The following is a 54,848-nucleotide window of genomic DNA, read 5'->3' as shown; positions in this document are numbered from 1 at the left end:
ATTGACAACTGCTCCCGCACCAATAACACTACCTTTGCCGATAGTAACGCCATCTAATACCGTTACTCCATGACCTAGCCAACAGTCATCTTCAATCACAATTCCCTTCCGAGTAACACCTTGGTATTTAATCGGCTCTATCGGATCGGCAAAATTATGATTATTAGCATATATCCCTGAGTGGGCAGCAATCATACAATGCTTACCAATTTTAATGTCTCCTGGCCCCTCAATACAGACGTTGGGAGCAATGAAGGTGTCTTCATCAATATGTATACACGTATCTTCCAAACACCCTATATCAACGTTACGCTCAATAGCTACTCTATTTCCTAGATGAATTCTATTATTTTTGTGTCCTCTAGCATCCATCCGTACACCCTTGAAAATATATACTCCACTGCCAATTTCAATACAAGAAGTACCGTTAAATTCAACACCATTTTGAATATAAACTGGGCTGTCTATTTGGGCAAAAATACTCCGATATCCTAAATTACGCAACTTAGGGCCCAGAAGAAGTGTAGGAATATCTCCTAACACAGTAGTTACTACAAGTTCTTGCACGCGCTGCAATTTTGAAAAATATTCCTCGTTATGCATGGCTACATATCTCTTCAATTAATTGTTGTTGACAGTATTGAAAGTTGTTTTGCCTGTATCCTAATCTTCTGCCAATATCCAGTAACTTTGTATTTAATAATACATTATATGAGTGGCAGCATTACCAAAATTTACCCATATTTGTAGATAGTTTTCCAGATGTTGGAAAACTAGAGTCTGGCTTTAACTATGCGAGCAATTCTTGAACTTAAGTGCGCCATAGTTACTGAACTGGTATGCACAATTACATTGATTCGTTAGAAGCTTTTGTACCAGTTAAGACCCGTAAAAATTTTGCTTCTTTTTCACCAGGCTCAACTAACAAAACAATGTCAGTGCATTATAGAGTCAAATCTCAGACTATTAAATTTTCTGATGGGTAAATTTGCTGGTTTAGATAGGGTACAATTTCGGTTATTCGGCAAATTTTAAAAGCTTGTTACGCAACTAAGGATGAAGTTGTTTGCCTTGAAGCTACTTTCTCTCAGGCAATTTTAGTCTTTTGAAACAACTCATTTATACAAGCTATTTTGCAACAAAAAATACATTTAACTAGACTATTTTAAAGATTTAGATAAAATTTCTGCCTAGCATGACAATGTAATTATTGTTGGGTTTTATCGGGTATCTTTGCCCAAATAAACCCAATTAGGGTGGATTATCTCCCACATCAGCCATCACATTGAAGTTAACCATCGGTGCAAACAAGTAAGCGCTTCCCCGACTGCTATGACGGCTTTCTTGCAACGAATTTCTAGAGTATGCTGCTCCAATCATGTTGCACACGGATGATTTACAGACTAGCCAATTCATGTTTGTAATTACATGAATCGTTTTAAGAACAATTGTTTTTAACGATAACACATTTTATTTTTAGTGGAACATTCTCAAATAATTTGATTTCCAAGTTTATTGTTGATGAAAATAGCGCCAATCAGTTAACTTTTTTACTGGAGCGATGCCTGCTGCGGGCAAAGCCTATGCTACTCTTAAATAATTTTATACACTTAGTTAAAATTCATTGAGGATGGTAATTTTAAAAATGCTCTTAGCGGTTACTTGCCATTTTTGTCTGTATTTCTACCGTTGATTGTCCAAGTAATTTTCTGATTGGGCGTTAAAGTCAGAATGATATCTACTATACTTATGACAACATCTTCGTTAAAAGCCAAAAGGCTCAAAATTTTTCTCTTCCTATTACTCACAATATGAAAATTTGTAAATCACCCATTCGGGTGAGCCAAGCGGGTGATGCGTGCTTGGTACTACTCATTATAAATTTTATTGAAGGAAAGCTAAAACGTAGCTTAGTTTTTAGGAGAAGTTCACAAAATAACATCAAATAACATCAAATACCCACATTTAGGTATCGGTTTTAACTCACACACTTGGTTCAAATTATGGCTTTAATTAAAGAAATTGTCCAAGAAGCTCTAACTACCGGCTATCTGAGTGTTGTAGCCGAAGATCAACTGCGATCGCAACTTCAAAGTAATTATGACTCAGAAGACCTAGATGCCTGGATCGTGTTACAGCGAGCTATTGCAGCAGGCGGTGTAAAACAAGAGTCGCGCCGAAAAAAAGCTTCTCTCTCTCCTAAAGCCAAAGACGCTTCATCAAGTATCAAACTTGCTTATCAAATGGCAGCAGAGATTGCTTATGCAGCAGCTGTAGCTTTATCAATGACAAAAAATACCAAAGATCAGCCTTCACTAGGCGCGTAAAATAACACGCTAAAAAGTTATTTTCCTGATTTAGTATCAAAAATTATACCAAGTCGTTAGTGTAGGCGTAGCCCGCCCCAGGCATCGCTTTTCCTAGTTAACTGCTTGGTATAATTTTTTAATCTCATTTTAATTGATGTCCACGACAGGCTATTTGGTATCGCCTCTCCTGGAACTCACTTTAACATAAGAATCATAACTGCTTCTTTATCAGCGCAATTTTATTAAAAAATAATTAAAAATTTCATTTTTCTGGCAACAGCTACGATAAATTTTCACCCTCAGCCAAGACCATAGAACTGATCCCCGGAAGCAATACTAAAATAAATATAAATTATTTCTTTAAAACTAGATTTTTTTAAGTGATATATGCCACTCAATGATTAAATTTTAATATACCAAGTACATGGCTGAAAGTAACGCACAGAATTAGAAACACCTTGGTGTCAACTTTAGCAACGATGTTAAAAAAATTCTCAATGCTTAACAAAGTCATCGCTTTTTCACAAACTACAGTATAAAGAATTGGCAACATTGGTAAAGACAGTAAACAATAACCATAACTAAACTTGGAGTTTTGCCAACCTATGCAGCCAATTCGCACATTTAACGTATCTCCTTCACTACCACCGCGACTCGAACCACTGCGGCGGTTATCATATAACTTGCACTGGGATTGGAACGTTGATACTAAAGATTTATTCCGTCGCTTAGACTCTGACCTGTGGGAGTCTAGCCATCACAACCCAGTGTTAATGCTCGGTACTATCTCCCAATCGCGGCTTTTGGAAGTTGTCGAAGATGAAGGCTTTCTAGCGCAAATGGATCGGGCTGACCGTCAGTTAGACGATTATTTGCAAGAGCGCACTTGGTATCAAAAACAACGGGAAGATCAACCAAAAGAATGCTACGCCTATTTTTCGGCGGAATTTGGACTTGTCGATTGTTTACCCGTCTATTCTGGAGGCTTGGGTGTTCTGGCGGGGGATCACCTCAAATCTGCTAGCGACTTGGGGCTACCACTTGTGGGTGTAGGTTTGCTGTATCAGCAAGGCTACTTTGCCCAATACCTCAACGCTGATGGCTGGCAGCAAGAACGCTATCTGCTCAACGATTTCTATAATATGCCCTTGCATCTAGAGCGCAATGCCGATGGTTCAGAACTGCGGATTGCGGTAGATTATCCCGGACGCAAGGTGTATGCGAGAGTTTGGCGCGTACAGGTGGGAACAGTTCCTCTGTATCTGCTGGACACCAATATCGAACCCAACAACACTTACGACCACGACATCACAGACCAGCTATACGGTGGCGACATCGATATGCGTATCCACCAGGAAATTATGCTGGGGATTGGTGGTGTGCAAATGCTCAAAGCTTTGGGGCTGAAAGTTACCGCCTACCACATGAATGAAGGCCACGCCGCCTTCTCTGCTTTAGAACGCATCCGCTTGCTGATTCAGGAAGAAGGGCTGAGTTATATTCAAGCTAAACAGGTGGTAGCTTCTAGTAACATTTTTACTACCCATACACCAGTCCCGGCGGGAATTGACTTGTTTGCTCCCGACAAAATGCTGCACTACCTGGGGTACTATGCAGAGATATTTGGATTGCCCAAAGAGCAATTTTTAGGATTGGGGCGCGAGAATACAGGCGATTTATCAGGGCCTTTCAGTATGGCGGTGCTGGCGCTGAAAATGGCAACATTTTCTAACGGTGTCGCCCAACTGCATGGTGTAGTATCGCGGCAAATGTTCCAAGGCTTGTGGCAGAAAGTGCCAGTAGAGGAAGTGCCGATCGCCGCAATTACTAACGGTGTCCATGCTCGGAGTTGTGTTGCCAAATCAACTCAAGAGTTGTACGATCGCTATCTAGGCCCAAATTGGTCATCAGCACCACCAGATAGCCCATTGTGGGAGCGGATGGACGCTATACCCGATGAGGAGTTGTGGCGCAATCACGAACGCTGCCGCTTAGATATGATTTTGTATGTGCGGGATCATTTGGTGAAACATTTGACCGATCGCGGCGCTTCTGCTTCCGAAATTATCCAAGCCCAAGAAGTTTTAGATCCCTACGCTTTCACCATCGGCTTTGCCCGCCGATTTGCCACCTACAAACGCGCCACCCTCTGGATGCGTGATTTGGATCGCATTAAGCGGCTTTTGCTGGCTAATAAAGACCGGAAAGTGCAATTCGTGATTGCTGGTAAAGCACATCCTAAGGATATTCCCGGTAAAGAACTGATCCGCGATATCAATCACTTTATCCGCGAACAACATTTAGAAAAACAGGTCGTGTTTGTTCCCAATTACGACATTCACATATCCCGGTTGATGGTTGCGGGTTGTGATATTTGGTTAAATACACCGCGTCGTCCACGAGAAGCCTCTGGTACTAGTGGCATGAAAGCCGCAATGAATGGCTTGCCAAATTTAAGTGTACTAGATGGCTGGTGGGATGAAGCTGATTACGTCCGCACAGGCTGGGCAATCGGACATGGAGAGAATTACGACGATCCTAACTACCAAGATGAAGTAGAAGCAAATGCGCTCTACGAGTTGCTTGAGAAGGAAGTTGTACCGCTATTTTACGAACACCGGGATAGTGATGGCTTACCCCGTCCGTGGGTTGCCAAAATGAAGGATGCAATTCGGTTGAATTGTCCCTTCTTTAATACAGCGAGGATGGTAGGAGAATATGCTGGGAGAGCTTATTTCCCGGCTAGCGATCGCTATCATACCCTGACTGTTGATAACTATGCCCCAGCGAAAGAACTAGCCGCTTGGAAAGAAAAACTGAGCGAACACTGGTTCAATATCAGAATCAAAGATGTTGACGTATCGGCAGCTTCAGACGACATTGAGGTTAACCAAACCGTTGCGGTCATTGCCAAGGTTGACTTAGCAACTTTGAGCAAGGAAGATGTGCAGGTAGAGTTATATCAAGGTGCGATCGATGCCAATGGTGAGATTGTCAACGCTGTAACAGTGGTGATGGATTACCAAGGTGAGGATTCACAGCAATTGAGCATTTACACGGGTAATATCACCTATACCGCTTCTGGTTTGCAAGGCTTGTCTTTGCGTGTATTGCCGAAGAATCAAAATCTGGCTAATGCTTATGAACCAAGGTTGATTGCTTGGGCAGAGTAATAGGGCTGAGTAGTTATTAAATACTCAAGATTAGGCGTTGCTAATTTAAGTTTAGCAACGCCTTTTGTTGTGCGATGCAGTCACGCCCAAAAAATAATTATTGCTATAATTCCTCGTAATTATAAGGAAAATGTAATTTGACTGGAATAATCACAAAAGTCAGCTTCTTAAGCTTTGAGCGATCCGCACTTTGGAGCTATAAGTACTAATGTCTGCGAATGTGGATTTCTTGGTTTACAAACGTTATACCAATCTGTAATAGCTTTGATTGACAATCAAAATATTAATAGTACACAAAAAATATTTTTACGTAAATTTATCAGCAAATAATGTGAAGAATATGCAAAGATGCGGGTAAAAGCAAAAATAGCTAAGTAAATACAGTAGTATATGGTAAGTGTTTGGTTATTTAGATGTTCTCTATTTTCAAGCTAGACATCTAAACAGAATTGTCCACAAGGGGGGTATAAAAATCTCTTTGCCGATCAAAAGTTGAATATTTTCTCTTCTAGTAAGACTTAGACGCTGGCAAGAAACCAAATACCAAGTATAAATTCCAGGCATTCAATCGTCAGATTCTTTAATCATCCTTGTTCAATGATTTTTACTGAACAAGGATAATTAATTTAGTCTGAAATAACTGATAATCCTAAATACAGACGCTCATTAGTTTGTACAGCGCTTAAGGCTTAGATAGTTTTCAGATAGATTTAGATAGTGTCAGGTAAAAGCCATTCTCAGGATGAATCTTTGATAAACACTAGTGTTAATTAAAGATGATGTAGAAGTATGGCAGAAACTTAAAATCCTGGTTAATTTTTGTGCCCAGAAATAGCAATAAAGTCCATGTTGATAACGGAAGTTACTGAAAAGCTAGATTTAGGTAGATAAAAGTTATGGCAAATATCATTGGAACCAACGGTAATGATAACCTACTGGGTACTTATCAAGCGGACACAATTAACGGTAAAGCAGGGAACGATACCATCACAGGTAACGGGGGTAACAACACCCTAACTGGTGGTGCTGGCAATGATGAATTTGTTTATGACTACATCATCAATAATATCGATATCATCACCGATTTTGGTGGCGTAGGTAAAGGAACACACCCAACAGCAGCAGTCATTGCTGAAGTGGACACTCTAAATTTTCAGGGCGATAGTCGCTTAACTGCCCAAAATACGCTCCTGACCCAGAATGGCAACAATCTGGAAATCACCTTTGCAAATGCAGACTACTATCAAGACGACCCTACTCCCAAAGTCATTCTGCAAAACTTTGCCTTGGAAAATCTGGATAACCTCAGCAAATCCACTGGAGCGAGTGTAAACTTGGGCAATATCCTGTTTTATGGGCAAACTACCATCACAGATAGCTTTGATGTTTTCAATGCCAACTCTACCCAAAGTACTATCTTCAATAAGAATACAGTCACCTTCCTTAACGACCTGAACAATAATGTTAACGGCTTTGATAACTCAGATGATGTCATAAATGGTCAGGGGGGTGATGACAAAATCGATGGCAAAAGTGGCAATGACTTACTGAGAGGTGGTGCGGGGAATGACACGCTCATTGGTGGTGCGGGGAATGACACGCTCATTGGTAACACAGGCAATAACTCCATCGCTTATGGTACTGCCGATGATAATTTGAATCTTAATAATTCAAAAGGCAACGATCTGCTCATTGGTGGCGATGGAAATGATTTTCTCTTTGCCTCTGGTGACTACAGCTCGATCCGAGGAGGCGAAATTTTATTTGGCAATTCTATCTCTGGCAATAACACCCTCAATGGTGGCGCTGGTGACGACACCTTGAATGCTAGTTATTCAACAGGCAATAACATCCTCAATGGTGGCATTGGTGATGATTACTTGGATGCTATTTATTCAACAGGTGATAATCTGCTTTCAGGTGGCGCTGGTAATGATTATCTCTCCGTTTCTGGCCTGCACGACTACGAATTTGGAGAATTTGGGAGAATTTATGGCACTGGCAATAACACGCTCATTGGTGGTGCTGGTGAGGATACCTTAGATGCTAATTATACAACAGGCAATAACATTCTCAAGGGTGGTGCTGGTGATGATTACTTGGATGCTAGTTATACAACAGGCAATAACACCCTCAAGGGTGGTGCTGGTGATGATTACTTGAATGTTAACAATTCAGAAGGCAATAATCTGCTCTTTGGAGGTGATGGCAATGATACCCTCTCTGGGGGCACTAGTGGCAATGATCCCAACGCTCACTTCACTAGTGGCAATAATACGATGGATGGGGGTAAAGGCGATGATTTGTTGTCTGCCGATTACACCTATGTTACCGAAGGAATTACAACAACTTTCAATGCTACTACTAAAACTGGATCGATTACAGCAGGCACAAATCAGGTTAGCTACAAGAATATCGAACGATTAAATATCGTAGGTACAGCCTACAATGACAATCTTGTGGGGAGCAATGGTAATGATACGCTCTCCACGGGCGGTGGTGGCAATGATACGATCGATGGGGGTAAGGGTGACGATTTGTTGTCCGTAGATTATACCTATGCTACTGGGGGAATCACAACAACATTCGATACCAGTACTAACATTGGTTTAATTACGGCGGGCACGAATAGCGTTAGCTACAAGAATATCGAACAATTAAGTATCTCAGGTACAGACTACGATGACAATATTGTGGGGAGCAATGGTAACGATACACTCTCCACGGGCGATGGTGGCAATGATACGATCGATGGAGGGGCAGGTAACGATTACTTAGGAGTCAATTACTACAATACTAACGCAGGAATCACAACGACATTCGATAGCACTACTAACATTGGTTTAATTACGGCGGGCACGAATAGCGTTAGCTACAAAAATATCGAACAATTCAATATCTCAGACACAGCCTACGATGACAATATTGTGGGGAGCAATGGTAACGATACGTTTTATATAAGCAATGGTGGCAATGATACGATCGATGGAGGGAGAGGTAACGATTACTTAGGACTCGATTACTACGATTCTGCCGCAGGAATCACAACAACATTCGATACCACTACTAATGTTGGCTCAATTACGGCAGGCACGAATAGCGTTACCTATAAGAATATCGAACAATTCAGTATCATGGGCACAGACTACAATGACAATATTGTGGGAAACAATGGCAATGATACGATCTACGGAGACCAATATGGCAATGATACCTTCAAAGGTGGCGCTGGTGACGATTACTTAAGTGTTTTGGCTTCATCAGGCGATAAGATATTGGATGGTGGCGATGGTAATGATATTCTCACAGCCTCTAATGCCACTGGTAATAACACACTCATTGGTGGTAATGGCGATGATATCCTCACAAGTGGTGCTGGCAATGATATCCTCATAGGAGGCTATGGTAATGATACCCTCTATGGGGGAAATACCATCTATGCTGGAAACCCAAACCCTACTGATACCTTTGCTTTCAATAGTTACAATGAAGGCGTTGATACTATTTTTAATTTCAACACCAATCATGGACAGATTCAGGTATCGGCTGATGGTTTTGGTGGCGGGTTATCAATAGGTTCACTTCAGAAAAGCCAGTTTACCCTTGGAACATCTGCAACGACAAGCAATCAACGATTTATTTATAACAGTGCTACAGGTGCATTGTTCTTCGACCAAGATGGCAGTGCGGCTGGGTTTACTCAGGTAAAATTTGCACAACTATCTAGTGGATTGTCACTAACCAACAACAATTTTGTGGTTGTTTAATCTTTATTAGCGCTTGGCGATCGCCAAGCAATCCGATTTGCGGGGTGCTATTTTTAGCATCTCGCATTCCATTGCTCAATGCAAGTCGTTTTGGTAAGCGATCGCAATTCTTGTCGAGAAAGCCTTTGCTCAAATTCTTTGAGGGATGATAATGTAGCCTGTGGTGCGATCGCCTAATACTAAATTACGTTCTTCTCCCCAATACCACCAATAAGCGGCAACATAAGCGCAAATCAAGCTATCTAGTTTATCTTCAACTGCTTTGAGGGCTGTGCCTGTGGTGGGAATTTCGGAAGGAAACGAACCGCAGAGGCGCAGAGGGGGAGAGAAGGAGGGGAGGATATCGAGAAGATAATTTTGGAGTTTGATTAGTTCTAGGCGACGCTCACTGAGTCGTCCTTTTTTGTATTTGAGGATGCGTTCTAAGTTGAATAGGTTAACGATCGCTGGGTGGGGAAAAACTTCTATTTGATATCTGCTAAGTTTTTGCGGTTCAATGGTGGGTGCGTGGGCAAAACCGCGTGATTCTAATTCTAAGCCAAAGTTGATGGTGCGATCGGCAAAGGGTAGGTTTTGATTAGCTGGGTAGCATCCCGCATGATATTTGCCAAAGTATTTGTGGCTAAGTTTGTCGGGGAGGCGACTCCCGGTAGCGTTGGGTATGAGGGTAGGTGCATCTACGGCGATGATAGCTGGTTCCTTTGGTTGCACGCTTTGATCGATCCAGGTGAGGATATCTGCAATGGCTTCTTTGCGGTCTAGATCGAGGAGTTGCAGTTGTCCATCTATCCATTCTAAACAGCATAGTCCACTTGGTTGCGATCGCCAGCCTAAATCAATGCCAAGAAATTTCATTGTAATAACACGAATTTGCACTTATTTTCACATTTACGGGCAACCATTTCCCTAAATTTTCTTGCTAAAAATCGTGAAAAATAATCTTATAATCTTAAAAAGATTGTTTTAATTTATTTTATTTGGCAATAAATTAATCAAGATTATTCCCATGAAAATCTTATTTTTACATCCCAATTTCCCCTCGCAATTTCGTAACCTAGCGACAGTTTTAGGTAAAGATCCTAATTGTCAAGTTGTCTTTGGGACAAATCGTCGTGAAGGGGAAATACCTGGGGTTTATAAAGCTATTTATACTCCTTCTCGTGAAGCTGCTCTCCAAACCCACCATTATGTCCGCAGCCTGGAAAATGCTGTTCTTACCGCCCAGGCTGTCTATCGCGTGGCAGAAAAATTAAAAGCCGAGGGTTTCGTTCCAGATATAGTTTATGGCCATTCTGGTTGGGGGCCAACTTTATTTATGAAAGATGTTTTTCCCAAAGCAGAATTATTGTGTTATTTCGAGTGGTTTTATCACGCTCACGGTTCGGATGCAGATTTTGATCCCAATGAACCACTGAATGCTGATGATGAATGCCGTATCCGCGTGAAAAATACACCGATTTTGACTGATTTATATAGCTGCGATCGCGGTCTTTCTCCGACGTATTGGCAGCGACAGCAATTTCCCAAAGAATATCATAGCAAACTCACTGTTATTCATGATGGTGTTGATACCAATTTTTTTGTTCCCAAACCAGGCGCAAAGTTAGTTTTACCAAGAATAAATCTGGATCTTTCCCATGTGGAAGAGTTGGTAACTTATGTAGGACGCGGGATGGAACCTTATAGAGGTTTTCCGCAGTTTATGGAAACGGTAGCGCTAATTCAGCAGCGAAGACCTCAGTGCCATGTAGTAGTTGTAGGAGAAGATCGGGTGGCTTATGGGAAGAATCTCCCCGATGGTCAGACTTATAAACAATTAATGCTAGAAAAATTAAAATCATCTTTGGATTTATCGAGGCTGCACTTTACAGATAGGCTTCCTTACAATGAGTACCTTCAGGTTTTACAAGCTTCTTCTGCTCATATTTATTTAACCCGTCCTTTTGTTTTATCTTGGTCAATGTTAGAAGTAATGGCAGCAGGATGTTTACTAATAGCTTCTAAGACTTCGCCAGTATTAGAAGTTGTACAAGATGGAGTAAATGGACTGCTAGTAGATTTCTTTTCTCCCCAAAACATTGCTAATCGGATTGAAGAGGCACTGAATCATCCCCAAGAAATGAACGGAATTCGTGCGAATGCGCGAGAGACAATTCTGAAGCGTTATGATTTAGCGAAACTGTTACCACAGCATTTACAATGGATGTTTGCTGGAAAAAATTCTGAGAGTTTGAAAAAGCGGTCAGTTTCTAAAGGATTTGGCAAACATTAGATGGCATTAGTCATTAGTTATTGGTCATTAGTTACAACTAACAAAGGACAAATAACAGAGAAATATAAAAGCGATATTTAAAATGCGGATTATTTTTACTATTGCCCATTTTTTTAAACCTAGCAATGAGGGTCGTCATGCTTCTCAACGCAAAGACCCACAACCCCGCTTGCAGGCGTTAACTAAAAGCATTACCGCCTTACACGAATTATTTGGCAAATCTCAAAGGATCGTCAACATTGCTCAACGACTAGCTTTCCCTGCTAATCAACCTCAATCTCACGAACTAGATATTGTTATTTGTACAACCAAAGATAATCATCTTCTGAATCATCTTCCCTTGCCATCCCATTTATATAAGCATCATTCTACTAATGTAGAACCTCTGCTTTTAGGATTTGAGTGCCAAGCTGTTCTGCAAAGTTATCTTGGTCAGTATGATTACTACTGCTTCCTTGAAGATGACCTAATTATCCATGACCCTTGGTTTTTTATCAAATTAAACTGGTTTACCCAACAAGCAGGTGATTTAAATTTGCTCCAGCCAAATCGTTATGAAGTCTCCCCTCACGGTTTGGTTCACAAAGCTTACATTGATGGGGATTTGGCTTTTCGAGTAACTGCTCCCTTTCAAAATGTGCAGGAGCAACAGGAACTAAAGGGTACAATTCTGAATACACCAATTACCTTTTGTCGTGCCCTCAACCCTCACGCAGGCTGCTACTTTGTGAATGCAAATCAAATGGCTCAATGGGCTAATCAAACTTATTTTATCGACCGCGATATAAGCTTTGTTGGGCCTTTAGAAAGTGCTGCCACCTTGGGAATTATGAAGACATTTCGGATTTATAAAACCTCACCTGAGCAAGCAAGTTTTTTGGAGATTCAGCACTTTGGAACTGGGTTCCTGGGGCTAATTGGAGGACAAGTGGGTTTAGCAGAAAGGTAAGAAATATTTAGCCAACAGTTTCATATCTCGGCTCAATCCCGTATTGTATCTTCAAAAATATTCCTAAATAAATGTTAAAATTTCTTACATTTTAGTGTTAAAAACTGAAAAAATCTAAAAGATTATACTCATGTAGCGTTTTTTAATGCTTTTAGGAGTATGACTATGACTGCTGATACTCTGTTGCAAGAAATAGAAAAGTATATCCCTGTTGTGGGAGATATAAATATCAAAAGCCCATTAGCATACCAAGTAACTCGTGGGGCTGTTGAGGTAGTCAACACAGTCCAAATGGCAGTGGCAGAAGCTTATATTAACGGATTAGAAGTTCCTGATTCAGTTCTAGAATCGCTCTTCGATACCTGTATGCCAATTTTCTTTCAGTATTTCCCATCCCTCCTAGCACCCTATGAATGGGTATTAAAAGAAACCGATCATCTCGCCGAAGGATCGCGGGAACTAATGAAAATTCAGTACGACTTGCCTCAAGCCATGCTGAATACTATGTTGGGGGACGGGAAACTCATTTATCCGAAGTATAGTATGGGATTGTGGGAAAAAGGAGCATTAAACCTTGAGCAATCGCAGATGCAGATGATTGATGATGTGATTGAAAAACTAGATATCCAGGATGGAGACAATATCTTAGACTTTGGGTGCGGGTGGGGATGTGTTCCTAATTACATTCTTTCTAAGTTTCCCAATGTCAGGTTTACGGGTCTTAATTTAAGCCACGAGCAATGTGAGTATATACGCCACAAAATGCAAGATCCTGAAAGTTATCTCAGTTCAGATCGGTTTACCCTATATGAAGGTGATTTGAACAATGCAAATTTTGAGACAAAGTTTGATAAAATCCTCTCGATTGGTGTTTTTTGTCATATTGGTAACTTAACAGCAGCCTTTAAAAAATTAGCTTCGTTCTTGAAGGATGATGGCAAAGTTTTTATTCACATCATCACAGTCCGTATTCCTAACAATATGTCTAGCGTTTACACCCACAAATATATTTTTCCACACGGTCGATACTGGAATTACAATGCTGTTCCTAGCCATCAACAAGACCTCAAAACAGTTAAACAATGGTATATCAATGGCTTTAATTACTCTAAAACACTAACTAATTGGTTACGAAATTTTGACGACAATCAGACAACAATAAAAACATTAAACTATGGCATGGACTATGCCAAGTTTCGCCGGATATGGAGGTTTTATTTGATATGGTTTATTCGCAATTTTGCTAGTTGTGATGGAGAATATAATGGTAATGGTCAATTTTTAATGGTTCATTCTTAAGCGGATAAAGCTAGAGTTTCCCCTGATAGGGGTTGAATAACATAGTGTCAATTACATTCCCCATCATTTAGTTTGACCAATTTACCAACCGAAATATTCAGACAGATGTCTTTGCTTCAGCCTGGAACACTAAGTTCTGACCGTTTCGGTTTTTGGCACGGGTAAGAAGTTCTGTTTCAGAAGGGACTCTAACTTTTGACGCTAGCTTCAGGAACTCAAGCATTCTTATGAACCAAAATGTTGGGTCAGGAAGATAAGCAACCTGGCCCTCTCGCACGGTTATGCCATGCCGAGCTGACGACTGGAATGCATGATGAAGATTATGCCAGCCTTCACCCAGGGTCAAAAATGCGACAAGCCAATAGTTCCTACTATGGTCGTTGGTTATGAACGGTTGCTCGCCAAGTATGTGGCTAAGTGAGTTGACGGTGGCGACACCGTGGAAAAGGACAGTTGTGCTGAGGAAAAAAGCGCCGAGATATTCAGTTCCGCCAATGTAGTAAGAGATAGCACCAAGAGCAACGGTAGGAATAAAGTGCAAACGGTCAATAATCTTTAAAACCACGTTACTCTCAACATCCGTGGGAAGCTTTGAGGGAAAAAACTGTGGGGAGAATAACCATCCAGCCTGAGACCACCAGAATCCTTTGATTCCCTTGAAAGGTAGATAAGGGGAATGAGGATCTTTTTCTTGGTCTGAGGATTGATGATGGGCCATGTGGTGAGCTTTCCACCAACTTGGCCCCATCTGCCCAGCTGAAGCAGCCACGATGCTTCCAACGCATAGAACTGACGTTGGAGCCTGGTAGCTCTTGTGGGTGAGTAGCCTATGGTAGATGCCAGTAGTTGCAAGCATTCGTATTACATATAACAACACGGCCCACAAGGCAGCACCCCACGATAAGCCAGTAAAAATAATGATTAGCGATCCTAAATGACTCATCACGATCAAAGTAGGGCCTATTATGTAAGAAATCATCGTCAGCTGAGAGTACTGCTTCATTCGTCTTCTAACGTCCTTAAGCTTCAAAATACAAATGCACTACATCCTAGTCGCAGTTAAGCCTGCGGACAGCATAATGCCCACCCTTGCCAGCACTAACACTACAGGGATATCTTGGCACAATTCGCTTCATAGAATATAAAAAGTCCAATTCAAACACAAGCGGCTGCAAAAAAGCAGTGTGAGAAAAGCTTTAGAAGGAAAGTTGGTTTATCAAGGCTATTTATGGTATTGGGTGTAGTGAGTCAAATATTTATTGATGTTTGCACTTATTTCTATTTTTCTCTCACTCTACACCCAGTCTACTTAGTGTCATTCCATTATGGAATTAGAGTAGTCAAGCTTTCATCAGTAAAGTCACTAGGGTGGAAAAATTAATTCACAATTTCCAGATTAGTGCTACTTTATCTGACAAAAACTTAAATTTTTTTTCTGTAAATCACAGCTATTTTCAGGCAAATAGACCACGCAGTAGGTAACAGCATTGCTGTGTTATTTGAACGCAACCTTCTGCATTGTTAATGTATCGACAAACAATGGCTTTGTATTGAGACTACAGTAAGTAGCCACCTTACAAGCTATCATTAGCACACAAACTTGTGTCATTACTTCACTAAGTTGTCGTTTTCCTTCGTTAAGAGTTTCTATAGCAATCCGAGATTGAGTTAAAATCTTCATCTCGGAACGGCGAGTTGACCTGGAAAATGTCAAAATTAAATGAGTTTTGCGTAGGCGCATACTCCTACACAGAAGCGACTTGTCACCAGACATCGCCACTTTGCATAGTGCAGAATTGAGATAACTAGAGTGAAATTTATGGGCAAGCAACGTGTTCTTTCTGGAGTTCAACCAACGGGCAATTACCATCTAGGTAACTACTTAGGAGCCATTCGCAACTGGGTAGAAGGTCAGAGCGAATACGAAAATTACCTCTTTGTGGCTGACTTACACGCGATTACAGTACCACATGACCCAAAACAGTTAGCGGCTGATACTTATACTCTTGCTGCTCTGTATTTAGCTTGTGGTCTTGATTTAAATCACTCCACCATTTTTGTCCAATCTCACGTTTCAGCCCACAGCGAACTCACCTGGTTGCTCAACTGCATTACACCTCTAAACTGGCTGCAAGATATGATCCAGTTCAAGGAAAAGGCTGTAAAGCAGGGAGAAAATGTGAGTGCAGGTTTATTGGATTACCCTGTGCTAATGGCGGCTGATATTTTGCTTTACCAAGCCGATAAAGTGCCAGTGGGTGAAGACCAAAAGCAACACTTAGAATTGACACGAGATATTGCAGCTCGGTTAAATCACCAATTTGGTAAACCAGATCAGCCCGTGCTGAAGTTACCAGACCCTTTGATTCGTAAGGAAGGGGCAAGGGTGATGAGTTTAGCGGATGGTACACGCAAAATGTCAAAGTCCGATCCTTCTGACTTAAGCCGAATCAGTTTGCTAGATTCACCAGAACAGATTCAATACAAAATTAAGCGTTGTAAAACCGATCCGATTCGGGGGCTGACTTTCGACGATCCAGCGCGTCCAGAGTGTAATAATTTGTTGACGCTGTATACATTGCTTGTTGGAAAGAAAAAGGAAGATGTCGCAGTTGAGTGTCAGGATATGGGCTGGGGACAATTTAAGCCATTGTTGACGGACACGATAATTGAGTCCCTGAAACCAATTCAAGAAAAGTATCAGGCGATAACGGCAGACAAAAGCTATTTGGAGTCTGTGTTGCGCGATGGAGGGGAAAAAGCTAGAGCGATCGCCAATCAAACTTTATCACAAGTAAAAGCTGCTTTAGGCTATTCTCTTCCTCTATAGGCTTTCGCTTTTAGGTGTGATTTGCTATACCATTTAAGAAATTGAAATTCTTAATTTTATGCATTACACCCATAGCTCCACAGCCTTCCAGAGAGCTGTACAAGCAGGTGAATTTCTAGTTACCGCTGAGGTAGCACCGCCGAAAGGGGGAGATCCAACACACATGATTCAAATGGCAGCGACTCTTAAGGGAAGGGTTCATGCTGTCAATGTTACTGATGGTAGTCGTGCAGTGTTACGGATGTCCTCGTTAATGGCATCAGTGATTTTGTCACAAAATGGCATAGAGCCAATTTGTCAAATTGCTTGCCGCGATCGCAACCGCATTAGTTTACAAGCTGATTTAATGGGCGCTCATGCTTTAGGTATTCGTAATATTTTAGCGTTGACTGGCGACCCAGTAAAAGCAGGCGATCATCCAGATGCCAAAGCAGTTTTTGACTTGGAAGCGGTGCGACTTCTGCAACTGATTCGGAAGATGAATCAAGGCGTTGATTGTAATGAGAAACCTTTGACTGATGGAGCGTTAGATTTATTTGTTGGTGCAGCAGTAGATCCGCAATGTAAAAGTTGGTCGGGTTTGCAAAGTCGATTTGAACGCAAAATCGAAGCAGGAGCGCAGTTTTTTCAAAGTCAGTTGATTACTGATTTTGATGTTCTAGAAAAGTTTATGGATACAATTGCTGCTGGCTATAAAAAACCGATTTTGGCAGGAATTTTTCTGTTGAAATCGGCAAAGAATGCTCAGTTTATTAATAGATGTGTTCCGGGTGTAAATATTCCCCAACATATTATTGATAGATTGGCAAAAGCTAAAGATCCTTTTGAGGAAGGAATAAAAATTGCCGCCGAGCAAGTGCAAATAGCGCGGCAATTATGTCAAGGTGTCCACATGATGGCGGTGAAGCGAGAAGATGCGATCGCGCCAATTTTAGATTTGGCTGGCATTGCTCCAGTTAATCAGTTGGTATCTACGTAAAGAAGATAACGAATATTTTATTAAAGCAGATGGTAACAACCATCTGCTTTTTTAATGCTGAAACAGACGCATCTCCACGTTTGGCGGTATTGGTCAAGTTAGTGAGGGCGATTCCCACCGGATTTAAGGTTTCAAGAGGCAGATCGAGAAGCTATCGAGAGCGTGGTTAGTAAACTGTTGGAATACTCTGCCAACCCGGATGTAGATGAGTGACCCTTAAACAACTGTCACGTTGCATCAATTACCCCACTGTTGTTCATTAAATAACTACTGTCCAACTCAAAGAATTCTTGTCACTTTCCGCGGATTAGAAGGAAGTCGGCTTAAATCCTGATTGAAAAAGGATTTAAGCCTTTTCCAATATGAAAAACTGTGAAAAATTTGAATTTAAATCGCTTAAAGCTTTCCCACTGCGATCGCTCAAACCATTTTTTATTATAAATGCAGCTTTTGAGTAGTAAACTTTCTGCTTGCTATTATTTTTCAGCCTAAAAACGCGAAAATAGTTGGATTGGAAATTTAACTTCGTTTCTTAGTAGAGCTTATCATCGGCATCGCTCAAATGAATAACTAGCATTACTTTACAGATTAATCAGGAGATAGGACAGACAAGGAAGAAAATTCTACCTTATCTCCCTACTCCCCATTTTCATCAGAATTTAGCCAAGAGGTTGCTTTTCATCACATTGACGTGAATACTGTAATTCCAAATCATTTTGCCGTTCCCTACCTCCTCTATACACAACCGGACAAAGCTTAGTGTCCGCGCTCATACAATCCATGTGTGGCGTTAACAAATAACAAACCACAAATTGCAAGTGTATTAACCCAATAAATTTCCAGCGCACCGTGAACTACTATTTCTCGCAGTAAAGATACAATTGTTACCTCAACTGCCACTCCTACAGAAATACTATGTTCTTGCAAATAGACCATTAATAGTCGGAATAACTCGACTAAAATCAACACAAATAGTATTTTTGCAGTCATATTTTTATAGTCTAGTGGCTGGATGAGGGCGATAGCTATCCCCCACAATTGGATCGGCATGACGGCGAACAAACCCAAACACAAGACAATCACAATTAAGTCTTGAAAGGCTTCCATGTTACGAACAATTGAGTGCCGATCGAGCCAGCGATCGCTAAATAAAAATCGACTTTTCTGGCGCTTTTGCATGTAGGTTCCATTCCAATCGGGACAAGTTCAGACCACACCAGCGAGTCAACCCAATAGTTTTATGTTATGTAATATTAAGCTTTTGTGCCTCAGCGAGGTTGGTAATTTATCAGTCATTAGTCATTGGTCATTGCTCATTAGTCATTAGTCATTAGTCATTAGTTATTGGTCATTAGTCATTGGTCATTAGTTTTTAGACAAAGGAGAAATGACTTATGACTAATGACAATTCACTATTCATTGATTTGACTTTTGTGCCTGTTGCAACAATTGTTCGGCATTTTTTGCCCATTGGGGATTACCCTGAGCATTGTATAAATCTTTAGCAAATTGGAAAACTTGTACTGCATCTCCATATTGCTTTAACTGGATAAAAACTAACCCTGCACCATAATAAGCGTTGGGATAGTTAGAGTTAGCTTCGGCTGATTTTCTAAAAGCCTCTAATGCCTCTTGTAATTTACTTTGTTGGAAAAAAATTGAGCCGAGATTGTAGTAAGCTTCTGGATACTTAGGATTAATTTTTAATGCCTGATAAAATGCACTCCTGGCTGGATCGAGTTTACCTTGGTGGAGATAACACATCCCTATATGGTAAGGAGGTTCTGGTGCATTTTTGCTATATTCTATGGCTTTTTTAAAAGATGCGATCGCTTTCTCGCAATCTCCTTGTTGCTCTCGTACCAACCCCAAGTTATAGTGAGCAAATCCGAGTTTTGGATCGAGTTCTAGCGATCGCTGTAAGTAATCGTTAGCTAACTGTAAATTATTGCCTTCTAACAACGCACCACCTAAATTAGCAAAAGCTGGAGCAAATTTCGGATCGGCTTGCGTTGCTCGATAAAATGCGTCCGCAGAGGGTTGTAATTGTCCCGTTTGTCGGTATGCTAACCCTAAATTATAGTGCGCTGGTGCTAATGTTGGATCTAACTTGGCTGCTTGTTTAAAAGCTGCGATCGCATCTTGTACTTTTCCCGCCTGAATTGCCTGTAAACCTTGGTTCAAGTAGTCTATGGCTGTTTTACCATTAGATTGTGCCAGCTTTGAGGGGAAAGAGGGAGAAAGGGAAAAAGATGGCGATGGAATACTAACAACCAACAAACTCAAACTTACTAACCCTGCTATGGGATATTTAGAAAATGATAATCTCATTGATTTTCTGATTCGCAACACTTTCAGTTAAATTTACTTCATAAAAAGTTATTTACAAAAATTTTAGATTCGCTATTAAACTTTACTGAGATTAACTTTTATTAAGATAAATCTGACGACGGGCTACATTTTTTTCACTTTCGATTAAAAGAAGGATAATAAAAAATTAAAGAAGGGGGAATCTTGACTCCAGAGAACCATTTTTTGATCGAATAAAATTCAGAATAGCTGGATTCTTCTTCAACCCTTGATATATACGGAATCATGCGGTTATAAAAGACTTACCGCAAGGGAGGTTTTATGAACGAAAAAGTAAAATCGGGTTCGCGGAATGTGGCAATTGTCGGGCCTTATTTAAGTGGAAAAACTACTTTACTAGAAAGCTTGTTATTTGTCACAGGGGCAATTTCTCGCAAAGGGAGTGTTAAAGACAGCAATACAGTGGGAGATAGTGCTGCCGAGTCGCGCGATCGCCAAATGAGTGTAGAAGTCAGCGCTGCTAGCACTGAGTATAACGACATTTGCTTTACTTTTATTGACTGTCCGGGAAGCGTAGAATTTGCCCAAGAAACTTACAATGCTTTAATCGGAGTGGATGCAGCAATTGTAGTTTGCGAACCCATCCGCGAACGAGTCCTCACCCTCGCCCCTCTATTTAAATTCCTAGACGATTGGGAAATTCCCCATCTCGTCTTCGTCAACAAGATGGATCGGGCAAATATTCATGTCTTAGAAACGTTACACGCCCTGAAAGCAGTATCTAGCCGTCCCCTGGTAGCGCATCAATATCCCATCATGAACGGCGAACAACTCACCGGCTTTATCGATATGGTGAGCGAACAGGCATATAAATATCATCCAGGCGCACCTGCTGACCCCATTCCCTTCCCCGAAAGTTTAAAAGAAGAAGAACATATAGCACGGGCAGAAATGCTCGAAACCTTAGCAAATTTTGACGACCATTTACTCGAAGAACTTTTAGAAGACATCGAACCACCCCAAGAGGAAATTCTCAAAGATTTAAAAATGGAATTAGGGGCAGATTTAGTAGTGCCCGTTTTCTTTGGTGTGGCAGAACAAGATTATGGTGTTAGACCTCTGTTAGAAGCCTTGTTACGAGAAGCCCCCGAACCAGAAACCACAGCAGAACGTCGTTTAAAAAACTTAAAAGGTGATACACCTTTAGCGCAGGTATTAAAAACTTACTACACTCCCCAAGGTGGCAAACTTTCTCTCGTGCGTGTTTGGCGGGGCAAATTAACTGATGGTATTGTCCTCAATGGTATTCGGACTGGTGGAATTTTCCGCCTTATGGGACAACAACAGCAGTTTGTTAACCAAGTAAGTGCTGGTGAAATTGTCGCATTGAGCCGTTTAGAAGGAATTAAGACAGGCGATACAATCTCTACAGAACAGCAATCAGTGATGGAATTACCCAAAGCTGTACAGTTGGAACCAGTGTATGCCCTCGCCATTACACCAGAAAAGCGCAACGATGAAGTTAAACTCAGCAGTGCCATTACCAAGTTATTGGAAGAAGACTGCTCGCTTGCTTGGGAACAACATGGCGATACTCACGAAGTTATTCTTTGGGGTCAAGGTGAGATTCATTTGCAAGTTACCCTAGACAGACTGCGCCGCAAATACAATCTACCGATGACAACCCACTTACCACAAGTGCCTTACAAAGAAACCATCCGCAAAACAGTGGTTTCAGTGCATGGGCGCTATAAGCACCAAAGCGGCGGCCACGGACAGTTTGGTGATGTTTTTCTCGAAATCAAGCCCCTAGCACGGGGTACAGGTTTTAACTTTAATGAAACCATTGTTGGCGGTGTGGTTCCCAAACAGTATATTCCTGGGGTAGAAATGGGCGTGCGGGAATTTCTAACACATGGGCCTTTGGGCTTTCCAATAGTGGATTTGGCGGTAACTCTGACTAATGGTTCGTATCACAACGTTGATAGTTCCGAACAAGCCTTTAAGCAAGCTGCCCGATTAGCTATGCAAACGGGGATATCCCAAGCGGAACCTACCTTGTTAGAACCAATTCTGCGGGTGGAAGTGACTACGCCGAGCGAATTTACCTCCAAAGTGCTGCAACTGTTGAGTGGTAGACGGGGGCAAATTTTAGGCTATGAGGGGAGAAACGATTGGCAAAGCTGGGATAATGTTTCTGCGTACTTGCCACAAGCAGAGATGCAGAATTTTATTGTAGAACTGCGATCGCTCACTCTTGGCGTTGGTTCCTTCCACTGGGAATATGACCATTTGCAGGAAGTACCGGAAAAGCTTGCTGAACGTGTCATTCACAGCAATGGCAATGGTGGTAACGGCAACGGCAATAAATGATTTTGGACTTTAGGTTGTTCTTACACCATTGCAGGCTTTTTTAATTTGCGATCGTTGAAAACCATAGATCCCTGATTTCGTCAAAGCGATCGGGGATCTATTTATGTTGTGTATCAAGGTAAATCCGTCGTCTCAGTTTCTTATTAATCATTCTTTAATGTGAAATAGACCTGTGTGGTAAGGGCAATTTATGTAAACGCAAACCAACTTCTCGCAGGATATTACCCCTACGATAGATGTAGTTTTTCAAAACATTTATATTTATTCTTTTCTATCAATGAGTAAGTTTTATGGTTGATGCACCACCAGGTATTCTCAGGTTGGCATAGTCGCCACTTAGTTGAACACATGACGGTGGCTGGTGTAACACTGCACAGCATCTTTGAACTGCGGCTTGATATTCTCGCCATTGCTTACGGATTGCAAGACTGGCGGCATCGTTACCTAAGTCTGAAAATCTTAGCCCAGCCCGAATTAGCCAAGATTCTACATCAGTTGTTTCACCCAGTATTTCTGGAATGGGATTAATCTTTTCCATGAGTAATATCTTTTATGCATATTTAAAATTGGTCATTTAACTTTAAGAGAAACTATTGATAATAGCCAAATATAATTGGTTATCATAATCATAAATAAAAATGATTAAAAAATGTGTCATATCTGAGTATGGATGCTCAAATATGACAGAACGAATTACTATTACGGCTGGTAAACATCATTACTTTAGCTTGCGAATAAGCTGTTTCCTAGCTCGTAATAACTAGAACCGATAGCCTAATCCAGCTTGGAAGCTGACAGCATCAGCATCACTATTTCTGTAGGCATCAATACCCCATTTAGTATCACCATAAGCAATGACATTGTTGCTAACTTCTGATTCAATACCAAGGGTGACTACAGGTGAATTCTGATTGCCCAGTGGGGTTTTTTGACCTTCGTCAGTTACAAAAGAATAACCACCACCGAAGTAAACGTTAGTATTTTTGGCGATCGCCGCATCATAAGTCACGAGCGGCATGATTGCAGCAGCATCACCACCATACAGCACAGAACCGCGCAGTGAAACAGGTGTCTTCGGAACGGCGTATCGTCCTTGGATATTGCCACCAATTTGTGATTCATCGTTTCCTTGTCCGCCACTGGTTGCACCAACTGCAACACCAGCACCAATGTAATTACCGTTTGTACCGGCTGTTTGAGCAGAAGCAATTCCTGCTGAGAGGACAATGGAAGCAACAGCAAGTGCAGAGGCAGCTAATTTTGTAAGTTTCATAGAATTCTTCTCACTAGAGTTAAGTAAAATCAATGTTCTCTAGTACTAGAATCTCTTTTTTTACAAAATGTAACCTCGCACATCTGGTTCACCCAAGTGGCTGAATTATTTCTCACCCACTTGGTTAGTTACTTCTTCAAAAAACGCTGACGTAGACGAGATATAAAAATATTCACCTCTGGTATTTTCAGCCAGGAAGCGATCGCAGCAAATACCGCAATCCCTACAAAGCCAGATACGCACAATTGCAACACCAGAATCAGTAAACCCGTTTTACCTAGCAATTGTTGAGAACCAACCAATGTCCCATAGCTGGCTACCCCAGCTACCACGCTACCAGCAGCCAAACCCAAAATCGGCAAACCCCACTCACGCCAAGGTAAACCATTGAGTTTGCGATCGAGTAACCACAACAGCATCAACATTGAGCTACAGTTTACACCCACTGTTGCCAATACCAAACCGGGAGCGCCAAAAGGTTTAACGAAAAACCAATCTAATAAGATATTGAGCAAAATGTTAAAAACACTGATCCGAAAAGGTGTCTGTCCATCGCCTAAAGCGTAGAATACCCGCACCAAAACATCACGTCCCAAATAGACGAACATCCCAATTCCGTAAGCGACTAGCAAGGATGAAACTAGCTGTGTGGCTTCCGGCTTGAAAGCACCGCGTTCATATACCACCTGCACAATAGGTACTGATAATGCCACCATCAACGCCCCAAGCGGTAGCATGGTGAAGGCAGTGAGTAGCAATCCTTGACGAATGCGTAATTTTAAATCTGGCCAATTTTCGGGGCCGGCAAGTCTGGCAAATATCGGTAACAGGGGCAGTAAAATGATATTAGAAATAATCCCCAAGGGAGTTTGGACTAATAGATTGGCATAGTTAAATCCTGCCGCAGCACCAGGAATAGGACTAGCAAAATAAAGGTCAGTGGCAACATTAATTGGCATCATTCCCGAAGAAACTGTTGCCGGAGTCATGATTTTAATCACTTCTTGAACGCCTGGAGATTTAAAATCAAACCGCAGGCGTAATGTGCCTAATCCTAACCGCCACTGAACAATTAGCTGCACTAACCACTGGAGAATTGCTCCTGCCAAGGTTCCCCAAGCTAAGACCATTCCACCGATTAAAGCGTATTCCGGCTTAATAATATCCTTACCTAGTTGCATCGCCAGGATACCAAGACCGCCAACAACAGTAATACTGGATAATAAAGGACTAATGGAGAGTAGCCAATATTGATTGGCGGTATTGAGAGTACCGAAGCCAATGCCAATTAAACCGGCAAATAAAGCCATCGGTGCCATAATGCGGAGTTGTTGAATGGCGATCGCTCTGGTTGTCTCTTCCAAACCATGACCGACTAGATCGACGATCGCATCCGCAAATAAAACTTGAGCCACTGTCACCAGCAACAGTACTCCAGCCACCAGTGTTGTCACGGTTTCCACTAGGGGAGCCGCTTCTTCTCGCCGCCGCTTGGCTAAAACGCTGACAACTGCACTGTGTAATGGCCCATTGACACCACCAAGTAATATCAATAGAAAGCCAGGGATAATATAGGCGTAGCTATAGGCGGTAGCAGCAGCACCAACACCAAAAGCCGCAGCGATCGCTTGCTGCCGCACTAAACCGAAGACTTTACTAATTAATGTGGCTGCGGCAACAATGCCAGCAATTCCAGCGAAAGAACGAGAGGGTTTTTGGTCTTGTTGTGTCACGAATAATACCCGACAACTCTTGCAGAGTGCATACTTTAAAACATTTAACCTCAAATCCCGCAGTCTGTCAGGTAAATTTTGGCAAATCAGTCATTAGTTTATAGTCTGATGGCAATTATTTTAAGGGCGATGCCTGCGGGGAGCAAAGCAAAATTACTGCGATCGCAATGTGAAGTTAATTAAATCGTCTCTTAGTAAGGGCTAGAGCCGTTTACTACAAACCTTGAATTATTCATGTCTTCTTTTGTATACAATTCAAAATTATTTTTAACCCATTAAAGAAAATAGATCGAGAAAGGGGAACTATAAAAATAACCATCTTCTGGGAAATAGTTGAACGCTGTCAAAATTTGCAGTTTGTCATATTTTGGACTCATGAAGTTTGGTATGAAGAACTCTTGTATAAAAACGACATAATCCAGCGCAATGGAACCAAATTCAAATTTCACAGAAGATCAACTTCTATTGTCAAGCGTTCAACTTCAAGAGCAACTAGAGCAACAAAAGGCTCTGGCGAGTGTAATTGTGCGAATTCGGGAGTCTCTTGATTTAGAAAGAATTTTTCAAACTACCGTTACACAAGTACGTCAGTTCCTAAATGCCGATCGTGTAGCAGTTTTCCAGTTTGACTTAGAGAAAGATTGGAAAGGAGAATTTGTTTATGAAGATGTTGCGCCTGGTTGGAATTCGGCATTAGAAGTAAAGGTTTACGATCGCTGTTTTGGAGAAGAATTTGCTTCTAGTTATCAAGAAGGACAAGTACAAGCAGTAGGAGATATTTACAAGGCGGGACTGAGTGAGTGTTACGTGGCAATTTTGAGTAAATTTCAGGTACTAGCTAATCTTGTTGTCCCTTTATCGCCCCAGAAGGAACTGTGGGGACTGCTTTGCATTCATCAATGCAGTGAAACTCGTGACTGGAAAGAATCGGAAATTGAGTTTATTTGTCAAATTGCTGACCATCTTGCCGTTGCGATTCAACAAGCGAAGCATCTCAATCAAGTCCAATTGCAAGCTGCAAAATTGGCTCAAGCGGTTCAGCGCGACCAAGTAATCGCTCGGATTGTCGATAAAATTCGCTCACCCCTTGATATTGAAACCATCTTTAAAACCACAACTCAAGAAATACGCAAGCTGCTGCAAGCTGACCGAGTTGCCATATTTAGCTTCAATCCAGATTGGAGTGGTAACTTTGTTGCTGAATCATTTGCGGAAGGCTGGACTCCCCTAGTTGGCGTTCAGCCGATGATTTTTGATACTTATTTACAACAGACGCAAGGCGGACGTTACGTTAACAATGAGACATTTACAGTTAATGACATTTACCAAGCCGGATTAACAGACTGTCATGTAACCCTGTTAGAGCAATTTCAGGCAAAAGCCTTTGCAACTGCCCCTATCCTCCAGGGAGATCAACTTTGGGGAGTCATTGCTGCCTACCAAAATGTCTCACCCAGACAGTGGCAATCTTATGAAGTGGAATCACTGACCAAAATTGGTACACAAATTGGTGTGGCAGTGCGACACCATAAGTTGCTGACATACGCTCAGTACCAAGCAGAGCAACAAAAGACATTAACTAGCGTGATTACTCGAATTCGGGAGTCCCTAGATTTAGATACAATCTTCCAAACAACTGTTACCGAGGCGCGGAAAATGCTGCAAGCCGATAGAGTGGCAGTCTTTCGTTTTGACCCTCAAAAAGATTGGGAGGGAGAATTTATTTCTGAGGATTTTGTTCCTGAGTGTAACTCGGTAATAGCAGAAAAAGTTTATGATTATTGCTTCGGTGAAAACTTTGCACCCCTCTACGCTCAAGGTCGAGTCAATGCGATCGCTGATATTTATCAAGCCAAGTTTCCAAGTTGCTACGTCCAAATCCTAGAAAAATTTCAGGTGCGGGCAAATATGGTCGCACCTCTATTAAAAAAAGGTGAACTTTGGGGATTGCTGTGTATTCACCAATGTACCGCTCCTCGTTATTGGCAACCTTCTGAAATTGAATTTACCAGTCAAATAGCCGAGCAATTGGGAGTCGCATTAAAACAGGATTCTTATTTAAAGCAAGTTCAAATGCAGGTTATCCAGTTAGCAGAAGCCACCGAACGCGAAAAAGCAATGGAACGGCAAGAATTGCTAGCTGCAACCATTGATAAAATTCGCCAGTCACTCGATATTAAAACTATTTTTAGAACCACTACTCAAGCTGTGCGAGAATTGCTCGAAGTTGAGAGAGTTGCAATCTACCGCTTCAACGCAGATTGGAGCGGTAAATTTGTGGCAGATTCCTTCAAAGATGGTTGGAAACCTGTCCTACAAGAGCAACTAATGATTATGGAAACTTTTGAGGACACAGAAGATGATAACGAACTTCCGCGCAACGAAACTTTTGTTCCCATTCGACAAGGTGAAAAATTATGGGGATTATTGGTTGCTTATCAAAATTCGCAACCGCGTTATTGGAAGGAGGAAGAAATCAATTTACTAGCTCAAGTAGCTGTACAATTTGGAATTGCGATTCAGCAAGCGGAATTACTCGAACAAACCAAACGTCAAACATCAGAACTGACTCAAGCTCTGCAAGAATTAAAACAAACTCAGACTAGGTTAATTCAGGGTGAAAAAATGGCAGGTTTAGGACAACTACTTGCTGGAGTCGCTCATGAAATCAACAATCCTGTGAGTTTTATTTTTGGCAATCTAATACATTTAAATAAATATACTGAAGAACTGCTGAATGCAGTGAAACTTTACCGTCAAAATTCCTCCCTGTTACCATCTGTCCAAGCTCAAATTGACAAGGCTGATTTGGACTTTATCATCGAAGATTTACCCCAAACTCTTGAATCAATGAAAGTAGGAACAGAGCGAATTTGTGATATTGTGCTATCACTGCGAAACTTTTCTCGTACAGATGAGGCTGGATTGAAGGCAGTAGATATTCATGAAGGATTGGATAGTACTTTGCTGATTTTAGGGCATCGGCTCAAAAATAATCATGAACGCCCAGCTATTGAGATTATTAAAGAATATGCTATTTTCCCTTTGCTCGAATGCTATCCCGCGCAATTAAATCAAGTGTTTATGAATCTTCTTAGTAATAGTATTGATGCATTAGAGGAAAAATTTAAAACTATACAGCAAAGGTATTTGAAGTTATCCCAAAGGTGTCCTATAATACCTTTGAGTATCTGGATTAGTACGCAAGCCACTAATAACCAGGTTGTAATTAGAATAGCTGATAATGGTCTAGGGATTCCAGAAGAAGTGCGATCGCACATGTTTGATCCCTTTTTCACTACCAAAGCACCAGGTAAAGGTACGGGCTTAGGATTATCTATTAGTTATCAAATAGTAGTTGAAAAACATCATGGACAAATTAAATGCTCATCTAAACCTGGAGAAGGAACAGAGTTTTTAATTGAAATTCCTAGCAGTAATTAGAGGCGACTGGCCTTTGAGAATTATTATTCTTTACTCTGTAGCCCACCTCTCCGACTAGCGAGTTCTTTTTCTATTTCGTCTTCATCTAATAACTGTTTACCGGAGGCGACAATTATAGCACGAATTTGCCGCAAACGTTCTCCCAAGGGAGTTTTCTTGGCAGAATTTTTCAAGTGAAGAAATTCGACAAAATCTAAAACTTCCTCTTGTTTGTCTTGTGGAAGGGAATGCCACTTGGTTAATAAATCTTGTTCTGTACTCATTAGTATTTAACCACTACTGTTACTACTTTAGTTCGGATACGCAACTTTTGTAAAAGGAATACTCTTTGCATTAGTTAATAACTTAACTGTATATTTATATACGAATTTTTCATCTGGATCGGTCTCAGTTTGTTTTTGTGGATGAGTTCCAATTAATCCAGAAATTTGTTTTTGGCTTTTTTGATGACCAAATAAATCAAATTCTATCAGTTGACATATAATTGTTGATGAACTGTTTTCAATACCTGAAGCTGGTAGATTTTGCAGAACACGAGCGCAATCAAGTTGGGTGATAGGTATAATCAAAAAAACAACATATAAGGAAATTATCCCTATTTGTCCAATAATGAACCCCATAAACCAAGGCAACTTGGGCTGAATAGTAAAGTTAAGTTTGTTTTGGCTTTGCTCATGAATTTTTATATTTTTATCTCTGATAAAATCCCAAATAAAAATCAAATTGATAATTAATAATACATAGCCTAATAAAGAATTTGTATTTTCCATTTTTTCGCAAAAATGCCTCTATTTTTATGCTCAACGCGTAGTTTCTTTACTTACAACCTAAACTATCTCGCGTTGACACAGCCGTAACCGGATTTACCCCATCCGCCCTTTCACACATTAGCGACACTTGATAACGGTCAATCAAAGCGTCGGTAAAATCAGCGCCTGTAATTTCGGCATCGAAAAAACGGCTGCGGGTCAAAGTGGCTTCTGTAAAAATGGCATTTTTTAGGTTAGCACCATCCATAGTGACGCGATCGACTAAAGCGCCGCTTAAATTCGCGCCTTCCAAATTTGCTTTTAACAAAACTCCTTTAGTGAGAATTGCGTTGGTTAAATTCGCTCCTTGAAAATTCGTCCCCCGCATTTCTGCTGCTACAAAAGTCACACCTGCCAAATCAGCATTAGAAAAGTCACGATTTTCTAAATTTATATTGTTGTAGTTAATTGTGTTGAGTTGAGCAAAAGCAGGTTTAGGATTAAGTATTATCCAGCAAAATGCTAGTATCAAAATTACAATCAAACCCAAAAATCGCAGCAAAATCTTTTTCATAACTTTATTATTTTTCAGTAGTCCTTTGTCATTAGTCCTTTGTCATTCGATCAATGACTAATGACTAATGACCAATGACTATTTCCAATCTTTACCAATCCGAATTGTGAGGTCAGATTCTAAATCACCAATCGCTGACACCTCAATTTGACCCAAGCCTAAGACTTTTTGCAAATCAACACCAACTCGCCGATTGCCTTTTTGGACAATAATCTGAGTTTGACGTTGGGTATCTGGCCAATCAGGCACTTTGTAAATATTAGTAAAGCCTTTCTGTTTGAGATAAGCAATAACTTTTTCAGTTAGCTGAGGTTGATTGGAGGCATTTTGAATAGCAATTTTGAGGTTAGGAACCTGACGCATATCTGGTTTCAGACCAGGTACATTTACCCCAACATAATCATTCAACAGGCTCTGTTGTCCAGTCATATTTAGCCAATAGCTATCAGGGTCTTTGCTAAAGCGGCTAAAGGTACCAGGCAGCACCGTCATTTGGAAATTATCTCGATCTAGGTTGAGGCCAAAGTTGACCAACGCCATCATTTCTTCCATCTTCAGGTTGGTATCAAAATATTTTCGCATCAAGCGAGTTAATTGAGGCAACCTGGGTAAAATGGTAGGACTATTTAAGCGTTGCAGTAGGGCTGCTGTTAGTGCTTGCTGACGCTGCACTCTCGGCAAATCTCCCAAACCTGGTTCGCGGAACCGCACAAACTGTTCTGCTTGTTCGCCGTTGAGGGTTTGCCATCCACTAACTAAATTAATCGACAGCCGACTGCTAGAGTCTTTATATGCCATCGATTGGGGAACAAAGACCTCGACCCCGCCTAACTGATCGACTAACTGCCGTAAGCCGCTAGTAGAAATACGGATGTAGCGATCGATTGGAGCATTATTTAATGTCCGGCTAACTACCCGTGCTGCCAAGACTGGGCCGCCTTTGGCATTGGCATCAGATACCTTAGTTAATCCCTTTTCTCCCTTTTCGGGGATGGCAATCATCGTATCTTTGGGAATCGAAAGCACCCGTACAGATTTTTCACTAGGGTTAAGGCGTACCATAAGCATGGAGTCGCTTTTGCCAGCAAAGCTTTCTGGTGAACCATCAACAGTACCGTTAACTGGTTCAATTCCCATAATTAAAATATTCATGGGTCGTGAAAGCTGGTACTGAGAGAGTTTGCTCCACAACTCTCCTGGTAGCGGTATTTTTACCTCGTCTTTTGGAGTATTTCCTAAATCTTCATCTGTTCGATCGAGGTTGCTCCACAAAGGAGTCCACAGTGCTAATGTCGAGACTAGCAGCCCAGATAAGATGATGCCGATGACAATGGTCATGATCCACAACAGCCATCGAGGCATGGTTAAGCCCAGTCTCTCGTAAAGCTGATTGGGAATCGCGCCCACAGATTCGACGACGCTACGGTTCGGATTGGCTGGCTGGTTTAGTTCGACATCCTCCTCCTCTTCCTCTGAGTCGGCTACTGGTGCAGGCGTTACCTGATTTTCCGTGCGTTGAATTTGCTGCGATCGCACCTCAGTTTCAAATTCTACTACTTGCTGAGATGTAACCGGATTTTCCGACCATTCGACTTGTTTTATCACAATTATTTCCCCACTCAACCACTCCCTAAAAGTATGTTAGTCCAAGCTACAGATATTGCCAGTGGAAAGGCTCACTGTAAACTTATAATGTTCTTCGGTAGGCGTGTATGACAACATGAATACTTTATTGTTCCCCGTAATCCTAGCTGGTGGTAAAGGTGAACGTTTTTGGCCCCTGAGCCGCAAAGACCGACCTAAGCAATTTTTAAGTCTTGATGGTAGCTCTAGAAGTTTATTACAAGCAACCGCCGATCGATTGATAAAACTCGGTGGCGGTGAGTCCAGCGCTGCGGGAGGGTTTCCAACGCCAGTCGCTCATGGGGGAAACCCCCAAGACCGCGCTGGCTCCTCCGCAGGCGACTGGCGAACCCGAACGGGGTGGGATTCCTTGTGGGTGATCACTTCTAGTCAGATAGCTGAAGGGGTAAGACAACAATTACCCGATCTACCAGTTGAAAACTTACTAATTGAGTCGGAAGGCAGAGACACAGCCGCAGCCGTTGCTTGGACAAGTTTAGAAATCAAACGGCGCTATGGAGAAGACGCTGTGATTGGCTTTTTCCCTGCTGACCACTGGATTGCTGACGAAGAAGCGTTTGCACACACATTAAGCGCGGCTACGCAACTGGCAGCAAGCACAGCAGCGATCGTTACACTGGGAATCAAGCCTACTTTTCCATCAACCGGTTACGGCTACATTGAACAAGGTGAAAAGATAGGTAGCTTTAATGAGTTGCCAGCTTATCACGTCAACCGCTTTACTGAAAAGCCCAACCGCGAAACGGCAGAGACTTTTTTATCTACGGGGCGCTTTAGCTGGAATAGTGGAATGTTCGTTTTTCGGGCAGGGGTTGTTCTCAAGGAACTACATACCCATGCTCCAGAAATTATCGAACCTTTAGAACAACAGGGTGCTGATATTTATCCCCAGTTGCCTAAGAAGAGTATAGACTATGCCCTAATGGAAAAGACAACTTTAGCATACGTTTTGCCAGTTGATTTTGGTTGGGATGATTTAGGAGATTGGAATGCGATCGAGCGCTTACTCAAAACAGAAGAGAATCCCAATGTAGAACTCGCTACCCACATAGGGCTAGATACGCAGGGAGCGATTATTTATGCCTCCAATCCAGAGGATGTAGTTGTTACTATTGGTTTAGAGGACGTGGTGATTGTGCGCGATCGCAATGTCACCCTCGTTGTCAATAAAGAACGTACCCAGGAAATTAAGCAGATCCTTAAAATTCTCCAAAGCGATCCCCGATTTACCGACCTGCTATAAAAGTTAAAACCCTTGGCAGAGGCGAAAAAGTCTATTTTCCTATTATAACTTGACTGTCTGTTATTTTTTCTGACAGTTATGGACATTATTAGCTTTGAGCCTCTCGCCAAGACAATGGCAATCGAGTCTATTAACGCTTATCAAAAATATATTTCTCCATCCAAAGGATTTAGTTGCTCCCATCGTTTATTACACGGTGGGGATTCTTGCTCTAATTACGTTAAACGAATGTTGAGCGAACAGAAACTCCACGAAGCCTTACAATCATCCATAAAAAGATTCCAAGATTGTGGCGCAGCTAGCAGAACTTTAACCAGTAGCAAAGCTAGAGCCAACTTCGGTTGTATTGTCATCCCCTGCTGCTTACCTCTTTAACTCCCTGCGTCTTTGCAGTTATTTATAAAAATGTTCCTCACCCAAACTGTTCCCCGTCAACGAGAAATTCTGGAAGTATTCCTTCGCAATGGCTGGGACTATATGCGAAGGTTGCTCACTGGTGGCAAAGCTGATGAACCTCAGCTACCGACACCTGCGGTTTTAAAAAATATCCTGGTAGATTTGGGGCCAGTTTACGTTAAACTTGGTCAGCTACTCTCTACTCGTCCAGATTTACTCAGCGCCTCCTACATTGAGGAACTATCAACCTTACAAGACGAAGTACCGCCAGTCTCTTGGTCAGAGATAGAAATAATCCTCCGTAAAGAATTAAAACGTCCACTAGCAGAAACTTTCAGCGTAGTTAACCCGATCCCCGTAGCGGCGGGATCAATTGCCCAGACTCATCGCGCTACATTAGCAGATGGTCGAGAAGTCGCTCTGAAAGTGCAACGTCCGGGAATCGATCTGACTATTGCCCAAGATATTGCTTTAATTCAAGGGATTGCCGATTTAGTGGCGCGGACTGAATTTGGGCAAACTTATGAAATCAAATCCATCGCCGAAGAATTTACCAAAGCCTTAGAAGCCGAGTTAGATTTTACACGGGAAGCAGGTTTTACAGACCAACTGCGGCGTAACTTATCAAAAAGTCGCTGGTTTGATCCCACCCAAATAGTGGTTGCGGAAATTAACTGGGAATTGACCACAGAAAAATTACTAGTGATGGAATGGCTGGATGGGGTGCCGTTCTTGTCGGCAGATTTGGATAATAACAATAACGGTAAAGATCCTGCTGTAGAGCGTAAAGAAATAACTACTTTGTTATTTCGGGTATTTTTTCAGCAACTATATATTGATGGCTTTTTTCACGCCGATCCCCATCCAGGAAACTTGTTTTATCTCAAAGACGGGCGGGTTGCCCTATTAGACTGTGGCATGGTGGGAAGACTCGATCCCCGCACACAGCAAATATTAACAGAGATGTTGTTAGCGATCGTTGATTTAGATGCTCAAAGGTGCGCTCAGTTAACTTTACAGCTATCAGATTCTGCTCAACCAGTAATTTTATCACGGTTAGAAAATGATTACGATCGCATGTTGCGAAAGTATCACAATGTCAGCCTGACGCAAATAAACTTCAGTCAGATAATCTATGAAGTTTTACAAGTTGCCCGCAACAATAAAATTAGATTACCTAGCAACATGGGTTTATATGCCAAAACCCTAGCGAATTTAGAAGGGGTAGCGCGGACATTCAACCCAGAGCTTAATTTTTTCGATGAAGTTAAACCATTAATTACAGACTTGTTTCGTCGGCAATTATTGGGCGATAATCCAGTGCGATCGCTATTACGAACAGCCTTAGATATAAAAAGTCTCTCTCTCCAGTCTCCTCGCCAAATAGAACTGCTATTAGACCGAGTTACCTCAGAAACCTTACAGTGGAATCTATCGCTCCGGGGTTTAGATGGCGTGCGGCGCACGATGGACGATGCCGCGAATCGCCTCTCTTTTAGTATACTAGTGGGTTCGCTGATTATGGGTGCAGCAATTATTTCCACCAGAGCGCAGACAAGCCAGCTATCTTTTTTAAGCACCATCCTCTTTGCCGTTGCTAGTTTATTGGGTTTGTGGTTAATTATCAGTACACTGCGATCGGGACGTTTACGGTAAAGTCTATGTGTTGTGCGTCATGCCCACCACAGGAAATCATGATATGTCACTGGCGAAAATCCCTGCTTTCCTACTTAATACCATTTCTTTATGAGGCTGCGCCAAATTTTCTTGGCTTCTTCTTTCTTTCTTTGTGTCCTTTGTGTCCAACTCTTACGAGACGCTGCGCGTAGCTTGCTTCCCCGAAGGGGTATGCGGTTCGTTCCTCATATAGTTGGTGCATCGTCTACAGAATTGGTATTAGAACCATAGTTGAAGAATCCAGAAGTCACAATCAAGACGAACTCAAACTCGCTATCCATTTTTTCCGTCAGAATTCAATTCATTCTGTTAGCGGGGCGTTTAGCCCATTCTGACTACTGACTCCTGAATTCTGCTTGATAAATAGCGTTAAACACCGATGATTTACGTGTGTTTCTATACATCTGTGGTTCTAATATAAAAAATATGTCAATCATCGTTGTTGAAAATCTGAGTAAATCTTATCCAGTGGCAGTTAAAAGTCCGGGTATTAAAGGTGCAATCACCCACCTTTTCCACCGCACCTACCGCTCAATTAAAGCAGTTGAGAATATTTCCTTTGAAATTGCTCCTGGTGAAGTAGTGGGGTTTTTGGGGCCAAATGGTGCTGGTAAAACCACCACACTAAAAATGCTTACGGGACTGATTCATCCTTCAAGCGGTAAAGTCACAGTAGCTGGACAAATTCCGTTTCATCGGAAAGAAGCATTTTTGCAAAAAATTACCTTGGTGATGGGGCAAAAGCAGCAGCTTATTTGGGATTTACCAGCACTGGATTCTTTGAAAATTAATGCTGCTGTATACAACATCTCTGATAAAGAGTTTCAACGGCGGGTAGGAGAATTAACAGAGATGCTTTCCCTAGAAGGCAAACTTACCCAACCAGTACGGAAGCTATCTTTGGGTGAGCGAATGAAGGCAGAATTGCTAGCAGCACTTTTGCACCGTCCCCACGTATTATTCCTAGATGAACCGACTCTGGGACTAGATGTAAATGCTCAGGTAGCGGTACGCGATTTTTTGCGCGACTACAATCAGCGTTATCAGGCTACAGTGCTGTTGACGAGTCATTATATGGCTGATATCACAGCTTTGTGTCAACGCGTGCTGTTAATTCACCAGGGAAGCCTGATGTATGACGGCAGTTTAGATGGATTACTAGAACGTTTTGCCCCTTACCGGGAAGTTCATATAGAGTTAGCCCAGCCTCTGCCGATAGAAAAACTTATGACCTATGGGGATGTGCAACTCTTAGAAGGGCGATCGGTGCATTTTATGGTATCTAGAGAGGCGCTCACCCGCACAGTATCAAAGATTTTGACAGATTTGGAGGTAATTGATTTAACTGTCGCTGAACCGCCTGTAGAAGAAGTAATTGGACGAGTTTTTCAGGCAGGTGTTGTGTAGTGAGTGCTACGAGGAATAGAGTTGCCGAGAGGAGAATGCACTATAAATGAAAAAAATGATTAGAAAAGCTCTAACTTTGCTGTCAGTATACTACGCCTATATGGTTGAGTATCGAGCAGAACTAATCTTATGGGTTTTGGCTGGGTCTTTGCCGATTATCCTCATGGGTATCTGGATACAGGCAGCACAAGGTGGGCAGTTTGGGCTATCACCTGTGGATTTTGCCCGCTATTTTATAGCGGTTTTTGTAGTTAGACAATTAACAACTGTTTGGGTAATTTGGGATTTTGAAAAAGAGGTTGTGGAAGGTAAGCTTTCGCCCAAGTTACTACAACCACTCGACCCAGTATGGCATCATGTTGCAGGACATGTTTCTGAAAGATTTGCTCGGCTAATGTTTACTTTTTTATTAGTGGCATTATTTTTTATTCTTTATCCCCAAGCTTTTTGGATACCAAGCTTGAGTAGATTTTTGCTGTTTACATTGGCGGTGGTGCTAGCTTTTGCTTTGCGGTTTACGATTCAGTACACCTTTGCCATGTTCGCCTTTTGGACAGAACGGGCTACTGCTTTAGAAAATTTTTGGTTGTTATTTTATCTATTTTTATCTGGTTTGATAGCACCTTTAGAAGTTTTTCCAGAACCTGTGCAAAAAATAGTGATGTTTACGCCTTTTCCCTATTTGATTAATTTTCCTGCAAGTCTTTTGGTAGGGCTACCCGTAGATATAGGGCGGGGATTTTGGTCAATATTCGGTTGGCTATTAGTGTTTTTGGGTGCGAATCGCTTATTGTGGCGTGCGGGTTTGAAGCGGTATTCTGGCATGGGAGCATGAACAATTTATAATTTCTAATTGAAAATTAGGATCTGTGCCATCCCAGAGTTTGGCTAATTTGGGGTAATTTAAAACTTTCTTGATAAAAGAAAGTTTTCTCGAATACTGACATATTCCATCTCACGATTTGCCAAACTCAAGGAAGTTCCATTACTTCAAATGATTTGCTGTAATTCATCTAGAGTATTGACACTCTTAATTCCCTGCTGAATTGCCTTTAATCTATCTAAATCAGCAATTTGAGAGATTTCTGGCATTATTTGCAATCCCTCAGTGCCAAATTTTATCTCTAAAGCTAGTTCAATACCTGACAGGATCTCTTCTCGCCGTCCTCGTTCTTCTCCACGTTGTTCGCCTTCTCTAAAAATTTGTTGATACCAAGGAGATTCGTGTAACACTGCCATATCCCACCTCATAATTTGCTGAACTAAAGCGCTGTCTAATACGAAGGTAGCAAAAAAAGCCATGACGGTTTCTAACTGACTCAATTGCTCATCGGCGCGGAGAATTTGCAATGCTCGTTGCACAGTGGATTCTTCTGCACCTCCTTTGAGAATTGGGACAAAGGGATGTAGATGACCTTAGTTTTAGTTTATGGCTAAAGTGGTGATATATACGATGGGCTAAGTCTATACACTGTTGTACTTTGCTAGAAATTTGATAAATTACTTGGTATCGTCTTAAACTTTTCTGCTGTCCCCAAAGAATAATCTTCTAACTTAAAATCAGCAAAAGGCTTCTTCTCTAACCTATCCCGTAGTGCTTCATCAAGAATTACACCTTCCGATTGCTTTTTTACACCAATAATTATAATACTTCTCTGATATTTAGTTAAATCCTGGTTTGCCTGACAATCACTCCGTTGAAATTGTCCCAAATTTAATATTCGATAACGTTTAACACTTGGGGTATTAATAAATATTTTTTTTACTAAAAATTGAACTTGTTTAGAACGTTCTAGAGCCATTCGCTGTTGAACTGCTATATTACCTTTACAAGAAACTGTACCTACAGATATAATCTCGCTGGGATCTCCCATTATATTCTGTATATCTTCTTGTTCTAAGTTTAACTTTAAAAGGTCTAGACTAATAATTTCATCATTATATTTTATCTGAAAATTGCTACCTAAAAGCCATTTATACTCTAGTGATAAAACAGCGATATTAAATTCGGCTACCTTCCCCTGCCTATCTCTACCTTCTTGATAAGAAAAATAATCAATATTTCCTCTTTTTTCGGGAGATTGACCATAATTTGACCTCACAATAAATTGTGAGTTTCGCATTGCTAAAGCCACTATACTAAGTAATCCTAATATCACTAGCAGCCCTGCAAAAAATTTCAGTAGTGGTACTTCTTCTGGCTCTTTTTGTGGGGATGGCAAAGTTTGAGGAATTGGCGCAGACAACTGCTCTGTGTTCAAATTGATTGCTAAATTAATATTTTCAGGAGTAGTTTCTGTTGGCTGGGATTCGACAACAGGGGCGGGAGGAATACTATTTTCTGGCTCCTGCTCCAATGGTAGAGAGCTTGGCTCTGAATCCTCTACTTCTACAAGTGGCTCCCGTTTAGGTGGGGTTAAATCCTCTTCTGAGCAGAACTTTTTGCTTTCTTCAATTTGTTCTAGGCGCTGTAAAATTTCTTGGGTATTAGCAGGACGACTTTCTATATCTGTTGCTATTAGCCAATCAATTAAATTTAATAGTAAAGGTGAGATATCGATGGCATGATTTTGCCAATGCAATACATTTTGCTGGACATCATACATATCTAAGGGATGCTGTCCTGTTAACAAAAATATAAAGGTGCGTCCCAAGGCAAAGAAATCTGATTGCGGTACTGCTTGAGCATTCATTTGTTCTGGAGCGCTGTAGCCAGATGACATAAGTGCTGTCATCCCGTCGCTGTTGCTGAGTTGGATAGAGTCGGTTCTGCCGATTTCAGTGGCAGTGCCAAAATCAATCAGTACCAAATTCCCCCAACCTTTCTCAATGGGGGATCGAATCATGATATTAGATGGTTTAATATCTCGATGTAGGTAGTGTTTACTATGCACTAAATTCAAAATTTCTAGTAATTGTTTTAACCAAGCTATAGCTTGTTCTTCAGAAACAGGGCGATTCTGCTGCTGTCGCCACTGTTCTAAGTTGTACCCGTCGATTTTTTCCATTGCAATGCAATGCAATACTAAACCATTTCGGGTTTGATACTGGAAGTAACTATCTTGTTTGGGAATACCGGGATGCTTGAGTTGTTCCAGCACAGTTACTTCTTGCTGAAATAGTTCTACTGCTTTGGCGTTACCTGATAGATCCTCTTTGAGTATTTTGAGGATTTTAGGGGTATTTTGTTCGTATGCTTTATAAACTTTACTAAACCCTGTTTTGTCATTCAATAGGCACGTCACCCGATAACGCCCTAGCAATTCCAAATGGGAACCACAACTTTGACAAAAGCGGTTTTGTTCATTATTCGGGTGATTTGGTGTAGGGCAAAGGGGATTGATACAAAGGCTCATGACTTGCTTATCCGTACTTTAACAGTTATCAGTTATTAGTTATCAGTAACCCGGAAACACTGATAACTAATAACTGATTTAAGGGGAGCACAGACGCGTAGCCGCTTATTGCTAGACATCGCTCCTATTAATTCTTCTGTTGCCGGATGATAATCCCGTCTAATAATAATGAGATTTTCTATCTATGTTCTGCCAAGAAAGCTGCTACAGTTTGGTTAAATGCCTCTGGTTGTGTCAAAAACGGCCAGTGATTGCCAGGAACTTGGCAGATGCGTAGTTTTTTAAGATAGGTTTTGTAGGGTTGGATTTGCCAATCTTGGCGGTTAAGTCCTTGTTCTGGCTGGATAAAGAGAGCATGTGTATCAAGGGGGATTGTAAAACCAGGGACTTGCATAACTGCTTCAAAAATCCCGTCGCGGGCGGCGATGGTAAATTTGCTGCCCCAACTACCATCGGGTTTTTGTTCTATTCCTGCTTGGAAAACTTGCTGTTGCAAAGAACTCCATCCTTGATATTGCTTTAGCTTGCGTGCTTGTTGTTCGGCTTCTTCATGACTGGCAAAGGGGCCCATGCTTTTGAGAAAGGGTAAGAAGCGATACAACATGGGAAAAGTTAGTCTGAAAAGGCTGGGCATTTTCCAGATGAAAATTGGATCGATGAGAATTATACTCCGCAAACGCTTTGGGTTTTGTCTTGCCCAGATAGCGGCTAATTTACCTGTCCACGAATGACTTACAATATGGGCAGATGTCCATCCCAAACGATCCATGAGTGCTTCGAGGTCTGCGATCGCACTTTCAAAAGTATAATCTCTCTCAGGCTTAGTACTTTCGCCATGTCCGCGCATATCTGGTGCGACTATGTGGTAGTCTGTCGCCAAGTAATCTCCTAAACTAGACCACACTAGAGCATGGTCGCCTAAACCGTGTAACAGCAGTAAGGGTTCTTGACCTTGATTCCACTCTAAGTAAGAAAGTTGGATATCAGGTTTTGATAAAGTTTGACGTACAGACATCATTGCACATCCACCAATGAAGAGATAGTTTCGCGTTTATATACTACTGCGAAACAAGCTGGAGGGCGGGAAGAAATGAGTCTATTCGATGCGCTACGTCTAGTCGTACAAGATTATAAACTCTTTGCCCAAAATCTCTAGCTTAAAAGTGGAAAATGAAGAGTGCTGAGTTTTGTAAACTTTGCGATATATCTAGCTCTTGAGTTGAAAACTCATGTCTTATGATGATATAACCCGATTGTATGCACGCGAAACAGAAGACCTAGAACTGTTACACCGTGTCATACAAGTTGGGGTTTTACCCATAGATTGGCGAAATTATTTCCAGCAGAAAATCGAAAAGCTGAACAGATGAATTTCATCAATGTTAGAATTCGTCAGAAAACGCTCTAATTGTTTTAGAAACACTCTCAACTTTTTTCATAAGTTAAATTACCTGACTGCGATCGCGCATTTGGAGTCAGAGTCGTTAAATCGTCTATATTGCGTTTCATTGTGGCGCAAATCGCATCTAGAGGTAAGTCGTTAGGGTCATAACCAAAAGGGTTTTCTATCTCCAAGCCGATTGCTTCAATACCAAATACTGTAAAACCAACTAACGCCGAAATTAAACCTGTCCACCAACCCAAAGTCCCCACTATTTGAAATGGTAGCAGAAAACAATATAGTAATAATAATTGCTTCAGATGAATGGCATAAGCTAAGGGCATAGGTGTTTTTAAAATCCGTTCACAAGCACCTAAATTATCTACAAGATTGTTTAATAATTCTTGCATTGATGTTAACTGGTAACTATTAAGACAATTGCGATGATACTGCTCCTGTAAATAATCTCCAATCCAAAAGGCAACCTCTATCGGAGGATTATTCATAATCTTCAGTTTTATATACTTACTAGATGGCATTAAATCTTCTAACTCGCTATTGACTGCTTCTTCCCGCAAATGCAATTTAGTTGTCACGGCAAAAGCTACCAATAAATTTAATGCTGTAATTTTATTGTCTTTATCTTCTGGTGAAATTTCGTCAATAGATACCCAAATTTGCCTGGCCAGATTTCGGGTATTATTTACTAAAGATCCCCAGCATTTTCTCCCTTCCCAAAATCTCTCATAAGCAGTATTTGTCCGAAATACAAGTAATAAGCCTAAAACAATACTAGGAATAACACTTCCTAAAATCGGTTGGGATACAGGCTGTTCAAAATGGTAAAGGACAGAAATCACAAATCCAAAAGCTCCGCACCATAAAATATGTTTATAGATTGCTTTCATGACCGAACCTTTAAATTGCGATGTTGTACGTAGCCATGTGGTTTTTTCGGCTGTCATGCAGTCACCCTAAGAGAATATTTAGTGAATCGATAGATGAAATATCGATACTTTAAAAATAATAACTATATAAATAGCACAATTGGCAAATAGGATACTTTAAAAAGTAATCTTGCTAAGGAACACGATCTGCTGTTTAGACATAACTAATTTGGTTATGTCTTTTTTTGTGGTTAGGCTCAAAACGTTGAATTTCAATCAAATAACCACTGGGATCGCGAAAAAAACAGTGGTAAATATTGTACTTTTCATTTAATGTCGGTGGCTTTTCAAATTTGACACCACGTTGTTTGAGATATTCAAACCACTCATCTACCTGCTGGGTTACTAAGGTAAAAATGACACTTGGTTGCTTGTCGGCTGGAGGAGTGGATGTTTCGCTTGCTTGGCAAAATCCCAAGTATCCAGAGCCACTAACAGTATAAATTCGACAAGTTCCTTGGTCAAGCCATAACTTCAAACCCAGCATTTGTTCGTAGAATTTAGTAGATGCATTAAGATTGTGGGTATAAAAGAAGGTAATTTGCTGTTCGATTTGCGGATGAGTACACATAAATACATTTGAGTATATACCCCAACGACATCTGGCGATCGCATGGGTAAAAATTGATTGATGTTAGAAACCTGTTACTACTCCAGAATGCCTTAAGTGCATCTGGAGTTTCTTTTTGGAAAGAACGATGTCTACGACGGGCTGCGCCTACGTAATTTTCCAAATCATCCCGATCTGCCAAAATATGGCTGAATAGGGATGCATACTGAATTATCTATATTTAACATAGGGCATCACTTGTTGATGTACACCCTCCTACCAAACAACTCTCGCAAAGCAGCCTCAGATTTACTGGGGCTGTTTTGCGCTACTTCCATAGTACTTAAACAAAATATAGGACTCCTATCCTATTTGATTTTTGAATAAAATTAGGTATGTAGGGTGTGTTAGAACGAAGTTCGTAACGCACCTGCCGTACTCTCCGCAATAACACCCTACGTATCTTTTCAGAAATAAAACCGGATTCCTATATCTTTCAAACTTTCATTTCTCTGTCTTCTCTGCGCCTCTGCTCTTTCTTATTCAGTAAGTCGTGCGTAAGTACTATTCAAATAGAAAAGTTGTGTAAATAAAGCAGTTAATCCTCAAACATCCTTAACTGTATTTGAGTGTATACCCTGATGACGTAAGATGCTCTGAAGGTGAAAATTTGGGTATAGGTAAATGCGTATCTTTCCTGACTCCAGAGTTGTCACAAACAGTTCTGGAGTTTTTTAATTACAGAGGAGGATCGCTCATGAATAAAAGAATTATGAACACGCACACGATAGCTGTGCGGAAGTTAAGCGATCGCACTTCTAAATCTTGACTAAATCAAAGTGCGACACACTTAATATAAATGCTTATTTAGTTGTATATGTCACAAAAATATCCTTTCTCATTTCTACTTCTGCTGGGGCATCTGGATTATAAGTCGGTGATAATAAAAGACTAGCAAATGAAGGTAAAGGAACTCCAGTTTTAGAACTACATGAAGAATAAAATAATGTGTAAAATGGTTCAGCTACAGAAGGAATATCAAGTTTAACGCCCATAGCAGTTGCTAAAGCTTGAGCGCGGCTTTGAGCGTCTTTCATCGCTGATTGATAAACTGAACTCTGCAATGCTTGACAGTCATTTACTGCGTATTCTACGCCCACACTCTTAACGGAAAGATTTTCCAGTTGGCTCGTAGACTTGTTCGCTGTAGCAACAATTTCCTGGACGCGATCGCGTGTGGGTTTTTCCAGCCTCACCAATATTTTGGCGCTGTTTTCGCTGGAATCAGGGCTAATTTGCACTTTAATTTTATCAGCACTAATCCCTTTGGCAACTAGGCTATTAACTACAGGCTGGAGAGTTGCTTTAGTTAGGGATTTTTTGCTTGGTAAAGATTCTGCTGCTGTTTTGTAATTTAAAAGTAGAGTCGGTGAAGCAGCCCGGTCTTGTTGTTCCAACAAAGAGGGACTGCCGTTCGCCCTTGGCGTGCCGGAGGCATACCTGGAGGGTGAGGATATGTTGCGGGTTTGCGGTAGAGATGAGGGTTTCGTTTCTAAATCATCATTACTATCTTCCCTACTGAATACCAATTCAATATCGGCTGTATCTGCTGGCACTCTCACTACCCCTTGACCGATTACCATTAATGAGTGGCGATCGCTTGCTGGTGGATAAAATAATTGGGCATTAGTGGCTTTGGGTGTTAATGCTCCGATCCCGACAGTGACGGTAATGCTTACCAATATTAGAGCAGTTATGTTTCTCATGTCCTGGGAATGTCCTTTGAACCTAGTAATTGTCAAAGTTTACACCTCAAGAGCAGGATACTTACAAAAATATTGAGCTAATTCCACAGCGTTTAGTCGTGGGATTAGCTCAATAATAAAAATTCACTGCGAACTATTAACCAAACCAGTGAGAGGCTTCACAAGCTGGCTGAACTGTTTCACAAACATTATGGTTAATCCAATCTGACTTTTCTTGAACGATTAAACAAATGCCTTGATGAATCAAATTCTGTAGGTGCAGTTGCTGCTCTAAGGGTTTGCGAGGCAATTTGTAATAAGCCAGGCTTTCTTGTTCAGCCTCCGCCAGGGAAATATGTCCATCAGACATAGCGCTGTAAAAAGAGGGAATGCGGGTGAGGACAAAAGCAATTAGCTCTTGGCGTAAGTCAGGAATTGCAAAAGCTTTTTGATATGGATGGTATGGATATGTATCCAAAACGCTTTCAATCTCTCCTACTACTGATTGCTGTGTTAAATTAACTACCGTCTTCATAATTTTTAAACTCCTTTTTTAATCTAGTCAATGATGCGTGGAAAAAACAATTTTTTTAGATGGCAACGTCGTCATAACAATGAGTTAAAAGTAGTTCAACTGATAAATGCAAAATCCAGTGGAACTAGCCTTTTATCTTGATTGAATATCAGACATTTGGTTTTGCTGATTTTAGTTAAAGTTTATACTGATTCGCAGTATTATTTATTAAAACAGCATCCAATATACTGGTAGGTTAGCGATACTATATATTTATAATCCTAATTATTCCAAATTTATGTCAAGAAGGCAGAAATCTACATAAAACGCAGCATAAAAGCTGGGGGATCAAGATTAACAGCAATAAAAATCTTGAATTAGGAACAAGTTTTTAATGAAGTTAAGCTTTGTTGGTAATTCTCATCACATTTTAAGTTTGCTGCAAAATTTGCTGTTTCATCTAAAAAACTTATTTGTTACCCGTTGATTTAGGAAGTCAGACAAATAAGGAATTGCTAAAGTGCAAAATCAGTCTAGCGACTGATGAAACGATCGGGTAAAAATGTTGAGAAAGTTCACATTGTCTAAAGGAAGATGATGCAACTGATGATTAATTTCATTAGCAGCAGCTAATCCAGAAAGCATCGCACCTTCCGCAAGATTGCCGCCACACCAATCACCACAGCAAACTAAAGGTAAGGGAGTTCCGGCAGACAAAAAAGCTTCGTGCCAAGGACGGCTAGGAAAGGCATAGCGCCAACGATGTACTTGCATCCATTCAGGAGTATTCAGCCAAGGAAGGGACAGAGATTCAGCTGCTCGTTGCAACATAAGCTCTGCAACGGGTTGTAAATCCTGGATTTCTAGATGACGTTGGGCGAAATCAGCGCTACTTTGCACTACAAAATGTGGTTGTTGAGGGTTAGAACGCTTGCTGCTGTCCAAACCAATCCACGCTAAATCAGTATCATCGACAAAAGTTAGCGCCTTCCACTGAGGGAGTGGGTGGGATGTGGGAGGATATCCAGCGATCGCACTAATTGAGGGATAAAATTCTACAGAACGCAAGTTATCAAGAAAGGCTTTATCTAATCCACTTTCACCCAAAGGTTCTAACAGCATCATTGCTTGGGGTGCAGGAATGGCAACGATTATAGCTTTTGCAGTTAATTCTTCGTTGCCAGATTCGAGAGTCAAACGCCAACTATTTTCGGGAGTTGGGGTAATAGCGATGACACGCTGATTCAGTAATATTTCTAAACCTGGGGCGAGGGATTTAGCGATCGCACTCATTCCCGCAGGTGCAACATATCGCGGACTGCGGTTTTTTGGTTCAGATAAAGGAGCCCCTGCGGTGAGTTCATAAACCTCCTCTGTCCAAACTTCCAGGATATGGCGCGTAGACGCAGAGCGGCTTGTCGTCAGACATCGCAATATCTCCACAAAATGTCTAAATAATTCACCCTTTGGCTTCAGATAACAAGCCCCATGATCGGCCCAAGTTCCATGCAAGCGGCGTGTAGCGAGTCTTCCTCCCAAACCACGGGACTTGTCTAGCACTAGCACCGAATACCCAGCTTGACTTAATTGCTGGGCGCAGACTAAACCGGCCATTCCGGCACCAATCACTACAATATCAGTCATGAGTCCATAGTCCTTAGTCATTGGTTATTGGTCATTAGGTTATTATCAAAGGACAAAATTACTACTAATGACTGCTGAAAGCTAATAGTAGAATAAGGTACAGAAAGTTGCACGGAAGGGAGGAAGGGAAATTGGATGAGATGAGGGCGGCGCTAGAGTTAGCGACCGAAGAAGAATTGCAAGATTTAACGGCAATTCTATTTAGTCGTAAGTTCAATCCCCTAGACTATGTACACACACCCGAACCCATCGAAGTGCAAAGCCAAGACCGCAAAGCTTGGTTAGATTCACTAGAAGGTCGCTTTCGTTTTTTGGCGGCAGATGGGATGACTGTATTACGGGGACGTACAGGCCAGGTAACTTATCGACAAGCCTTAGTTCAAGTATGTAAGTATCTAAAAATTCCTTATTCTAATCAACTGGCAACTATTGATTTAGAAGCAGAAGTATTTTTGCATCTGTTAGGACAGGTGTGGAAAAAATTACCTGAACAGGAAAAACAAAAATTGACTCTCCGAGTGCAGCGTCAGCTTATCCAATCAGAACTAAAAGAACCTCTACCACTTTTATTGCAGCCTGACCCCTTGGGGTTACTTTTCAAAGGCGGTAGTGCGATCGCGGTTACTTCACTTCTCCAGCCACTTGTACTTAAGCAAATTGCTCGTCAATTTGCCATCCACTTTGCTACTTATGAAGTAGCTAAACAAGCGGTAATTACTGGCTCAGAAGCAGCTACAACGCAATTCCAAAGCTATGTAGCGATGCAAATGGCGCAACGGGGTATGACGGTGAGTGCAGCTCGTTATGGGGCAGCCCGCACGATGTTTGCCGTGATTGGGCCGATGATGTGGACTTGGTTTTTTGCAGATTTAGGGTGGAGAGCGATCGCCACTAACTATGGTCGAATCATCCCTACCATCTTCGCCTTAGCTCAAATTCGCCTCACTCGTGAGGAATGTTGGGAGCCAGCTTGAACAAGGTTTTTGACTATTTCAAGTCTCGTTGGCAATCTTCTTGGAACTACTCTCTGTGGGCACTGTTAATCTTCCCATTGAGTCCATTGGTGGGGGCTGTGACTATCGGTTTTGTCTCATTAATAACTTGGCTGAAACAATCCCGCAAAATTAATCGCCGCCCCATCAACTGGGGATTTGCCCTTTTGAGTGTGTTACTAATCGTCAGTGCTGGGTTTGCTGATGACAAGACAGCAGCATTCCTCGGCTTATTTAATTTATTACCATTCTTTTTACTTTTCGTTGCCCATAGCGCTCTAATTCAAACATTTGCCCAATTGCGGCAAATGGCTTGGGTTTTAGTAATCGGTTCCATACCAGTGGTAATTCTTGGTTTGGGACAGTTATTTTTAGGCTGGAGTTTTAAGTTCCAGTTTGTGTGGGTTGTATTGAGTTGGACAATCAGACCAGGAGGAAATCCGCCAGGTCGCATCGCTTCACTCTTTTTGCACGCTAATACCTTCGCTGCTTATCTAGCGATAGTTTTTATCCTTGGTGTAGGGTTGTGGCTAGAAAACTATCAGCAATTAAGAGTTAAGAGTCAAAAATCATTTCTTCCCTTCCTCTTCCTAAGCGTAGCGGTGATTATGAATTTCATCGCCTTGATTTTTACCAACTCGCGTAATGGCTGGGCGATCGCTATTTTTGCCTGTTTAGCTTATGCACTTTACCAAGGCTGGCGTATTTTTGTGGGTAGTGTCGCTGCGATCGTTTCTAGTGTGCTTTTGGCAGCTTTTGCTCCCTCACCAGTCGCTCAATTTTTTCGTCAGTACGTTCCTGCTTTCTTTTGGGCAAGGTTAAATGACGACATGTATCCAGATCGGCCAGTCGCTTTAATGCGAAAAACTCAGTGGGGATTTGCCTGGTCTTTAGCTCAAGAACATCCTTTGACTGGCTGGGGGTTACGTAGTTTTAGTAGACTCTACAAAGCCCAAATGCAAATTCCCTTGGGCCATCCCCATAACTTTTTTTTGATGTTATCTGCTGAAACTGGCTTTCCCAGCACTTTGTTATTTTGTGGCTTACTCGCTTGGATTTTGATTACAGGTGTCCAATTACTACGAAAGTCAAAACATATAAATACAGAAGATAGATTGATATTTTTCAGTTATCTTCTGACTTTTGTTGGTTGGATTCTATTGAATACAGTAGATGTAACCCTCTTTGATTTTCGTTTTAATGCACTTTCATGGGTAATATTTGCTGCCATTTGTGGAGTAATACATCGTTATAACCAATATGACAAGCTTGCATCTCATCAAAATTAGTTAGGAAATGACAAATAGCAACTATTTAAATCCTAAACATCATAAAAAGCTAGTTCATTCTTATTTCATCTCAAGTTTTCATCGCATTTCTAAGCTTTACACATTTCTTTTGCTAGTTAAATGTGGTAGTGTTTTCATTCTCTTAACTCTAGCCAATACAGCATTATTAGGGATTTCACTAGTCAGAGCGCAAAACCTAGAATTGCCGAAAATTAAACCGTCTAGTTTGATACCAGAAAAAAGGCAATATCCAAACACTAGCAATATTCTGGTTTTGAAAGAAGCCTTTGAAGTTAGGTGGATACCATCAGGGGCGATGGAACCAACTTTGCATGGTACTTCAAATACCTGGACAGCAGATTCGATATTAGTTGATAAACTGGTTTATCGCTCCCAATTACCCAAACGTGGAGACATTATTCTATTTGAGCCTACTGAGGAGTTACGAAAGGAAGAGTATAAAGACGCATTTATTAAGCGGATAATTGGTCTACCCGGAGAAAAGGTAGAACTTAGAAACGGCAAAGTATATATGAACAACAAACCTCTTCAGGAAGACAATTACCTTAGCTCTCAAGAGTCTACAGTAATTGATGTTTGTATATCAGGGCCACAGCCACCTTACTTAGCAAAACCTCAGATTATACCACCTAACTCATACTTAGTATTAGGGGATAACCGCAATTCTAGCTATGATAGCCGTTGCTGGGGTGTTGTTCCCCGGAAAAATATTTTGGGTCAAGCTGTCAGAATAATTTGGCCTTTAGTTAATGAAGCTGAGTTAGACGAAACGCGAAATAGTCAACAACGTTCCGCAGAAGATTTATTTCTTAAAAATGTAGGCTTTCTCATAACACCAAATGAACTAAATAATTCACCACATTACTTAGTATTTATTACTTATTTTCAAACATATTTGGCAAATGCTCAAAAAAACAAAGATGTTTTAAATCAAATTATTTCTTTAAAACATCTTGTTGTATATAGTTTCATTAAAAATGAAATTAGCAAAGCGATTGATTACTCCCAACAGCTTTTGATAATTGGACGAGAAAATAAAATTATCGGAGTCGAAACCCAAGCTTTGACATGGCTATCTTTTGCTTACTTAGTTAAAGGTTCTTATGATATTTCAAGTGATTATAGTCAACAAGTCTTACCTTTAGCCCAGAAAAGCCAGGATTACAACAACGAGTATCTTGTTCTATTTTATCTAGCAATAGCTAATATGGGAAAAGACAATTGTTCCAAAGCCAATGCTTTCTATAATCAGAGTTTATCTATTTTACCTTATGTTGATGAGCCAATAAAAAAAATAGTCCAGTCACTGTTAGTATATCTTTCTTCTGAAGAAAAAATAAAAGCTTGCTTGCCATTAGCAAAACTCTAGAAATATATATCAATTATCATTTTTGCGTGTATTCATGTATGTATTGCTGAAAATGCACAATCACTTAAGTGTTAAAGTATCAGGCGATCGCAGCGCAGCCACCGCGACTTAGAACCGCTATAACTTTTTCAGTGTATGCACGGGGGGCATTTAGAGTTTTAAGTTAATAAGATTACTATATTCACGTCTGTGACTGTGAGTGTGACTAATACCTAATTAGTCACTGTTGCTGATTGTTGGGAAGGTGTAGGGACGACCCTTTGGGGTTTTCCTACATGACGGGCATCTCTTGTAGATGCCCTTTTGTATATCTATTATTTTTATTTAGTCAAACACAATAAAAAAATATTTAGCTTAGTAAAAAAACCAGAATTTCTTCATGAAATTATCCTTGCAAAGCTTTACATTTTTCACTTCTTCATTAGGGTTATTGACAATTAACTTTGCCTTTCCTCTACCTGCTAAAGCAGCAATTGAGTGTGAAGCAGGTAATATGATTTATTATCCCAATGGTTCGCTGTTAACTTGTATACTCGATCGGAATACTAATGTGCAAGTTTTCAGTTCTCTTTCAGAGACATCCAATATTCCCTGTCGAGGAAAAAATTACATATCTTTCGATGAAAAAGGACAGTTCCAAAGTTGTCAGATTGCAGATGACATCCAAATTAGAACAGTTAATTCAGTTGAAATTTGTCCGGCAGAATATAGGATATATGTTTCAACTTCAGATAAGGGAAATAAATCTTTTACTTGTCGGCAATACTAGCACTATATAATTTGTAATTGATATAGCAATCCTGAATTATTCGCGATCGACAAGATACCCGACTTCTCAAATAAATGGGGTATCTGCGGGTTACAATTCTCACAAATCAAATACCTTATGGTGTAAGCTCTCGGTAAAATAGGTGTGTCGGTAACGAAAAAAGACGCATCCATAACCTACCTTATGCTCACAACAGCTAATTTTCTTCAGTACACCCAATGGTCAGGTATAGCTACCTTGGCATTCGCTGCCTTAACAGCTTTAGCTTTTATTCTCAAATGGGGCATCCGCTTTCGGCTGGTGGGTACAACTGGCTTTATGCTCGTGCTGACGGGTGGTTTATTTGCACTATCGATAGTCCCCTTAAGTCGGGCTGTGATTCCAGGAGCAGGCAAGTACACTCTAGTTTATGACAATGGCTCCACACAAGCAGTTATCACCACATCATCCCAAATTACACCCACACAATTAGAAGCAACTTTACGTCAAGCAGCTAGTAATTTATTTTCTTATGGTCGTTCAGGTACACGTGAAGACGACAACTTGACAGTTCGCGCCCGTACCATTATCCACCCAGAACCAGGGATTTCTGTACCAGTTTACTTGGGTGAGGTGAAGCGATCGCTCGTTTCTCATCAAAATTCACCAGTCACAGTAGAAATTTACACAGATAAATTAGCCCAATTGTCAAAACCTACTGCTTAAAAGGCACGCAAGGACGCGGAGAGAGTATTTGATAATTTCTCCGCGTCACCCCCTCTTTATGTCTTCATCTCAAAGAACAAAAATTTTAATTTATCTCTACTTAATGTCAAGAGTTTAAATTTATTTTTGCTAATGCTTCGTTGTGAATTAGCTATTTCTGGGCAATTTCTAAGTTCAATTTTTGCAAAAGTTCATTGCTAATGGGTGATGTTGCCAGAATTGGATGTTTAATACCTCCCCAAATACTCCCAGTGTGGATTCGATGGGAAACTAATATTTCAGGAATTTCATTAGAGATTAAAACCTCTGGTGGTGCGAGTTGACCAATAGCTCGCGCTCTTTGGTAATGATATGATTCTGATAAAACCCGATCCAGTTGTTCCGCAATAATTTCTGGGGTTTCTTTTGCAGAATCTAATAATAGAATATAGTGTGGAGGCTCGGCAATTGGCATCAAACTTTTAAAATTAGTTTCTTGCAAGTTCAACATAGTCAAAGCATTATTTACAAAAGTTTCTTGCAACTTTTCGCCCACCAAATCGCTAACAGCTTGATGTCGTCCGAGAAACTCTAAACAGGGAGTGTGGCGATAGTAATGAGTTACCCGGATGCGATCGCCAATTCGATAACGATACAATCCCCCTTTCTGCGATAAAATAACTGTGTATTCCTTGCCAGTGTTGAGTTCATGTAAACTATACAAGGAACCAGTATCATCCTCGAACTCGAAAAAAACTTCATCAAGAACTGGCACACATCCCCCAGCGACAATCAAGGGAATCGTTATTGGGGCTTCCGTGGCTAATAGTCCTTTACCTTGAATTAATACACCTGGAAATTGCAAACGTAATCCCTGAGCTTGATCTGCTGCATTGGCACTATCCCAGCAAGAAATCAGCTTCAAATTTGGCCAGAGTTGCAGCCAGGAAATATTTTTTTCGCTAAGGAGTTGCAGGCGATGATGTGAAATTCGGTTGTGTAATTCTGTTTGCAACAAATCCTGATTTTCTTGAATATAGTTTAAATGTACTTGCAGAAAACTAGGACTCCAAATAGAAATAATTTCTAGTTTTTCAGCCTCTAATAATGCCAAAGCCAGTTGATGTTTAAACAAGTTCGCGTCATGCAGCCGATTAAGTTTATTTGGCATTACCAACCAAGGACGTAAAAACCAACGCAACCAGCCATCTAAATAATCTAGATCGTTCTGTAAAGTTTGACTATCAGCTACATCTAATTGCGGCGAGATACAAGCATAAATCTTGCCTGTGGAAAATTTTGGGCCATGTACAATCAAATCATGCGCCCATACACAAAACATCTGATTAAACGATCGCCGCAAAGATTGAGTATAAGGAATCCATTTTACAGCCCCGCTACTACCAGAGGTTTTTTCATAGAACAAAATGGGTTCTGGTGTGAGGGCAATTTGCTGCTGTTTGGCGTTTAACCAGGGTTCGAGTGCATCATAATCTACAATTGGTACACGCTGCCAATCGTCTACAGAATGAATTCCCAAAGTTTTACCATACTCGCTTTTAATTAGGCGATCGCAAATCTCCTTCTGTACAGATGTCTGCGTTAACTCTGGGTTATCCAAAGCTTGATGAAATCGCCTCGCAGTTGGTGCGAGAATTTGCCCAAAAAGCTGAATAATCGGACGCATTATTGCACCTTTTGATTAGGATAAAGCTTGGTGGCTGCTGGTAAATAAGAACCATCAGCAACGACTACACCGGGAGCAAGATTAGATCCGGCTCCCACAAAAACATCGCAGCCAATCTTGACTTTTTTGACATACAACATTAAATTTTGTTTGCGGGGTTTAATGATATGGCAATAGATACCGACACCATGCCCGACAACGACGCGATCGCCAATTTCTAATAAACTGCGATCGGCAATCTCCAATCTTGTTGTCCAGTATACGTCTCGCCCCACTTTAGCACCCCACAATCGCAACCAACAGGAAAATACCCCCGGAATCAGTCGCAGCAATGCTTCCAACACTGGAATTGCAATATAAATTACCTGGATTTGATGACTACCCCACCAAGGACTATATTCTTTACCTAGTAGATAACTAATACCCTCGCGCACAGGATAAACCCATTCATGCAAGCGGTAAACTAGTACTGGTAGCCCATAAATAGAAAGCAACACCGCCAGAATGCTGAAGATGTTGGGTGAATAGACAAGGTAGATTATTGCTGCACCAGTTAGCAATAATATAAAGGTGGGAAAAAACGAAAGGATTTTACTGATAACTGTCATGAAAAGGGAAATAAAAGTTTTTGGAAAAAGTTTAATGAGCTAGGAATTCCAATTATAGATGGTAAGTTTTTGCTTTCATAATATGTTCCATGTAACTTATCCCAAACTTTCAGATTAGCCCCATAGTTAGAATTGTGGACTTCGCGGCAATGATGCCAAGCATGATCCTGTGGTAAGATTAACCAAGTAGATAAAAATTGATATTGCCTGGTATTTACAGGAATCATCAAACTGCTATGTCGCCATAAATCTAAGGCAGAAGTTAGACTTACTCCAAGTAAATAACCTGTTGGATCAGCTAACAAATATAAAAGCAAAGTGTGTATCCATAAATAAACAATTAATAAACTCGTCCAAAGTGTGTTACGAGAAGTTCCTAATACATCCATCTGAGTAACAGTATGATGGACTTGATGAACTTTCCACAACAATTTAGTATGTAATAAACGATGATTCCAATAATATAAATAATCAACTACAACAAAACGGATAAGAAAAGCTGGAATTAATGATACTTTTAAATATCCTTGTTGAGTGGGTAATAAATGTTGATAAAGCCAATAAACTAAAGTAGCTTGTAGTAAGGGAATCAAAATTCCTTGAATCGTTAATCCTATACCATCTAGCAACCAATCTTCATGACTTTTAACTTTGAGTTGAGTTCGTCCAATCTGATTGGTAATAGTCCAACCAACTAATCCGATAAAAGTGCCAAAAATTAGTAGTTGTGAAAAGTTTTGTATTCCCACTTTTGATTACTCACACTGATATTGAATATTGATTAATTACGAATGACATTATATACGCTTGATTACTTATTAAACCCGAAGAACCCCACCCCGCCAAAGCTACGCTTTGTCTCCCCTCCCCGCTTGCGGGGAGGGGATTAAG

43 protein-coding genes and 3 pseudogenes are annotated in these 54,848 nt (G+C 40.9%); 21 read left to right on the top strand and 25 right to left on the bottom strand.

The genetic code is table 11. The features are described from left to right. Both CDG79_RS18250 and CDG79_RS42455 read right to left on the bottom strand, forming a co-directional pair. Nucleotides 1-603 (bottom strand): acyltransferase (locus CDG79_RS18250; RefSeq protein WP_094343391.1); only part of this gene is annotated, 603 nt, incomplete at its 3' end. A 648-nt stretch (nt 604-1,251) separates the two neighbouring features. Then, entirely contained in the window at nt 1,252-1,416 is a 165-nt protein-coding gene (locus CDG79_RS42455; RefSeq protein ID WP_179063512.1) for a hypothetical protein, read from the bottom strand. A gap of 587 nt (nt 1,417-2,003) precedes the next feature. Here CDG79_RS42455 and CDG79_RS18245 point away from each other — a divergent pair. The 3 genes from CDG79_RS18245 to CDG79_RS18235 all read left to right on the top strand — a co-directional run bounded on the left by CDG79_RS18245 (nt 2,004) and on the right by CDG79_RS18235 (nt 9,249). Further along, entirely contained in the window at nt 2,004-2,327 is a 324-nt protein-coding gene (locus tag CDG79_RS18245) for a hypothetical protein (protein ID WP_094328346.1), read from the top strand. A 587-nt stretch (nt 2,328-2,914) separates the two neighbouring features. Next, nucleotides 2,915-5,482 carry an alpha-glucan family phosphorylase gene (gene glgP / locus CDG79_RS18240; protein ID WP_094343390.1) on the top strand — a complete coding sequence of 856 codons (2,568 nt, stop codon included), beginning with the start codon at nt 2,915-2,917 and terminating at the stop codon, nt 5,480-5,482. Nucleotides 5,483-6,378: 896 nt separating this feature from the next. Beyond that, entirely contained in the window at nt 6,379-9,249 is a 2,871-nt protein-coding gene (locus CDG79_RS18235; protein WP_094343389.1) for a beta strand repeat-containing protein, read from the top strand. 129 nt (nt 9,250-9,378) lie between these two features. On the opposite strand, the gene CDG79_RS18230 is transcribed toward CDG79_RS18235, so the two are convergent. Continuing rightward, entirely contained in the window at nt 9,379-10,104 is a 726-nt protein-coding gene (locus tag CDG79_RS18230) for a DUF429 domain-containing protein (RefSeq protein WP_094343388.1), read from the bottom strand. 151 nt (nt 10,105-10,255) lie between these two features. Between CDG79_RS18230 and CDG79_RS18225 the strand changes: the two genes are divergently transcribed. The 3 genes from CDG79_RS18225 (at nt 10,256) to CDG79_RS18215 (ending at nt 13,769) form a co-directional block, all read left to right on the top strand. After that, a complete protein-coding gene (locus CDG79_RS18225; protein ID WP_094343387.1) occupies nt 10,256-11,521 on the top strand; it encodes a glycosyltransferase family 4 protein in 1,266 nt (421 codons plus the stop codon). Between the two features lie 82 nt (nt 11,522-11,603). Continuing rightward, entirely contained in the window at nt 11,604-12,470 is an 867-nt protein-coding gene (locus tag CDG79_RS18220; RefSeq protein ID WP_094343386.1) for a hypothetical protein, read from the top strand. A gap of 165 nt (nt 12,471-12,635) precedes the next feature. After that, nucleotides 12,636-13,769 (top strand): SAM-dependent methyltransferase, encoded by a 1,134-nt coding sequence (locus CDG79_RS18215; RefSeq protein WP_094343385.1) that lies wholly within the window; start codon nt 12,636-12,638, stop codon nt 13,767-13,769. Nucleotides 13,770-13,866: 97 nt separating this feature from the next. On the opposite strand, the gene CDG79_RS18210 is transcribed toward CDG79_RS18215, so the two are convergent. Both CDG79_RS18210 and CDG79_RS43800 read right to left on the bottom strand, forming a co-directional pair. Beyond that, nucleotides 13,867-14,772: an acyl-CoA desaturase gene (locus CDG79_RS18210; RefSeq protein ID WP_094343384.1), complete on the bottom strand. Its 906-nt coding sequence runs from the start codon at nt 14,770-14,772 to the stop codon at nt 13,867-13,869. 492 nt (nt 14,773-15,264) lie between these two features. Continuing rightward, the gene (locus CDG79_RS43800; RefSeq protein WP_143855510.1) at nt 15,265-15,510 is read right to left on the bottom strand and encodes a hypothetical protein; all 246 of its coding nucleotides are present in this window, start codon (nt 15,508-15,510) and stop codon (nt 15,265-15,267) included. 78 nt (nt 15,511-15,588) lie between these two features. Between CDG79_RS43800 and trpS the strand changes: the two genes are divergently transcribed. Together trpS and CDG79_RS18195 are read left to right on the top strand one after the other, a co-directional pair. Then, complete coding sequence (trpS, locus tag CDG79_RS18200; protein WP_094343382.1) at nt 15,589-16,599, top strand: tryptophan--tRNA ligase; 1,011 nt, start codon at nt 15,589-15,591, stop codon at nt 16,597-16,599. 58 nt (nt 16,600-16,657) lie between these two features. Next, a complete protein-coding gene (locus CDG79_RS18195) occupies nt 16,658-17,578 on the top strand; it encodes a methylenetetrahydrofolate reductase (protein ID WP_094343381.1) in 921 nt (306 codons plus the stop codon). Nucleotides 17,579-18,237: 659 nt separating this feature from the next. Here CDG79_RS18195 and CDG79_RS18190 read toward each other — a convergent pair. Together CDG79_RS18190 and CDG79_RS18185 are read right to left on the bottom strand one after the other, a co-directional pair. After that, nucleotides 18,238-18,757 (bottom strand): annotated as a pseudogene (locus tag CDG79_RS18190) (phosphate-starvation-inducible PsiE family protein). A 237-nt stretch (nt 18,758-18,994) separates the two neighbouring features. Continuing rightward, complete coding sequence (locus tag CDG79_RS18185; protein ID WP_094343380.1) at nt 18,995-19,909, bottom strand: tetratricopeptide repeat protein; 915 nt, start codon at nt 19,907-19,909, stop codon at nt 18,995-18,997. Between the two features lie 300 nt (nt 19,910-20,209). Here CDG79_RS18185 and CDG79_RS18180 point away from each other — a divergent pair, with 300 nt between their 5' ends. Continuing rightward, a complete protein-coding gene (locus CDG79_RS18180; protein WP_094343379.1) occupies nt 20,210-22,261 on the top strand; it encodes an elongation factor G in 2,052 nt (683 codons plus the stop codon). A gap of 274 nt (nt 22,262-22,535) precedes the next feature. Here the strand turns inward: CDG79_RS18180 and CDG79_RS18175 are convergent, their stop codons facing one another. The 3 genes from CDG79_RS18175 to murJ all read right to left on the bottom strand — a co-directional run bounded on the left by CDG79_RS18175 (nt 22,536) and on the right by murJ (nt 25,267). Further along, entirely contained in the window at nt 22,536-22,799 is a 264-nt protein-coding gene (locus tag CDG79_RS18175) for a hypothetical protein (RefSeq protein ID WP_094343378.1), read from the bottom strand. 222 nt (nt 22,800-23,021) lie between these two features. Beyond that, nucleotides 23,022-23,534, bottom strand: a complete 513-nt coding sequence (locus CDG79_RS18170) for an outer membrane beta-barrel protein (protein WP_094343377.1) — start codon at nt 23,532-23,534, stop codon at nt 23,022-23,024. A gap of 128 nt (nt 23,535-23,662) precedes the next feature. After that, entirely contained in the window at nt 23,663-25,267 is a 1,605-nt protein-coding gene (gene murJ / locus CDG79_RS18165) for a murein biosynthesis integral membrane protein MurJ (RefSeq protein WP_094343376.1), read from the bottom strand. Between the two features lie 426 nt (nt 25,268-25,693). Between murJ and CDG79_RS18160 the strand changes: the two genes are divergently transcribed. Continuing rightward, entirely contained in the window at nt 25,694-28,711 is a 3,018-nt protein-coding gene (locus CDG79_RS18160) for a GAF domain-containing protein (protein ID WP_094343375.1), read from the top strand. 23 nt (nt 28,712-28,734) lie between these two features. Here CDG79_RS18160 and CDG79_RS18155 read toward each other — a convergent pair whose 3' ends face one another. The 4 genes from CDG79_RS18155 to CDG79_RS18140 all read right to left on the bottom strand — a co-directional run bounded on the left by CDG79_RS18155 (nt 28,735) and on the right by CDG79_RS18140 (nt 31,639). After that, entirely contained in the window at nt 28,735-28,974 is a 240-nt protein-coding gene (locus CDG79_RS18155) for a DUF2281 domain-containing protein (protein ID WP_094343374.1), read from the bottom strand. Nucleotides 28,975-29,001: 27 nt separating this feature from the next. Beyond that, nucleotides 29,002-29,481 carry a hypothetical protein gene (locus CDG79_RS18150; protein ID WP_094343373.1) on the bottom strand — a complete coding sequence of 160 codons (480 nt, stop codon included), beginning with the start codon at nt 29,479-29,481 and terminating at the stop codon, nt 29,002-29,004. A gap of 46 nt (nt 29,482-29,527) precedes the next feature. After that, nucleotides 29,528-30,034 carry a pentapeptide repeat-containing protein gene (locus CDG79_RS18145; protein WP_094343372.1) on the bottom strand — a complete coding sequence of 169 codons (507 nt, stop codon included), beginning with the start codon at nt 30,032-30,034 and terminating at the stop codon, nt 29,528-29,530. Between the two features lie 78 nt (nt 30,035-30,112). Next, entirely contained in the window at nt 30,113-31,639 is a 1,527-nt protein-coding gene (locus CDG79_RS18140) for an LCP family protein (protein WP_094343371.1), read from the bottom strand. A 115-nt stretch (nt 31,640-31,754) separates the two neighbouring features. On the opposite strand from CDG79_RS18140, the gene CDG79_RS18130 reads away from it, so the two are divergent. The 5 genes from CDG79_RS18130 to CDG79_RS18110 all read left to right on the top strand — a co-directional run bounded on the left by CDG79_RS18130 (nt 31,755) and on the right by CDG79_RS18110 (nt 37,236). Then, nucleotides 31,755-32,921 (top strand): mannose-1-phosphate guanylyltransferase, encoded by a 1,167-nt coding sequence (locus CDG79_RS18130; RefSeq protein ID WP_143855509.1) that lies wholly within the window; start codon nt 31,755-31,757, stop codon nt 32,919-32,921. A 78-nt stretch (nt 32,922-32,999) separates the two neighbouring features. After that, nucleotides 33,000-33,296 (top strand): membrane protein insertion efficiency factor YidD, encoded by a 297-nt coding sequence (gene yidD, locus CDG79_RS18125; protein WP_094343370.1) that lies wholly within the window; start codon nt 33,000-33,002, stop codon nt 33,294-33,296. A gap of 30 nt (nt 33,297-33,326) precedes the next feature. Then, complete coding sequence (locus CDG79_RS18120; protein WP_094343369.1) at nt 33,327-34,973, top strand: ABC1 kinase family protein; 1,647 nt, start codon at nt 33,327-33,329, stop codon at nt 34,971-34,973. 447 nt (nt 34,974-35,420) lie between these two features. Further along, nucleotides 35,421-36,401: an ABC transporter ATP-binding protein gene (locus CDG79_RS18115; protein WP_094343368.1), complete on the top strand. Its 981-nt coding sequence runs from the start codon at nt 35,421-35,423 to the stop codon at nt 36,399-36,401. Between the two features lie 46 nt (nt 36,402-36,447). Beyond that, the gene (locus CDG79_RS18110) at nt 36,448-37,236 is read left to right on the top strand and encodes an ABC transporter permease (RefSeq protein ID WP_094343367.1); all 789 of its coding nucleotides are present in this window, start codon (nt 36,448-36,450) and stop codon (nt 37,234-37,236) included. A gap of 155 nt (nt 37,237-37,391) precedes the next feature. On the opposite strand, the pseudogene CDG79_RS18105 reads toward CDG79_RS18110, so the two are convergent. The 3 genes and pseudogenes from CDG79_RS18105 to CDG79_RS18095 all read right to left on the bottom strand — a co-directional run. After that, nucleotides 37,392-37,811: pseudogene (locus tag CDG79_RS18105) on the bottom strand (transposase); the annotation flags it as partial. A 74-nt stretch (nt 37,812-37,885) separates the two neighbouring features. Continuing rightward, nucleotides 37,886-39,757 carry a serine/threonine-protein kinase gene (locus CDG79_RS18100; RefSeq protein WP_094343366.1) on the bottom strand — a complete coding sequence of 624 codons (1,872 nt, stop codon included), beginning with the start codon at nt 39,755-39,757 and terminating at the stop codon, nt 37,886-37,888. Nucleotides 39,758-39,935: 178 nt separating this feature from the next. Further along, nucleotides 39,936-40,772: an alpha/beta fold hydrolase gene (locus CDG79_RS18095; protein WP_094343365.1), complete on the bottom strand. Its 837-nt coding sequence runs from the start codon at nt 40,770-40,772 to the stop codon at nt 39,936-39,938. Between the two features lie 214 nt (nt 40,773-40,986). On the opposite strand from CDG79_RS18095, the gene CDG79_RS18090 reads away from it, so the two are divergent. Next, a complete protein-coding gene (locus CDG79_RS18090) occupies nt 40,987-41,127 on the top strand; it encodes a 3-alpha domain-containing protein (protein WP_094343364.1) in 141 nt (46 codons plus the stop codon). 55 nt (nt 41,128-41,182) lie between these two features. Here CDG79_RS18090 and CDG79_RS18085 read toward each other — a convergent pair whose 3' ends face one another. The 5 genes from CDG79_RS18085 to CDG79_RS18065 all read right to left on the bottom strand — a co-directional run bounded on the left by CDG79_RS18085 (nt 41,183) and on the right by CDG79_RS18065 (nt 46,538). After that, nucleotides 41,183-42,103 carry a bestrophin family protein gene (locus CDG79_RS18085; RefSeq protein WP_094343363.1) on the bottom strand — a complete coding sequence of 307 codons (921 nt, stop codon included), beginning with the start codon at nt 42,101-42,103 and terminating at the stop codon, nt 41,183-41,185. 136 nt (nt 42,104-42,239) lie between these two features. After that, on the bottom strand, nt 42,240-42,656 hold the full coding sequence (locus CDG79_RS18080; RefSeq protein WP_094343362.1) for a VOC family protein: 417 nt from the start codon (nt 42,654-42,656) through the stop codon (nt 42,240-42,242). An 842-nt stretch (nt 42,657-43,498) separates the two neighbouring features. Continuing rightward, complete coding sequence (locus CDG79_RS18075) at nt 43,499-44,401, bottom strand: SIMPL domain-containing protein (protein WP_094343361.1); 903 nt, start codon at nt 44,399-44,401, stop codon at nt 43,499-43,501. Between the two features lie 136 nt (nt 44,402-44,537). Next, the gene (locus CDG79_RS18070; RefSeq protein WP_094343360.1) at nt 44,538-44,915 is read right to left on the bottom strand and encodes a hypothetical protein; all 378 of its coding nucleotides are present in this window, start codon (nt 44,913-44,915) and stop codon (nt 44,538-44,540) included. Nucleotides 44,916-45,422: 507 nt separating this feature from the next. Continuing rightward, a complete protein-coding gene (locus tag CDG79_RS18065; RefSeq protein WP_094343392.1) occupies nt 45,423-46,538 on the bottom strand; it encodes an NAD(P)/FAD-dependent oxidoreductase in 1,116 nt (371 codons plus the stop codon). Between the two features lie 131 nt (nt 46,539-46,669). Between CDG79_RS18065 and CDG79_RS18060 the strand changes: the two genes are divergently transcribed. The 5 genes and pseudogenes from CDG79_RS18060 to CDG79_RS18040 all read left to right on the top strand — a co-directional run bounded on the left by CDG79_RS18060 (nt 46,670) and on the right by CDG79_RS18040 (nt 51,683). Beyond that, entirely contained in the window at nt 46,670-47,512 is an 843-nt protein-coding gene (locus CDG79_RS18060; protein ID WP_094343359.1) for a hypothetical protein, read from the top strand. Beyond that, nucleotides 47,494-48,819: an O-antigen ligase family protein gene (locus CDG79_RS18055; protein WP_094343358.1), complete on the top strand. Its 1,326-nt coding sequence runs from the start codon at nt 47,494-47,496 to the stop codon at nt 48,817-48,819. Before CDG79_RS18060 ends, CDG79_RS18055 begins: the two co-directional genes overlap by 19 nt. A 289-nt stretch (nt 48,820-49,108) precedes the next feature. Continuing rightward, nucleotides 49,109-49,612 (top strand): annotated as a pseudogene (gene lepB, locus CDG79_RS43795) (signal peptidase I); the annotation flags it as partial. Nucleotides 49,613-50,588: 976 nt separating this feature from the next. Then, nucleotides 50,589-50,978 carry a hypothetical protein gene (locus CDG79_RS18045; RefSeq protein ID WP_094343356.1) on the top strand — a complete coding sequence of 130 codons (390 nt, stop codon included), beginning with the start codon at nt 50,589-50,591 and terminating at the stop codon, nt 50,976-50,978. Nucleotides 50,979-51,161: 183 nt separating this feature from the next. Beyond that, nucleotides 51,162-51,683 (top strand): Ycf51 family protein, encoded by a 522-nt coding sequence (locus CDG79_RS18040; RefSeq protein ID WP_094328380.1) that lies wholly within the window; start codon nt 51,162-51,164, stop codon nt 51,681-51,683. Nucleotides 51,684-51,834: 151 nt separating this feature from the next. Here the strand turns inward: CDG79_RS18040 and CDG79_RS18035 are convergent, their stop codons facing one another. From CDG79_RS18035 to CDG79_RS18025, 3 genes are read right to left on the bottom strand one after another with little or no spacing between them, the layout of a single operon-like run. Beyond that, complete coding sequence (locus CDG79_RS18035) at nt 51,835-53,349, bottom strand: GH3 family domain-containing protein (protein WP_094343355.1); 1,515 nt, start codon at nt 53,347-53,349, stop codon at nt 51,835-51,837. After that, entirely contained in the window at nt 53,349-53,957 is a 609-nt protein-coding gene (locus tag CDG79_RS18030; protein WP_094343354.1) for an acyltransferase, read from the bottom strand. Before CDG79_RS18030 ends, CDG79_RS18035 begins: the two co-directional genes overlap by 1 nt. Further along, on the bottom strand, nt 53,954-54,706 hold the full coding sequence (locus tag CDG79_RS18025; RefSeq protein ID WP_094343353.1) for a sterol desaturase family protein: 753 nt from the start codon (nt 54,704-54,706) through the stop codon (nt 53,954-53,956). Before CDG79_RS18025 ends, CDG79_RS18030 begins: the two co-directional genes overlap by 4 nt. Between the last annotated feature and the right edge of the window lie 142 nt (nt 54,707-54,848).

Origin of the sequence: Nostoc sp. 'Peltigera membranacea cyanobiont' 232 (genome assembly GCF_002245985.1) — a bacterium.
In the GTDB taxonomy this organism is placed as follows: domain Bacteria; phylum Cyanobacteriota; class Cyanobacteriia; order Cyanobacteriales; family Nostocaceae; genus Nostoc.
This window is presented reverse-complemented; position numbering and strand designations above follow the sequence as displayed.

What these genes read in the sequence shown, in the direction of transcription:
- CDG79_RS42455 (WP_179063512.1), bottom strand. Translation starts at nt 1,416, where the DNA reads ATGAATTGGCTAGTCTGTAAATCATCCGTGTGCAACATGATTGGAGCA.
- CDG79_RS18245 (WP_094328346.1), top strand. Translation starts at nt 2,004, where the DNA reads ATGGCTTTAATTAAAGAAATTGTCCAAGAAGCTCTAACTACCGGCTAT.
- glgP (WP_094343390.1), top strand. Translation starts at nt 2,915, where the DNA reads ATGCAGCCAATTCGCACATTTAACGTATCTCCTTCACTACCACCGCGA.
- CDG79_RS18235 (WP_094343389.1), top strand. Translation starts at nt 6,379, where the DNA reads ATGGCAAATATCATTGGAACCAACGGTAATGATAACCTACTGGGTACT.
- CDG79_RS18230 (WP_094343388.1), bottom strand. Translation starts at nt 10,104, where the DNA reads ATGAAATTTCTTGGCATTGATTTAGGCTGGCGATCGCAACCAAGTGGA.
- CDG79_RS18225 (WP_094343387.1), top strand. Translation starts at nt 10,256, where the DNA reads ATGAAAATCTTATTTTTACATCCCAATTTCCCCTCGCAATTTCGTAAC.
- CDG79_RS18220 (WP_094343386.1), top strand. Translation starts at nt 11,604, where the DNA reads ATGCGGATTATTTTTACTATTGCCCATTTTTTTAAACCTAGCAATGAG.
- CDG79_RS18215 (WP_094343385.1), top strand. Translation starts at nt 12,636, where the DNA reads ATGACTGCTGATACTCTGTTGCAAGAAATAGAAAAGTATATCCCTGTT.
- CDG79_RS18210 (WP_094343384.1), bottom strand. Translation starts at nt 14,772, where the DNA reads ATGAAGCAGTACTCTCAGCTGACGATGATTTCTTACATAATAGGCCCT.
- CDG79_RS43800 (WP_143855510.1), bottom strand. Translation starts at nt 15,510, where the DNA reads ATGCGCCTACGCAAAACTCATTTAATTTTGACATTTTCCAGGTCAACT.
- trpS (WP_094343382.1), top strand. Translation starts at nt 15,589, where the DNA reads ATGGGCAAGCAACGTGTTCTTTCTGGAGTTCAACCAACGGGCAATTAC.
- CDG79_RS18195 (WP_094343381.1), top strand. Translation starts at nt 16,658, where the DNA reads ATGCATTACACCCATAGCTCCACAGCCTTCCAGAGAGCTGTACAAGCA.
- CDG79_RS18185 (WP_094343380.1), bottom strand. Translation starts at nt 19,909, where the DNA reads ATGAGATTATCATTTTCTAAATATCCCATAGCAGGGTTAGTAAGTTTG.
- CDG79_RS18180 (WP_094343379.1), top strand. Translation starts at nt 20,210, where the DNA reads ATGAACGAAAAAGTAAAATCGGGTTCGCGGAATGTGGCAATTGTCGGG.
- CDG79_RS18175 (WP_094343378.1), bottom strand. Translation starts at nt 22,799, where the DNA reads ATGGAAAAGATTAATCCCATTCCAGAAATACTGGGTGAAACAACTGAT.
- CDG79_RS18170 (WP_094343377.1), bottom strand. Translation starts at nt 23,534, where the DNA reads ATGAAACTTACAAAATTAGCTGCCTCTGCACTTGCTGTTGCTTCCATT.
- CDG79_RS18160 (WP_094343375.1), top strand. Translation starts at nt 25,694, where the DNA reads ATGGAACCAAATTCAAATTTCACAGAAGATCAACTTCTATTGTCAAGC.
- CDG79_RS18155 (WP_094343374.1), bottom strand. Translation starts at nt 28,974, where the DNA reads ATGAGTACAGAACAAGATTTATTAACCAAGTGGCATTCCCTTCCACAA.
- CDG79_RS18150 (WP_094343373.1), bottom strand. Translation starts at nt 29,481, where the DNA reads ATGGAAAATACAAATTCTTTATTAGGCTATGTATTATTAATTATCAAT.
- CDG79_RS18145 (WP_094343372.1), bottom strand. Translation starts at nt 30,034, where the DNA reads ATGAAAAAGATTTTGCTGCGATTTTTGGGTTTGATTGTAATTTTGATA.
- CDG79_RS18130 (WP_143855509.1), top strand. Translation starts at nt 31,755, where the DNA reads ATGAATACTTTATTGTTCCCCGTAATCCTAGCTGGTGGTAAAGGTGAA.
- yidD (WP_094343370.1), top strand. Translation starts at nt 33,000, where the DNA reads ATGGACATTATTAGCTTTGAGCCTCTCGCCAAGACAATGGCAATCGAG.
- CDG79_RS18120 (WP_094343369.1), top strand. Translation starts at nt 33,327, where the DNA reads ATGTTCCTCACCCAAACTGTTCCCCGTCAACGAGAAATTCTGGAAGTA.
- CDG79_RS18115 (WP_094343368.1), top strand. Translation starts at nt 35,421, where the DNA reads ATGTCAATCATCGTTGTTGAAAATCTGAGTAAATCTTATCCAGTGGCA.
- CDG79_RS18110 (WP_094343367.1), top strand. Translation starts at nt 36,448, where the DNA reads ATGAAAAAAATGATTAGAAAAGCTCTAACTTTGCTGTCAGTATACTAC.
- CDG79_RS18100 (WP_094343366.1), bottom strand. Translation starts at nt 39,757, where the DNA reads ATGAGCCTTTGTATCAATCCCCTTTGCCCTACACCAAATCACCCGAAT.
- CDG79_RS18095 (WP_094343365.1), bottom strand. Translation starts at nt 40,772, where the DNA reads ATGTCTGTACGTCAAACTTTATCAAAACCTGATATCCAACTTTCTTAC.
- CDG79_RS18090 (WP_094343364.1), top strand. Translation starts at nt 40,987, where the DNA reads ATGTCTTATGATGATATAACCCGATTGTATGCACGCGAAACAGAAGAC.
- CDG79_RS18085 (WP_094343363.1), bottom strand. Translation starts at nt 42,103, where the DNA reads ATGACAGCCGAAAAAACCACATGGCTACGTACAACATCGCAATTTAAA.
- CDG79_RS18080 (WP_094343362.1), bottom strand. Translation starts at nt 42,656, where the DNA reads ATGTGTACTCATCCGCAAATCGAACAGCAAATTACCTTCTTTTATACC.
- CDG79_RS18075 (WP_094343361.1), bottom strand. Translation starts at nt 44,401, where the DNA reads ATGAGAAACATAACTGCTCTAATATTGGTAAGCATTACCGTCACTGTC.
- CDG79_RS18070 (WP_094343360.1), bottom strand. Translation starts at nt 44,915, where the DNA reads ATGAAGACGGTAGTTAATTTAACACAGCAATCAGTAGTAGGAGAGATT.
- CDG79_RS18065 (WP_094343392.1), bottom strand. Translation starts at nt 46,538, where the DNA reads ATGACTGATATTGTAGTGATTGGTGCCGGAATGGCCGGTTTAGTCTGC.
- CDG79_RS18055 (WP_094343358.1), top strand. Translation starts at nt 47,494, where the DNA reads ATGTTGGGAGCCAGCTTGAACAAGGTTTTTGACTATTTCAAGTCTCGT.
- CDG79_RS18045 (WP_094343356.1), top strand. Translation starts at nt 50,589, where the DNA reads ATGAAATTATCCTTGCAAAGCTTTACATTTTTCACTTCTTCATTAGGG.
- CDG79_RS18040 (WP_094328380.1), top strand. Translation starts at nt 51,162, where the DNA reads ATGCTCACAACAGCTAATTTTCTTCAGTACACCCAATGGTCAGGTATA.
- CDG79_RS18035 (WP_094343355.1), bottom strand. Translation starts at nt 53,349, where the DNA reads ATGCGTCCGATTATTCAGCTTTTTGGGCAAATTCTCGCACCAACTGCG.
- CDG79_RS18030 (WP_094343354.1), bottom strand. Translation starts at nt 53,957, where the DNA reads ATGACAGTTATCAGTAAAATCCTTTCGTTTTTTCCCACCTTTATATTA.